Genomic DNA, 47302 nt, shown 5'->3' with positions numbered 1-47302 from the left:
CCGCAGAAGGGGGAGGGGGAGGGAAGGCGCCGGCTTGGCTCCCGAGACCAGGTCTGCAAACCTGTGCACGACGTGGCGCAGGCGGGTCCGGATCCGTGACAAGGGCCAGGAGAACGTTCTTTTTTCAGAACGACGGATCGTGAAAGAACACCGGCATCCCACGCACGAGAAAAACGATTTTTCCCAAAGACCATCGCTTTGATCGGGATTGCCGAATCGACGCTTGATCTCGGCCGTCCCCTCCGGCCAAACTCCTGCTTCGGACAAGGCCGGCCCTGCGGAATCGTTTGTTATAACAAACAGGACCGTGGCCGGCGTGCAACGCAACCGCCGTACGTGCCGCCCGAGCCGCTCGGGAGGCCCGGCGCGGCGCGGTTGCTGCTGGGCTGAGGCCCGGGTGCCGTCGTCCCGCGAGGGCGGCGACCCGACCCGATCCGGCGCTTCGGACGACGTGGAGGGTGAGCGGATGAGGCACACGCGCTCGCACGGGGCCCGGCCCCGCATCGCGACCCGGTCTCCGGCCCTCGGGGCTCTGGCCGCCTGCTGCCTCGCCGTCCTTGCGCTCACGACCGTCACGTCGTCGCGGGCGGAACCCGTCCCATCCGAGGAGCGGCCGGCCCGGATCGGTCTCGGCGCCGGCGGCGCGGACGTGCGGCTCTCGGGCGACCTCCTCGAGGGGACGGCCGATCGCCTGGGGGCGCTGCTCGCCGCCCACCCGGAGGTCGTCCGCATCCACCTGACCAGCGAAGGCGGCCTCGTGGACGAGGGCCTCGCCCTGGGCGAACTGATCGCTGCGCGCGGGCTGTCCACCTACGTCCCGGATTATTGCGTCTCGGCCTGCACCCTGGCCTTCGTCCGCGGCCGGGAGCGCTACCTGCGTAACCAGGGGCGCCTCGGCTTCCACGCCCCCTACGAGACCGGCCCGGACGGGCGGATCGTCCAGCTCGATGGGGCGCCTGAGCGCGGGGCCTACGTCGCCGCCGGGGCCGATCCCGACTTCGTCGCGCGGGCCCTGGCGGTCGCCTCCGAGGACATCTGGATTCCCGAGGCCGGCGACCTGATCCGGGCGCGGGTGGTGACGCAGGTGGTCGACGCGCACCGCTTCCCCGACTCGACGCTGGACGACGACGACGGCGAGCCCGCCGTCCGGGCCGCCCTGCTGCGCAACCTGCCGATCCTGGCCGACCTCGATGCGGACGACCTCGACGGGCTCGCGGCCTGGTATCGCGACGGCTACCGGGCCGGCCGCAGCGAGGGCGAGGCCCTGGCCGGCCTGCGCCAGCGCACGGCCGCCATGGCCCTGCGGCGGTTCCGGGACGCCGACGACGCCACGATCCGCGACCTCGGTGGGCTCCTCGCCCGCGCCGTCCGGGAGGCGGCCGCGCGCAAGAGCGCGTCCTGCGGGGCCATCGCCGCGGGCGACCTGCTCCTGGCGACGGAGAGCCTGGAGGCCTCGGCGCTTCCCGTCTCCGGCCTGCACGGGCTGATCGCCGGGCGGCGCGGCCACGGCGGCCCGGCCGTCCCCGAGGCGCCCGCCCGCGCGGGTCCGGTGGCGGGCGATGTCGGCCTTGCCTGCGACGGGCCGGTCGCGGCCTACGGGGCGGCCCTGGACCGGCCCGAACGGGAGGCGGCCGCGCTGCTGCGCGCCCTGCTGTTCCGCGAGGCGCCGCGCCGCACCGCGGACGCCTCGGCGCTGCCCTGACCGGGCGGCCCGGCGCCGGCCGCGGTGTCGCAGCCGGGCAGCCCCGATCCCGGGTGCATTTCCGGCCGATCTTGCCTTAAAAGGATTCCAACAAAGGATATCCGCCAGGGCAGGAGACGATGGCTTCATACCAGCCTCGGGACGAGGACGAGGCCTGCGGGATCGTCCGCGCCGCCGCCGGACGGCCCGAGCGGCTGCGCCTCGTCGGCGGGGACACCAAGGCCGGGATCGGACGCCCGGCGCAGGACGAGGCGACCCTCTCGGCGGCCGGGCTCTCCGGCATCACCCTCTACGAGCCCGCCGAGATGGTGGTGGGTGCCCGCGCCGGCACGCCGCTTTCCGAGGTGCAGGCGCTGCTGGCCTCCCGCGGCCAGATGCTGCCCTTCGAGCCGGCCGATTACCGCACCCTGCTGGGCTCGACGGGCGAGCCGAGCTTCGGCGCGGTGGCGGCCGCCAACAATTCCGGCCCCCGCCGCATCAATGCGGGCGCCGCCCGCGACAGCCTGATCGGCGTGCGCTTCGTCAACGGGCGGGGCGAGGCGATCAAGTCCGGCGGCCGGGTGATGAAGAACGTCACCGGCCTCGACCTCGTGAAGCTGATGGCCGGCTCCTGGGGCACCCTGGGGCTGCTCACCGAAGTCACCTTCAAGGTGCTGCCGGTCTCCGAGCGGGTCGCCACCCTGGCCTTCCCCGGCCTCGACGACGCCCGCGCCGTGGAGGCGCTCTCGGCCGCCCTCGGCTCGCCCTTCGAGCTGACCGGTGCCGCCCACCTGCCGGCCGGCCTCTACGGCCCGGCCCGCACGCTGATGCGCGTCGAGGGTTTCTCGGACTCCATCGACTACCGGCTCGGCGAACTGCGCCGCCTGCTCCGGCGCTACGGCGAGCCGGAGGTGCTGGACGGCGAGGCCTGCGCCGACCTCTGGCGCCGGGTGCGCGACGCCGCGTTCCTCGCCGAACCGCCGGAGGCCGCGATCTGGCGCATCTCGACCGCCCCCGGCCGCGGGCCGGCGCTCACCGCGGCGGTCGCGGGGCTTTCGGCGGCCCGCTGGTTCTACGATTGGGGCGGCGGCCTGATCTGGCTTTCAACCGAGGCCGCGGGCGATGCGGGGGCCTCTGTGATTCGCGCGGCGGTGAAGGCGCAGGGAGGGCATGCCACCCTGATCCGCGCGCCCGAGGCCGTCCGCGCGGCCGTGCCGGTGTTCGAGCCGCTCTCCGCCCCCCTGATGCGGGTGACGCAGGGCATCAAGGCGGCCCACGACCCGGCCGGAGTGTTCAATCCGGGCCGGATGTACGCGGGGGTTTGAGTTTTACCCCTCTCCGGACGGAGAGTGGCCGAGGACGGGACCGTGCAAACCAACTTCTCCCTCACGCAGCTCGCCGACCCCGCCATGGCGGCGTCCGAAAAGATCCTGCGCACCTGCGTGCATTGCGGCTTCTGCACCGCGACCTGCCCGACCTACCTGCTGCTGGGCGACGAGCTCGACAGTCCGCGGGGCCGCATCTACCTGATCAAGGACATGCTGGAGGGCGGCAAGGCCGCCAGCGCCGAGGTGGTCAAGCACGTCGACCGCTGCCTGTCCTGCCTGTCCTGCATGACGACCTGCCCCTCGGGGGTGCATTACATGCACCTCGTCGACCATGCCCGCACGCATATCGAGGAGACCTTTTCGCGTCGCCTCGACGACCGCCTCCTGCGTGCGGTCCTGGCCTTCGTGCTGCCCTATCCCAACCGCTTCCGCCTCGCGCTTCTGGGCGCCAGGCTCGGCAGCCCGTTCAAGGGGCTGGTCGCCAGGCTCCCGCGGGTCGGCAACCGGCTGGCGGCGATGCTCGACCTCGCGCCCACTGTCCTCCCCAACCGCAACCCGACCGACCGGCCCGGAACGTTTCTACCCATGCACGGCCAAGTCCCGAAAAAACGGGTGGCGCTGCTGCGGGGCTGCGCCCAGAGCGTGCTGCGGCCCGACTTCAACGAGGCGGCCATCCGCCTGCTGAACCGCCACGGCGTCGCGGTGGTGCAGCCCCGCGGGGAGGGCTGCTGCGGGGCGCTGACCCACCACATGGGCAAGGCGCACGCCGCCCACGCCCACGCCAAGGGCGCGATCGATGCCTGGATCGCCGAGATGGATGCGGGCGGCCTCGACGCGATCCTGGTGACGGCCTCGGGCTGCGGCACCACGATCAAGGATTACGGCTTCATGTTCCGCGACGACCCGGCCTATGCCGAGAAGGCGCGCCGGGTCTCCGCGATCGCCCGGGACGTCACCGAGTTCGTCGCCGGCCTCGGCCCGCTGACGCCCACGGTCGAGACCGACCTCGTGGTGGCCTACCACTCCGCCTGCTCGATGCAGCACGGCCAGGGCCTGCGCACCGAGCCCAAGGCCCTGCTCAAGCAGGCCGGGTTCACGGTCAAGGACGTGCCCGAGGGCCACATCTGCTGCGGCTCGGCCGGCACCTACAACATCCTCCAGCCGGAACTCGCCGGGGCTCTGCGGGCGCGAAAGGTCGCCAACATCGAGCGGATGCGGCCGGACGTGATCGCCACCGGCAACATCGGCTGCGCCACGCAGATCGGGAAGGGCACCGCCATCCCGATCCTGCACACGGTGGAACTCCTCGACTGGGCCACCGGTGGCCCGCGCCCGGCGGCCCTCGAGGCCCTCCCGCCCCGGCTTATGCAGGCCGCGGAGTAGCGGTTCGTACCCTCACAGGTCGAGCTGGTAGGTCACGGGAATCCAGCGGTAGCCCGTGCCCAGGCGCGCGACGTAGCCGAGGGAGGGGAAGGCGGTGTGGTAGCCGGCCACCACGATCTCCTCCGTGGCGGCCATGTCGTAGATGCGGCGGCGCGTGGCCGCGCCCGCCGCCTTGTCCATGTCGAACAGGGCGTGCCAGTCGGGCCGGGCGAGCGAGGCGACCTCGTGGTGGGCGCAGTCGCCCCAGGCGAGCATCCGGCGTCCCCCGCTCTCGACGTGGAAGGCGAGGTGGCCCGGCGTGTGGCCGTGGGCGGCCAGCGCATGGATGCCGGGGACGATCTCGTCGCCCGGCCCGACGACGCCCGTGTGCGCGGAAACCGGCAGCAGATGGCTGCGGAACACCAGGGCGGACCTGTGCTCGTTGCCCGCCGGCGGGGCGGCCAGCCGCTCTGGCTTGGACCAGAAATCGTATTCCGCGCCGCCGACGACGTAGCGTGCGTTCGGGAAGGCGGGGCGGCCGTCCTCGATCAGGCCGCCGATATGGTCCGTGTGGCAATGCGTCAGCACGACCACGTCCACGCCCTCCGGCGCGCAGCCCGCGGCCCGGAGCCGTTCCAGCAGCAGGCCCCCGCTGGGCCGGGGCACGAAGCCCACCGCGCCGTTGCCGGTGTCGAACAGGACCCTTTCGCGACCGGTATCGACCAGGACGGGGGTGAAGCCCGGCTGGAAGCGGGCGCCCGGCAGACGGTTCTCCCGCATCAGCGCCTCGACCTCGGCCCTGGGCCGGTCCTCGCCGACGATCGGCCAGGGGCCGTCGATCAGGCCGGCCGCGTCGAGGAGCATCGTGACCTCGAAGGCGCCGAGGTCGAACCGGTGATGCGTCGGCCGCGTCGGCCCGAGACGGGCCGCGGCGGCCGGGCGCGGCGCCAGCGCCGGGGCGGCGAGGAGCGCGGCGGCGGAGGCCGCAAGGCGGCGGCGCGTGATCCGGGTCATGGGCGTTCTCCACCGTCGCGGCCGGTTGCGAATCTGCTACGTCTGTCCGGCCCGGAGCGGGGTAGCAGGAGACGCGGGGAGGCCGCTTGTACGAACGTGCTGCCGAGGCACCCCTCGATCCCCTCTGGCACGTCGCGGGCGGGACGACCTTCTTCGCCGGGCCGCTGGGCTACAATGCCAGCCACCAGCACGGCGCGCCCGTCTACCTCGCGGGTCTCTACGGCGCCTTCCGCCTGCGGGTGCGGGACGGCGCCTGGATCACCTGCCGCACGGCGATGATCCCGGCTGGCGTGCCCCACGAACTCGACCTCGGCGGCGATCCCCTGGGCGTGCTCTATCGCGAGCCGGACGCGGCCGGCCACGTGGACCTCGTCCCCCTGCTGCACGGCACGCACGAGGTCTCCGGGGCCCTCGTCGGCACCGCCGGCGCCATCGTCCCCTTGCGCGACCTCTTCGAGACCCGTGCGGGCCCCCGGGACGCGGGGCCGGCTTTGGACGACCTGCTGCGCTTCTCCGCGGCCCGCGCCGGGCGGGTGCTCGACGCGCGGGTGTCGCGGGCGGTCGCTATTCTCGATGCGGACCCGGATGCGATGCCGGCCGCCGTGCTGGCGCGGGCGGTGGGCCTGTCGGCCTCGCGCTTCCAGCACCTGTTCACGCAGGAGGTCGGCGTGCCCTACAGGCGCTACCGCGCCTGGATGCGGATGCGCCGGGCGATCCGCGCGGTGGTCGCGGGCAGCAACTTCACACGCGCGGCCTACGCGGCCGGCTTTTCCGACCAGTCCCACCTCGCCCACGACTTCCGCCGGACTTTTGGGGCGCCGGCCTCCCTCAGCCTGCTGCATATCCGGCGCTGACTTCCGGATAGGATCGTGCGGGGCCGAGGCGAATCGGGATGCGCGTGGTGAGAGTGTTCGGGACGTTGGGGCTGACGCTGCTGCTCGCCGTGTCACCAGCCGCGGCGCAGGGGCAGCCGCCCGTCCGGATCGGCCTGTCCGCGCCGCTGACCGGCTCGGATGCGGCGTTCGGGCAGGGAATGCGGATCGGGGCCGAGCAGGCGGTGGCCGACCTCAACCGCGCCGCCGGGCCGGGCGGGCGCCGGTTCGCCCTGGTGGTGGCCGACGATGCGGGGGAGATCCGGCAGGGCGTGGCCGTCGCGCGGCGGTTTGCGGGCGACGGCATCCGCCTCGTGGTCGGGCCGCTGGAATCGTCCGTCGTGGCGGCGGTCGCCCCCGTCTACGACGAGGCCGGCGCCGTCCTGGTGGCGCCTGGCGCGGCGTATGCTCCGCTGACGGGGCGGGGGCTGGCGGGGCTCTTCCGCCTCGCGCCCAGCGATGCCCAGCAGGGACTTGCGGCCGGAGCCTACCTCGCCGGGCTTCACGGTGGGCGCCCGATCGCCATCGTGCACGACCGGACCACCTTCGGGCGCGGCCTCGCCGAGGCGGTCTCCGGGGCCCTGAAGGCCGCCGGCAACCCGGAGGTGCTGTTCGAGGGCGTGGCCCGCGGCGCCAGGGACGCGCCGGAGCTGATCGCGAGCCTGAAGGCGGCAGGCCCCGCCGCGGTCTATTTCGGGGGGCTCGCGCCCGAGGCCGCCATGCTGGTGCGCGCCCTGCGCGAGGCCGGCCTGTCCGCCACCTTCGTGTCCGGCGACGGCATCCTCGACCGCGACTTCGCCACCGCCGCAGGCGCTGCCGGCGAAGGGACGGTGATGACTCTGCCGGCCGAGCCGCGGCGGCTGCCCGACCCCAGAAGCCCGGGCCGTCCCGTCCCGCGCAGCCCGGAGGCCGACGCGGTCGCGGCCGGCGCCTACGCCGCGGTCGAACTGCTGGCGCAGGCGGTGGAGCGGGCGCGCTCCGCGGACGGCCGCAAGGTGGCGGACGCCCTGCACGGCGACGTCCCGTTCCGGACGGTGATGGGCGAGGTCGCCTTCGACGCGAAGGGCGACACCCGGCGGGGCGACCTCGTGCTCCGGGTCTGGCGCCGGACGCCGGATGGCCGCCTCGACTATGCCGGCAACGAGCCGGCGCCCTGATCGGTGCCAAGCGCGGCATTTCATGTCGATGACGGGCGCCGGCCGGCCGGCACAGCTTGCCGTTGCGGCGCCCGCCCACTACATCGGTGCGGCGTCAGCCGGCTTGAGCCCGTCCGATGGGATCGGACGCGCCGCCGCGGCGTTCTTCCGATTGTTCGATAACGAGATAGAGTTGCCGGAACGCCTGCTGCCAGACGGTCCGACTGGAGAAGGTGAATGGCGAAAGAAGAGTTGATGCAGTTCGACGGGCTCGTCCTGGAGATCCTGCCGGACGCGCGCTACCGGGTGCAGCTCGACCAGGGTCACGAGATCGTGGCCTACACCGCCGGGAAGATGAAGAAGAACCGGATCAAGACCCTGGCCGGGGACCGTGTGACCGTCGAGATGTCGCCCTACGACCTCGAGAAGGGCCGCCTCGTGTTCCGCCACAAGGACGAGCGCTCCGCCGGTCCCCGTCCGCCCGTGCGCGGCGGCCAGTTCCGCCGCCGCTGAGCACCCCGCCCGCCGCCGCCCCGCGCGGGACCATCGCCGCCTATCCGCTGCTGACGCTGACCGCCCTGCTCTGGGCGGGCAACGCGGTCGCCGGCCGCTGGGCGCCGGGGCACGTCTCGCCCCAGGCGATCACCACCCTCCGCTGGGGCGTGGCCTGCGCGGTCCTCGGCGTCCTGTCCCACCGCAAGGTCCGGGCCGAGTGGCGGCTCCTTCGCCCCCACTGGCTGCTGATCCTGCTGATGGGGGGCCTGGGCTACACCGCCTTCAACAGCCTGTTCTACGCGGCCGGCGCCTACACGAGCGCGGTCAACCTCGCCCTGTTCCAGGGGGCGATCCCCGTGCTGGTGATCGTGCTGAACTACGCGGTGCTGCGCGCCCCCGTGACCTGGGGACAGGGGCTGGGCGTCGTCGTCACCCTGCTCGGCGCCGCCCTGGCCGCGACCCGCGGCGACGTGGCGGTCCTGCGCGACCTCGCCTTCAACCGCGGCGACGTGCTGATCTTCTGCGCCTGCCTGCTCTATGCCGGCTACACCGTCGCCCTGCCGTACCGGCCCAATGTCTCCGGGCTGACCTTCTTCACGGCGATGGGCGGGGCGGCCTTCGTCACGTCCCTGCCGCCCCTGGCGGTGGAATGGAGCCTCGGCCGCACGATCTGGCCGGGGCCGGAGGGCTGGGCCCTCCTGCTCTTCGTGGCCTTGGGGCCCTCGCTCGCCGCGCAGCTCTGCTTCATGCGCGGCGTCGAGCTGATCGGTCCGAACCGGGCCGGGCTGTTCGTCAACCTCGTGCCGATCTTCGGGGCGGGGCTCGCCGTGCTGCTGGTCGGCGAGCCCTTCGGCCGCACCGAGGCCCTGGCGCTCGCCCTGGTGCTCGGCGGCATCGTCTGCGCCGAGCGCCTGGGACGAAAGCCCGCAGGCGCCGCGGACGAGGCGGCTACTCGCAGACGCGGACGCGCCGGACGATGACGTCGCCGTAGGCGTCGACGTAGCGGCGGCGCTCGAAATGGCAGACCGGGCCGTAATCCTCCTCGACGTAGGCCGGGCGCGGGGCGCGGTAGACCGGCTGGCCGGGGTAATAGCCGTTCTGCGACGAGGCGATGGCGCCGCCGACCGCGAGGCCGCCGAGCACGCCCAGCGCCGCCGCGCCGCCCGGGCCGATGCCGTCGCGGGCCTGCGCGGCGGGTGCGGACACGGCGAGGCCGCCGACCACGAGGGCGGTCGCGAGAAGTCGATACATGGTTCGTCCCCTTCAGGGATCGCGCCGGACACCGTGTCGGGGCGCGACCGTCGCGGTGAGGAAAGCCCGGCTTTGAGGCGATTGTTCGGCGCCGGTCCCGGCTTGACCCGACCGCCGTTCGGCTCGACACCGGGTGGAACCCGGCACGCGGCCGGAGCGGGCGCCGAGCGAGGGACCGGGATGGTGACACGAGGCTTCGTCGGACGGCGCCGGGCGCCGGGCGACACCGGGACGCGGCTGCCGCCGGGCCAGTACCTGACCCAGGACTTCCCGATCCTGCAGATCGGCCCCAACCCGGAGGTGGACCTCGCCACCTGGCGCTTCACCCTGCGCGAGGGGGCGCGGCCGATCAAATCCTGGACCTGGCAAGAGTTCGAGGCCCTGCCGCGCACCGCCTGGCACGGGGACATCCACTGCGTCACCAAGTGGTCGAAGTTCGACACCGCCTGGGAGGGCGTCAGCGTCGACGACCTCCTGGCGGATGCCGGGATCGCGGCGCCGACCGACTACCTCCTGGCCGAGGGCTACGACGACTACACCACCAACCTGCCGGTGGCCGACCTCGTGGGCGGGCAGGCGATGATCGCTACCCGCTACGCGGGCGCGCCGATCGAGCCCGACCACGGCGGCCCGGCCCGCCTGTTCGTGCCGCACCTCTACTTCTGGAAGAGCGCCAAGTGGCTCAAGGGCCTGCGCTTCACCCGGAAAGACGAGGCCGGCTTCTGGGAGATGCGGGGCTACCACATGTACGGCGACCCCTGGCGGGAGCAGCGCTACACCGGTGACTGAGATCCAGCCCTCCGCTCCCCTGGTCTTCCGCTGGCAGGAGGCCCGCATCGCGGCGATCGCGCCGGTGACGGCGCGGGTGAAGAGCTTTCGCCTGGCGGTGGCCTTCGCCGACGGCTACCGCGCCGGCCAGCACGTGGACGTGCGCCTGACCGCGCAGGACGGCTACCAGGCCCAGCGCAGCTACTCCATCGCCTCGGCGCCGGACGGCAGCGGCACCATCGAGCTGATGGTCGAGGGTCTCGAGGACGGCGAGGTCTCGGGCTACTTCTTCGACGTCGCCGCGGTCGGCGACGTGATCGAGCTGCGCGGGCCCATCGGCGGCTCGTTCTCCTGGGATGCGCCAGACGGCGGCCCGCTGCTGCTCGTCGGCGGCGGCTCGGGCGTGGTGCCCCTGCTGTCGATGCTGCGCCGCCGGGCGCTGGCGGCCCCCGACCTGCCGGCCCTGCTGATCTACTCCACCCGCACCCGCACGGAGGCCATCGCGCTCGCCGAACTGGAGGCGCGCCACCGCGACGAGCCCGGCTTCACCCTGGTGCTCGCCGTCACCCGCGAGGCGGGCGGGCGCCGCATCGGAAGCGATACCGTCGCCGCCGCGCTCGCGAGCCTCGGCAGCCCGACCCGCGTCTTCGTCTGCGGCGCGAACCCCTTCGTCAGCGCGGCCTCGAACCACCTCGTCGCGGCCGGGCTCGCGCGGGGCGTGATCCGGACGGAACGCTTCGGAGGATAAGCCGCCTGCCTTGCTGCGGGGCGCCTTCGCCCTAACCTCGCCGGAGCCCCTGTTTCAGGCACCGGTCGGGATTCCCATGCGCCATCGCTCCATCGCCGTCGCGTTCGCCGCCCTGGTCGGCCTCGCGCCCCTGCACGCGCAGGCGGAGGCGGACCCGACGGTGCTGGGCGCGGTCAAGGCCCAGGACGGGCCCCTGCGCCAGACCCTGGCGGCGCTGGTCGACGTCGATACCGGCACCGGCTTCGTGCCGGGCCTGACGCGGGTCGAGGCGATCCTGCGCGGGCGCATGGAGGCCGCGGGCCTGTCCGTCGAGGCGCGGCCGGCGCCCACCTTCGGCGGCAACACCCTGGTCGGCACGATGACGGGCACCGGCACGCGCAAGCTGATGCTGCTCGTGCATTACGACACCGTGTTCGGCGAGGGCGACGCCGCCAAGCGCCCCTACACGGAGCGGGACGGGCGCGCCTACGGGCCGGGCGTGGCCGACGCCAAGGGCGGCATCGCCATCATCCTGCACACGCTGGCCGCCCTCAAGGCGGTGAACTTTTCCGGCTACGGCACCCTGACGGTGGTGTTCAACCCGGACGAGGAGCGCGGCTCGCGCGGCTCGCGCGACGAGATCCGCAAGGTCGCCGCAGGCCAGGACTACGTGCTGTCCTTCGAGCCGTCCTTCGACGAGCCGGGAATCGATGCCGCCACGATCGCGACCAAGGGCATCAACTACGCGAGCCTGACCGTGCAGGGCCGCGCGTCCCATGCGGGCGGCGCCCCGGAGGCCGGCCGCAACGCCGTGACCGAACTCGCCCACCAGATCCTCCAGCTCCAGGACCTCGGCGACAAGGACAAGGGCACCAGCCTGAACTGGACCGTGGTGAGCGGGGGCACCAAGCCCAACATCATCCCCGACAGCGCCAAGGCCGAGGGCGACATGCGCTACTTCGTGCCCGCGGAGTACGACCGGGTTCTGAACCAGGCGCGCAAGATCGTGGAGACCCACCGCGTGCCCGACACCAAGGTCGCGTTCGCCTTGAATCCCGGCCGCCCGCCGCTGCCGGCCAACCCCGCGACCGCGGCTCTGGGCGAGCGGGCGCGGGCGATCTACGCGGAACTCGGCAGCGACCTGAAGCTCGTCGAGATCGGCGGCGGGACCGACGCGGCCTACGCCTACCAGCCCGACAGCCCGGACAAGCCCGCCGTGCTCGAATCCCTCGGCGTCGTCGGGGGCGGCTACCACGGCCCCGACGAGTTCGCCGTCCTCGCCAGCCTGACGCCGCGCCTCTACCTCGCCACCCGCCTCGTCATGCAGCTCTCGCAGGACAAGCGCTGAGCGCGCCTCGGGGGCCGTTCGCGTTTTTCGGCTCCCATCCTGAGGCTACCGTCTTCACCCATCTCGCGAGGATGGGCGACGCGGCGCGGGTCCCCTCTCCCGTGCGGGAGAGGGAAAGGGTGAGGGATGCGACCTCTCCGGAAGGACCTGGGACCCTCACCCCAACCCTCTCCCGCACGGGAGAGGGGGCCGCACAGCGCTTCGAGCGACCTGTCCGGTACCCCTGCGCGCAAGCCCGTCAGGATGAGGAGGCGATGAGGATAGGCCGTTCAGATCGCCGCTCTGACGGAATCGATTGGTGCGTCAGACGTGAACCGCGCGCTCAGGGGCTGAAGATCAGCACGAGGTAGACGAAGAAGACGATCAGGTGCACCGCCCCCTCCAGCACGGTGGTGCGCAGCCCCGAGAAGGTGAGGGTGCTGAGGATCAGCGTCACGGTCAGCAGCGCCATCTCCGTGGGCTTGAGGCCGAGCACCACGGTCTGGCCGGTGAGGAGGCCGATGGCCAGGATCGCGGGCACCGTGAGGCCCACCGTCGAGGTCGCCGCCCCGAGGCAGAGGTTGATCGCCCGCTGCAGCTCGTTGCGGGCGATGGCCTTCAGGGCCGAGATCGCCTCGGGCGTGAACACGATGGCCGCGATCAGCACCCCGCTCAGGGCCGAGGGCGCGCCCAGCGCCCCGATGCCGTGGTCGAGGATGACGGCGAGGTTCTTGGCCAGCAGCACGATCGGCAGGATGTTGGCCAGCAGCAGCACGGTGTGGCGCAGGACGGCACCGGACGCGGGCGCGGCTTTGGCCGCGGCCTCGGGGGCGCTTTGCCCCTCGACGATCGCATCCTTGAAGAAGTCGCTGTGCCGGCCGGTCTGGATCAGCAGGAACACGCCGTAGAGGGCGAGCGTGAACACCGAGAAGGTGATCGCCTGGAACCGGGTCAGGGTGCCGTCGCTGGTCGAGGTGGTGAAGTTCGGGATGATCAGCGCGATCGTGGTGAGCGGGATGATGACCATCAGGAAGGAGGAGGCCCCCTGGAGGTTGTAGCGCTGCTGGTGGTGCCGCAGGCCGCCGACGAGGAGGCCGAGGCCGACCACGCCGTTCAGGACGATCATCAGCACCGCGAACATCGTGTCGCGCCCGAGCGTCGGCGCGTCCTTGGCCGAGAGCATCACCGCCGAGATCAGCGCCACCTCGATGATGACGATGGCCAGCGTCAGGACGAGGGTGCCCAGCGGCTCGCCGAGCATCTCGGCCAGTTCCTCCGCCTCGTGCACCACGCCGAAGGCGGCCCAGAGGATCACCCCGATCAGCCAGGCGAACAGGCCGGCGGCCCAGAGGGGCTGGGCGAGGTCCCCGAGCCAGCCCTTCCCGAACCAGGCGAAGGCGGCCACCGTCGCCCAGGCCACCACCAACCGAACGGCTCCGCCCATCGTCCATCCCCTCGCATTCCGCGCGACAATCCGCGGCTTTGCCGGAGGTTGCGCCCGCGCGCACCGTCCAAGCGCACCCGCCATGCGGCCTGCGACGTGGCATTGAACGCGCGAAAGGGCTAGAGCAGAAGGCTTCGCAACCCGAGTCGAGACCGGCGCGCTTCCCCCACGACCCGCGGCCCGCCCGCGTGTCCGGCCGGAGCGGCGGTCGTGTGAGTCCCCCGAACGTGCCGTTTCCTTCCCTGCCCGCCCCCTTCGAGCGGGCGCTCGCCGACCGCGACTACGCCGAACCCACGCCCGTGCAGAGCGCGGTGCTGGAGGCGGCCTCGGAAGGGCGCGACCTCCTCGTCTCCGCCCAGACCGGCTCCGGCAAGACCGTGGCCTACGGGCTGGCGATGGCCGGCATGCTGCTCGACGGGGCGGACATGCTGGCGCCCGCCGGCGCGCCGCTGGCGCTGGTCATCGCCCCCACCCGCGAACTCGCCCTCCAGGTGCAGCGCGAGCTGATGTGGCTCTACGCGCCCGCCGGCGGCCGGGTCACGGCCTGCGTCGGCGGCATGGACCCGCGGCGCGAGGCCCGCGCCCTCCAGGAGGGCACGCACATCGTCGTCGGCACGCCGGGGCGCCTGCGCGACCACCTGGAGCGGCGCACCCTCGTCACCGAGGCCATGGCCTGCGTCGTCCTCGACGAGGCCGACGAGATGCTGGACCTCGGATTCCGCGAGGACATCGAGTTCATCCTCTCGGCCACGCCCCACCAGCGCAGCACCTTCCTGTTCTCGGCCACCCTGCCGAAGGCCATCGACAGCCTCGCCGCCCGCTACCAGCGCGACGCCCTGCGGCTGGCCGTCAAGAGCGAGACGCGGGGGCATGCCGACATCGCCTACCGGGCGATCCGGGTGGTGCCCCGCGAGATCGAGCACGTGGTGCTCAACCTCCTGCGCGCGGCCGACGCGCCCACCGCGATCGTGTTCTGCAACACCCGCAACGCCGTGCGCCACCTCCAGGCCAGCCTGACCGAGCGCGGCTTCTCCACCGTGGCGCTCTCGGGCGAACTCGGCCAGGGGGAGCGCAACGCCGCCCTCCAGGCTTTGCGCGACGGCCGCGCCAAGGTCTGCGTCGCCACGGACGTGGCCGCCCGCGGCATCGACCTGCCGACGCTCAGCCTCGTCATCCACGCCGACCTGCCCCACGACGCCGAGGTGCTCCAGCACCGCAGCGGCCGCACCGGCCGGGCCGGGCGCAAGGGCACGAGCGTGCTGCTGGTGCCGAACGCCCGCCGCCGCCGGGCCGAGCAGATGTTCGCCATGGCCAAGGTGAGCCCCGAATGGAGCGGGCCGCCCTCGGCCGACGAGATCCGGCGGCTGGACGGCGAGCGCATGCTCACCGACCCGCTGTTCACCGAGGAGCCGGCCGAGGAGGACCTCGCCCTGGTCGAGACGCTGCTGGCCGGCCGCACGCCCAGTGAACTCGCCGCGATCCTGGCCCGGGTCTACCGCACCCGCCTGCCGGCCCCGGAGGACGTGACCGATCCGGGCGACGCCAGCGGCCGCGGCGCCGGCCGGCCGCCCTACGATCCGATGGACCCGGAGAAGATCGCGGCCATGGGGCCGGCGGTCTGGTTCCGGCTCAACCTCGGCCGGCGCGACAACGCCGACCCCCGCCGCCTGCTGCCGATGCTGACCCGCCGCGGCGCCATCGACCGGCAGGAGATCGGCGCGATCCGCATCTTCGACCGGGAGACCAAGTTCGAGGTGCGCGGCAACGCCGCCTCGCGCTTCGCCGCCGCCTTCGCCCGCAACGGCTCCCCCGAGATCCAGGTCGAGGCCCTCACCGGCGACGCGCCGCCGGCCGAGCGCAAGGGCCCGAAGGGCTTCCAGAGCCCGCGGGCCGGCAAGCACCAGCGCCAGGTCGGCAAGCCCGAGGGCAAGGTCGCCCGCAAGCCGCGCCAGGGGTGAGGGCGGAAAGCCCCGACGCAGCCGATTGCGGGCGCGGTCAGGCCGCGCGCACGGTCGCGAGGAAGCGTGCGACTTCCGCGGCCAGATGCTCGGACTGGCGCGAGAGTTCGGAGGCGGCGCCGAGCACCTGGCTGGCCGCGGCGCCCGTCTCCTCGGCCGCCGCCGCAACGCCGGCGATGTTGCTCGTCACCTCGCCCGTACCCACCGCCGCCTGGGACACGTTGCGCACGATCTCCTGGGTCGCCGCGCCCTGTTCCTCCACCGCCGCCGCGATCGACGTGGCCACGCCGCTGATCTCCTGGATGCGCCCGGTGATGCCGCCGATCGCCGCGACCGCCTGATCCGTCGAACCCTGGATGCGGGTGATCTGGCCGGAGATCTCCTCCGTCGCCCGGGCCGTCTGCCCGGCCAGGTCCTTGACCTCGGCGGCCACCACGGCGAAACCCCGCCCCGATTCACCGGCCCGCGCCGCCTCGATCGTCGCGTTCAGCGCCAGCAGGTTGGTCTGGCTCGCGATCGACGCGATCAGCCCGACCACGTCGCCGATGCGCGCCACCGCCCCGCTCAGCTCCCGCACCAGCGTGCCGGTCCGGTCGGCTTCGGACACGGCCATCCGTGCGAGGTCCGCCGAGCCGTCGACCTGCCGCCCGATCTCCTGCACCGAAGAGCCGAGTTCCTCGGCTGCGGCCGCGACGGTGTTGACGTTCGAGGCGGCCTCCTCGGCGGCGGCGGCCACGGTGGTCGATTGCGTGGCCGTCTCGGTCGCCGTGGCGGTCATCGCCTGCGCGGTGGCCTGCAACTCGGTCGCCGAGGCCGAGACCATGCCGACGATGCCGCCCACGGCCGCCTCGAAGCCGTCGGCCATCTGGCGCATGCCGGCCTTGCGCTGCTCCTCGGCCGCCAGGCGCGCCTCGGCGGTCTCCGCCTCCAGCCGGCGCGTGCGAATCAGGGCGTCCTTGAACACCTGAACCGCGGCCGCCATCGCGCCGATCTCGCTGCGCTCGCCCGTGTGGGGCACGGCGATCGTCGTATCGCCCTGCGCCACGAGGTCCATCACGCCTGCCATGCGGCGGACGGGCGCGGAAATCGTGAAGACCGACATCCAGCCGACGGCAAGGATCGTCGCCGCCACGATGCCGAGGACGACGGCGATCGCAGAGCGCGTGCTCGCTCCGAGCGCGGCAGCGAACGCGGCACCCTTCGTCCCGTTGGCCTCGTTGAAGCCGAGATCGGCTTTGAGAGCGGCACGGGCCGCGTTGAGCGCCGGGAGCATGCCGTCCAGCAGGTAGCTGCTCGCGCCTTGGGGATCGCCGGCCTGCAGCCGCCGCACGAATTCCTCGCCCATGGCGGAGTACGCCGGCACGGTGGCCTCAACGGCCTTCCAGAGCGTCTCTTCACCATCGCTGACGAAGGGCGCGTATTCCTCCAGATCCTTGCTGACGTCGGACATGCTCGCGCGCAGCCGCGGGAGGGATTGCGGCCGGCGCTCCTCGCTGGACACGAGATAGGCCAACTGCCGGCTGCGCAGGGTCTCGAAGTTCGTGGCGAGTCTGCCGAGGATGCGCGTGGACGGCAACGCGTTGCCGCCGAGGTCGTCGGTGACGGCACTGAGTGTCTGGAGCCGGACATAGCAGAAGCCGCCCATGCCGCAGGCAAGGAGGAACAATACGAGGAGCGCACCGATCAGACGGGCGCGGATGGTGAGGTTCGAAAGCATGATGACGTACCCAAGCGGCGTAACTTAGGTTACTAATTGTACGTTAATTAACTCTTGCATCATGGTTAGCCGGCTCTAGGTCTTTGTTTTGACGCGCACTTTCACGACGAACCGGCATCTACTTCGTCGGAGTGCGCTCTAGCGCACGTCCATCGTGTCGTACGAAATCCGTTCGGTCGCCTCGCGATGCGGATTTCGGCTTCGCGCAAACGTCGCGTCGGAGCACGATGCGGAAACGTGGAATCCGGATTTCCGACACCATCGTGCGAAGCCGAGAGCAGTGAGCCGCCGTCTCCGTGAGGCGGCAGCATGCTCCGAGGCCGCGCCACGCGATCGCCGTTCGTGTGTTTCGATTGTCCCTGGGACGGGAGCCGGACGCGCGCACCGCCTGCGCCGTCGATCGGCGTCCGCTGCGAGCCCCATGCGAACGGCTGAACGCGGGTCACGGGCGGTGCGGCGGCGAGCGAAAGTCCGAGCGCGCCCGGACCGGAACGAAGCGGGTCAGAACCGGTCGGGCAGGCTCTTGACCGCGTCGCCGAGGGCTTCGACGCTCTCGCGGAGCTTGCGCCCGGCCGGCGCCAGGGACGGCACCTTGAGGCCGAACACCTCGGTCTCCTCGGATTCCGCGGCGGCGGCCGGCGCGGCCTCGGCACTCGCGACGGTGGCGGCGGGCTTGCGGACCGAGGCGGCCTTCTCCGGCCTGGGCTTGGCCTTGGCCGGCTCCGGGGGCAGGGCGGCGAAGGTCGCCCCCGCTTCCCGCGCCCGCACGGTCTCCGCCGGCCGCGGGCTCACCGTCGCCACCGTCTTCGACGGGGCGACGAGGCTGGCCTGGCGTGCCGGGCCGATCACCGCGGCGTTCTCGATCACGGGCAGGCGCCTGGCCGGCTTCTCGGCCACCGGCTTCTCGAAGACCGGCTTCTCGACGACCGGCTTCGGGAGGACGGTGTCCACGGCAGCGGGGCGGATTGCGGGTTCCGGTGGAACCAGCGCGGCCGTGCGGGCCGGCGGCTCGACGGCGGGCTCGGGCGCCACGGCCGCGACGGGGGGTACGCTCCCACGGGGGGGCGCCACCGATCCGGTCGCCAGCGCCGGCATCCCGTCCTTGAGGTCGGGCCAGTCGGACGCGTTCTGGCGGACCGCGATGCGGGGCTTGGGCGGCCCGGCCAAGCCGGCGAGCAGGTTCGTCGCCCCGAGCCCGAAGGCCCCGAGGCCGGCGACGCCGAGGACGGAGAACAGCACGACGCGTCCGCCGGCACGCCCGGGCGGGCGGGCCGCGGCGGCGCGGACGGGGCGGGTCTCGGACGGGTCGAGGGTCAAATCGTTCATGGGCCGGGGTCTCTGACGCGACGCAGGATGAGCGCGGCCCAGCTCCCCAGACATGGCCGCACGCCTCCGAAGTGTTGGTGGAGGCGAGTCTCGGTTAACGATTGATGACCGGCAATACGGCGCAAAGATGTCGGGCCCTCCGCGCGGAGCCGGTCTTCCACACGCAGGGACGAAGCCTGGGTAGGCGATCGCGATTAACGGCCCGTTGCACTGGAATCCTGTGGCGGGCCCGGCCTGCCGCCGGTCCGGCCGTCCGCTGCGATGTGGACGGCTCGTCCGGGCGCGCGCGTTCGCCATGGACATCGCGGGCGGCCTTGGCCACCCTCCCGCGCGTGCAATCCCCACCGATCCCGCTCGACGCCATGCCCGACGCCGCCGGGCCCCCGCCCGGCGGCCCGGCGCGCCGCCACGGCCTGCTGGACTGGGCGGGCTGGTCGACGCGCACGCGGCTCATCGCCGTGGTGCTGGCCATCGACGTGGTCGCGGCCCTGGTCTCCTGCGCCGTCATCGTGCTCAACGCCCGCTCGGCGGTGAAGGTCGAGACGCGGGCGTCGCTCGCCACCGTCGAATCCCTGGTGGCCGACACCATCCGCCTGTCCGAGGCCGCCTCGCCCGACAGCCTGCTCCAGACCCTCGACCTGCGCTTCCAGGTGCTGCGGCACGTGCGCGTGGCCGTCCTCGACGACGACGGCGACCGGGTCGGGTCCGACCTCGCCCGGCCGCGCCAGGAGAAGGAGGCCCCGCGCTGGTTCGCCGACCTGATCATGCCGCCGATCGAGCAGCACGTCCTGCCGATCGCCACGGGCGGCAGGCGGATCGGCACGGCCCGGATCACGACGCAGCCGATGGACGAGATCGACGAGATCTGGAGCTATGCCAGGGCGCTGTCGCTCACCACGTTCTGCATCAACGCGGCGATGCTGCTGGCCCTCTACCTTGCCCTCGGCCGCATCCTCGCGCCCCTCGGGCGCCTGGCGGACGGGCTGACGCAACTGGAGCGGCACGACTACACCGCGCGGCTCGAACCGCCCGACACGCAGGAACTCGCCGTGATCGCGGGCCGCTTCAACAAGGTCGCCGAGGCGCTCGGCGAAGTGCGCTCGGCCAACGGGCGCCTCAACCGGCAATTGCTCACCGCCCAGGACGACGAGCGCCGCCGCACGGCCCTCGAACTCCACGACGAGTTCGGCCCCTGCCTCTTCGCCCTGGAGGCGAACGCCGCCTCGGTCGGCCGGCTCGCCGCGGCCGCCGAGCCGGACCGGGCGCGGCTGGCGGCGCGGGCGGCCGAGATCGGCGCCATCGTCGGGCAGGTGCAAGGGCTCAACCGCGACCTCCTGAACCGCCTGCGCCCGCACGGTCTCGGCGACATCCCGCTGGGCGACTGCCTCGACCTGCTGCTGCGCACCTTCGGCCAGCGCCATCCCGGCACCACCTTCTCCGGCGATTTCGACGGGCTCGAGCGCGGCTACGGCGACCTCGTGGACCTCACCGTGTTCCGCTGCATCCAGGAGAGCATGACCAACGCCGTGCGCCACGGTGCCGCGACCCGGGTGGAGGCGCGCGCCGAGGAGGTCGACGGCACCCTGCACGTCTCGGTCCGCGACGACGGCACCGGCATTCCCGCAGACCACGATCCCGGAACCGGGCTCGGTCTCTCGGGGATGCGCGAGCGGGTCGAGGCCCTGGACGGACGCTTTGGACTTGACAACGGCAGCCCCGGCGCGGTTGTCCGGATCACCATCCCGGTGACGTCGGACCGGGGCGACGGGACAAATTCGGCACAACCCGCATGAACGCCATCGTCAGCAAGACCCACGCCGCCGCGACGCGCCTGCCGGTGCTCGTGATCGACGACCATCCGATCGTGCTCCAGGGCTGCCGCCGCGTCCTGGAGGATGCCGGCGTCGAGACCGTGGCCGAGGCGACCACGGTGGTCGGCGGCTACCGCATCTTCCACCGCCTGCGCCCGCCCGTGGTGATCTGCGACCTGACCTTCCAGGGCAGCGGGCTCGCCGGCCTCGGCCTGATCCGGCGGATGCGCGCCGTCGCGCCCGCGACCCGCATCCTCGTGTTCAGCATGCACAACGATCCCGTCATCGTCTCCCGCGCCCTCGAGGCCGGGGCGCTCGGCTACGTCCTCAAGGACCACGCCTCGGCGGAGCTGTTCGACGCCTTCGAGAAGGTCCGCGTCGGCGAGGTCTACCTCGACCGGCGGCTGGCCACCGAGGTCGCGATGCTGCGCACCGACGCCCGCCGCACCCCCGAGACGCAGCTCACCCCCCGCGAGCGCCAGATCCTCGCCTGCCTCGCGCAGGGGCGCTCCTATGGCGCCATCGCCGCCGACCTCTCGGTCAGCTACAAGACCGTGACCAACGCCTGCTCGCAGATGCGCCAGAAGCTCGGCGTGCGCACGCTGGCCGAACTCATCCACGTCGCCGTCACCCAGGCCCAACGCCAAGGTTGATTTTTGAGACTTGGCGGCGCGGTTCTTCGGACGGCGGGAGGTTTTCGCGATGCAGGGTGGTGGGGCAGGGGCGTTCTCCCGGGAGGCGTGGGCGCGCAACGCCGCCGCCTACGAGACCATCCGCACCATGCCGTTCAACGCCGAGCTGGCGGCCGGCACCCTGAGCCCTGAGCGCTTCACGCGCTACATCGTCCAGGACGCGCATTACCTCATCGGCTTCGGCCGGGCGCTGAGTCTGGCCGCCGCCAAGGCGCCCGATCCCGAGGGCATCGTGCTGTTCTCGCGGGCGGCCCAGGAGGCCATCGTGGTCGAGCGCGCCCTGCACGGCGGCTTCTTCCGCGATTACGGGATCGCGCCCGAGACCTTCGCGGCCACGCCGCTCACGCCCCCGTGCGACCACTACGTCTCCTACCTCCTGGCCACGGCCTATGCCGAGCCGTTCGAGGTGCTGCTCGGCGCCCTGCTGCCCTGCTTCTGGATCTACGCCGAGGTCGGCCGCGACATCTTTTCCCGCGCCGGGCCCGGCAACCCCTATCGCGCCTGGATCGACACCTATGCCGGCGAGGAGTTCGGGCTGGCCGTCGCGGCGATGATCGCGGCCACCGACGCCGCCGCGGCCGGCGTCTCCCCGGCCTTGCGCGAGCGGATGCACCGGGCCTTCACCCACGCCACGCGCCTCGAATGGCTGTTCTGGAACGGGGCCTACGACGGGGCCGGCTGGCCGGTCTGAGCCCCGCCCTCAGGCGGCGGTGCCGGATCGCGCCAGCGCCGCCGCATCGCGCCCGACCACGGCGGCGAGGCCGTCCAGGCCCTCCGCCCGCATCCGCGCCACGAGGCCGGACTTGATCGCCCCGACGAGCCCCGGCCCGGCATAGATCAGCCCGGAATAGAGCTGGAGCAGGCTCGCCCCGGCGCGGACCTTGGTCCAGGCGGCCTCCGCCGAATCGATCCCGCCGACGCCGATCAGCGGCAGCCGCGTCCCGACCCGGAGGTAGGTCTCGGCGAGCAGCCGGGTGGACGGCGCGAACAGCGGCCGGCCGGACAGCCCGCCGGCCTCCCCGGCGAGCCGCGCCTCGGTGAGCGAGGCCGGCCGGGCGATGGTGGTGTTCGAGACGACCAAAGCCTGGACGCCGCGGCGGATCGCGGTGGCGGTGATCGCGTCGAGGGCGTCGAGGGTGATGTCCGGGGCGATCTTCAGGAGCACGGCGGTCGTCGGGTCGGCGGCATCGCGCGCGGCGACCACGCGGGCGAGCAGTTCGTCGAGGAAGGCCTCGCCCTGGAGGTCGCGCAGGCCCGGCGTGTTGGGCGAGGAGACGTTGACGGTGACGAAGTCGCAGGCCGGCGCCAGCGCCGTGGTGCAGGCGACGTAGTCGGACAGGCGGTCGGCCGAATCCTTGTTGGCGCCGATGTTGACGCCGACGATGCCCGGCCGCCCGTCGCGCGCCCGCAGGCGCCTCTCCACAACCTCCAGCCCCTCGCTGTTGAGGCCGAAGCGGTTGATGACGCCGCCGTCGCCCGCCAGCCGGAACACCCGCGGGCGCGGGTTGCCCGGCTGGGGTTTGGGCACCACGCCGCCCACCTCCACGAACCCGAACCCGAGGCCGAGCATGGCGTCGGGCACCAGCGCCCCCTTGTCGAAGCCGGCGGCCAGGCCGACCGGGTTGGGGAAGCGGCGCCCGAGCAGCTCCACGTGCAGGCGCGTGTCGTCGGGGCCGGGCCGCAGCGGCGGCATCAGGGCGAGGCCGCGCAGGGTGAGGTCGTGGGCGCGCTCGGCGTCGAGTCCGTGCAGGACGGGCCGGACCAGGGGAAACAGTGCGCCGATCACGCCGCGACTCCGTCCGGGAAGACGTGCCGCCCGTCCGCGCCGAGCGGCAGGTCCGCGACGGACAGCACGGCGGAGAGGGGAAGCGGGCCGTAGAGGTGCGGGAACAGGTCGCCGCCGCGCGAGGCCTCGAAACGCAGGGCCTCGCCCAGCGATTCGGCGTCCACCGCGATCAGCAGGAGGTCGTCCTGGCCGTGGAAATGGCGGGCGGCGGTCTCGGCCACCTGCGCGGCCGTGGAGAGATGGATGAACCCGTCGGCACGGTCCACCGGGGCGCCGCTGAAGCGGCCGGCCGCCTCGGCGTCGCGCCAGAGGGCGCGGGGACAGATCTTGTAGATGGGCGGCATCGGACGGCACCGTGGCGGTTGCACCCCGTCGATAGGATGCGCGACGGCCGGCCGCAACAGAGGCGTCGGCACGCATCGTTTCCCGCTGGAATACGGCCCCTTGCATGTGGCGGGCGATTGCATTTTACACGTGGTAGTTCTACTTTCCTACAACTAGGCCGTGCGTCTTACAGGCCAACGTTGAGCCATCGAGCCCGACATGCTGTCCCACGAACAGATCTGGACCGCCATCGACCGATTGGCGGAGCGCCATGGTTTTTCCCCCTCCGGCCTCGCCCGCCGCTCCGGCCTCGACGCGACCAGCTTCAACCGTTCGAAGCGTGTCGGCATCGACGGGCGCAAGCGCTGGCCCTCCACCGAATCGGTCTCGAAGGTGCTCGCCGCCACCGGCGCGTCGCTGGACGAGTTCCTCCGCCTGATCGAGGCCCGCGAGGGGCCGGCGCGCTCCACGGTGCCACTCATCGGCATGACCCAGGCCGGGGCCGGCCGCCTGTTCACCGACGAGGGCATGCCCACCGGCGGCGCCGGCTGGGAGGAGGTCGACTTCCCCGACCTCGGCGAGGAGCGGGCCTTCGCCCTGGAGGTGCAGGGCGATTCGATGCTGCCGCTGTTCCGCGACGGGGACGTGCTGGTCGTCTCCCCCTCCGCCGGGGTGCGCAAGGGCGACCGGGTGGTGGTGCGCCTCCATGCCGGCGAGGTGCTGGCCAAGGAACTGAAGCGGCGCACCGCCCGCACCGTCGAGCTGGTCTCCCTCAATCCCGACCACGAGGACCGCATCCTCAACGTCGGCGAGATCGCCTGGATCGCACGGGTGATGTGGATCAGGCAGTAGGCCGGCCGCCCATTCCGCAAACCGCGCCCCTGGAACCCGTGCCCCTGGAAACCGCCCCCCTTGGCGGGTTGCTTGGCCGTGGGGCCGCTTGCGGCTATCGCTGTGCGGGTCGCGGGCCTTCCGGTCCGCCGGGGCGGACAGCACCATGGCGCAGCCCGAAACGGACGGCCGGGACGAGGCGGCCTCGAGGCTCGCGCCGGGCTGGGCCGCCCTCCTGGATGCCGCCGCCGTCCCGGCCTTCCTCGCCGGCGGCGACCGGCCGGATTCGCCGATCCTCCACGCCAACCCGGCCCTGCTGGCGCTCACCGGCTACGACGCCTCCGAGATGATCGGGCGCGGCATCGGCCTGATCGCCGCCGAGCGCGGCGCCCTCGACCGGGCCGGTGAGGCGGCGACGGAGTTCCTGGCCTCGCGCAGTGACGGCGCGACCTTCTGGGGCTGCCTGACGAGCGCGCCCGTGGCGGGAAGCGGCCTGCATCTCGGCCAAGTCGTCGACGTGACGCGGCGGCGGGAGGCGGAAGGGGGCCTCGCCCTCTCCCGCCAGCGCGAGGCCCTGGGGCTGCTGACCAACAGCGTCGCCCACGAGTTCAACAATTTCCTCCAGATCCTGATCGGCTACATCGACGGGCTGAAGCGGCGCCTCGGCGACCGGCCGGAGCCCTTCATCCAGCGCGCCATGAGCCGGTCCACGGACGCGACCGAGCGCGCCACGGTGCTCACCCGGCAACTCCTCGCCTTCTCGCGCCGCATCGCCCCGGACGTACGCCCCATCGACCTCGACGCCGTGGTGGCCGCGGTCGCCGAGAGCCTGCGGCCGGGGCTGCCGCCCGGCATCCGCCTGGTCGTCGCGGGCACGCCGGGCCTGCCCTGCGCCGTCAGCAACCCGACGCAGGTGGACCTGGCGCTGCGCCACCTCGTCGCCAACGCCTGCGAGGCGATGCCGGACGGGGGCACCGTGACGCTTGCCACCTTCCTGCGCCCCCCCGGCGACTACACGATGCAGCGTCCCTCGGACGGCAGCGTCGGCATCACGGTGAGCGACACCGGCACGGGCATGTCGCCGGAGATGCTGGCGCGGGCGCTGGCGCCGTTCTCCACCAGCCGCGAGGCCGGGCGCGGGGCGGGCCTCGCCATCGTCCACGGGCTGATGAAGCGGCAGAACGGCACCATCAGCCTCGACAGCCGTCCGGGGGAGGGCACCGACGTGCGGCTGGTGTTCCCGGCGGCGCCGGAGCGCACGCTCCATTCATGATCTCTGACGTTTGCCCGGCTCTGTCCAAGAATCTTCGTGTCGAGACGGACTAAAACGCCGCCCGGGCCGTCACCATATTATCGTCGGCGATCACCGCCACGACGTTTTCCTTCGCAGAGGCGAATCGATGCTCACCTCCACCACGCGCCGCAAGCGCACGGCGGCCCTCCTGGCGCTCGCGGCGGCGCTCACGGTCGCAGCGCCCGTCGTCGAAGCCCGTCCGGGCGGCGGCGGCAGCGTCGGGTCGCGGGGCTCCCGCACCTTCAACGCCCCGTCCTCGACGCCGACCGCCCCCTCGGCCGCGCCGATCCAGCGCTCCCAGACCAATCCGGGCATGGCCAATCCCGGCATGCAGGCGGCCGCGCCCGGTCGCCGCTTCGGCGGCGGCTTCATGGCCGGCCTGCTGGGCGCGGGCCTGCTCGGCGCGCTGCTGGGCGGCGGCTTCTTCGGGGGCCTGGGCGGCATCGCCTCGTTCCTCGGCCTGATCCTCCAGGTCGGCCTCGTGGTGCTGATCGTCGCCTTCGCCGTGCGCTGGTTCCGCCGCCGCAACGGCCAGCCGGCCACGGCCGGCGCGCCCTATGCCCGCTCGAACCTCGACGGGGGCACGAATGCGGGTCCGGGCGGTGCGCCCGGTGCCGCCGGCGGCAGCCCCGCGGGTGCCGCGATGTTCGGCGGCGGCCAGCGGCCTCCGCAGCAGCGCCCCGTCCAGATCGGCCCGAACGACTACAAGGCGTTCGAGACCCTGCTGGGCGAGATCCAGGACGCCTTCTCGCACGAGGACCGCGTCGCCCTGCGCAACCTCGCGACGCCGGAGATGGCGGGCTACTTCGACGAGGAACTCCAGGCCAACGCCGCCCGCGGCGTGGTCAACAAGGTCACGAACGTCAAGCTCCAGCAGGGCGACCTGTCGGAGTCCTGGGGCGAGGGCCGCGACGAGTTCGCCACGGTGGCGATGCGCTACAGCCTCGACGACGTGACCCTGGACCGGAAGAGCCAGCGCGTGGTCGAGACCGGCGCGCCGGAGGCCGTCGAACTCTGGACCTTCGTGCGCCAGCCGGGCCGGCCCTGGATCCTCTCCGCGATCCAGCAGACCCGCTGATCGCGGCGTTCGTCACGAAGGCCGGCGCCGCTCACGCGGCGCCGGCTTTTCCATGCGCGTCCCGGAGGTTGGCGAGCCGCACGAAGCCCGCCACCGGCACCTCCTCCGCCCGCGCGGTCTCGGGGATGCCGGCCTCCTGCAGGAGGGCGATCGCGTCCGGCACGAGGCCCTTGAGGCTCTGGCGCAGCATCTTGCGGCGCTGCCCGAAGGCCGCCCGCGTCACCGCCTCCAGGGCGGCCGCCCGGCAGGGCAGGGGCGCCGCGCGGGGCGTCAGGCGCACCACGCTCGACGTGACCTTCGGCGGGGGCACGAAGGCGGACGGGCCGACGTCGAACAGGATGTCGGCCTCCGTGCGCCAGCCGCAGAGCACCCCGAGCCGGCCGTAATCGGCCCGCGTGCCCTCGTCGGCCACGATCCGCTCGGCGACCTCGCGCTGGAACATCAGCGTCGCCGAATCCCACCAGGGCGGCCACGCCTCGCCCCCGAGCCAGTTCGTCAGCAGCGCCGTGCCGACGTTGTAGGGGAGGTTGGCCACGATCCGGGCCGGGCCCGTCCCGATCAGGGGGCGCGGGTCGAAGGCCAGCGCGTCGGCGTCGACCACCTCCAGGCGCCCCGGATGATGCGCGGCGATCTCGGCCAGGGCCGGAAGCGCCCGCGGGTCGCGCTCGATCGCCACCACGCGGGCGGCGCCCTCAGCGAGCAGCGCGCGGGTCAGGCCGCCGGGGCCGGGGCCGACCTCGACCACCGTGACGCCCTCCAACGGGCCGGCGGCCCGGGCGATGCGGCCCGTGAGGTTGAGGTCGTACAGGAAGTTCTGGCCCAGCGCCTTCTTCGGCTCCAGACCGTGCCGCGCCACCACGTCGCGCAGGGGGGGCAGGCCGTCCCCGGCGCTCACAACTCGTCTTCGGCGTCGAAATGCGCCCCCTTGGCCGAGGGCGGCCGCCCGGCATAGGCACTGAGCGGGATCACCTGCGCGGTCGCGGGGCGCCCCCCGGCCCGCTCCGCGGCCGTCCGGGCGAGGCGGTCGGCCAGCCGCAGGGCGGCGATCAGGCTGTCGGGCCGGGCGATGCCCTTCCCGGCGATGTCGAAGGCGGTGCCGTGGTCCGGCGAGGTGCGGATGAAGGGCAGGCCGAGGGTGACGTTCACGCCCTCGTCGAAGGCGATGGTCTTGATCGGGATCAGAGCCTGGTCGTGGGTCGGCGCCAGCGCCACGTCGTAGGTTTGTCGCGCGCGCGCATGGAACAGCGTGTCGGCCGGCAGCGGCCCGCGGATGTCGATGCCCTCGGCGCGCAGCCGCGCCACCGCGGGCGCCAGCACGTCCCGGTCCTCCAGGCCCATGGTGCCGGCCTCGCCCGCATGCGGGTTCAGGCCGGCGAGCACGAGGCGGGGCGCCGCGATGCCGAAGCGCTCCGCGAGGTCGCGGGCGACGATGCGGGCGGTCTCCTCCACGAGGTCCTGCGTCAGCAGGTCGGGCACCCGCCGCAGGGCGACGTGGATCGTCACCGGCACGACGGCCAGTTCGTCGCTCCAGATCATCATCACCGGCCGGGGCGGGTCGCGGCCGGGGGGCACGGACAGGGCCGCGAGGAACTCGGTGTGGCCGGGATGGGCAAAGCCCGCCTTGGTGAGCACGAACTTGGCGATCGGGTTGGTGACGACGGCGCTCGCCCGGCCCGCCCGCACGAAGCCGACCGCGGCGGTGATGGACTCGATCGTCGCCCCCGCCGAGGCGGAATCCGGCGCGCCGGCTTTCGCCTCGATCGTCGTACCCGTCGGCAGGGCCACCACGGGCAGCGCCCGGGGAAAGACCTCGATGGCCGTCTCGGGATCGATCTCGGCCACGGGCACCGAGAGGCCGAGGCGGTGGGCGGTCCGCTCCACGAAATCCGGGTCGGCGACGAGGAAGAACGGCGGCAGCGGGTCGCGTCCCCCGCGGCCGAGCCACGCCGCGAGCGCGAGTTCGGGTCCGATCCCGGCCGGATCTCCGAGGGTGAGGGCGAGCGGCGGCATGGGTCTCCCGAGGGCCCGCGATCCGGACCGGCCCCTCCCTAGCAGCCGGGCGCCTCCGCCGCGAGCCGCGCCATGGCACGATGCGGAAACGCGGAATCGGGGGTTCCGCATCATGCAGAACCGAGAGGCTAGCGCACCGAGGCGATGCCGTCCGCTGTGGAGGCGACGCCGACGTTCTGGCGCAGGTCCGCCTCGCCGAGCGTCTTCAGCTCGATGCGCAGCAGGACGGTCTGGTTGCGCTCGCGGGTGCCGATGGCGGTGGCGATCGGCGAGACGATGTAGTTGAGGGAGACCGTAGTGCACTCGTCCTGGTAGCCGCCGCCGAGGCTCATGCCCGAGAGGTAGAACCGGCCGGGGTTCTGGTAGATCGGCGCCGCGCCGATCGGGTTGGCGAGGTAGCTGGAGAAGGCGTCGGTGTAGATGTCGCGGGTGTCGAGGTAGTGGGTCAGGTCGACCAGCGCCGAGCCGGTGACGAACCAGTTCGGGGTGATGTTGTAGGTGGCCGTGGTGGTGATGCCCTCGCGGCGGTGGCTGAAGCCGAGCAGGGGCTGGGCCTCGGCGTAGGAATAGAACGCCGAGAGCGTGAGCGGCAGGAACGGGGCGAAGCGCGCCGTCACGCCGGCCTCGAAGCGGTTGACCTTGAAGTCCGCCTGGTCGAACCGGGCGCGGCTGATGAAGGAGATGTTCTGGTTCGGCGAGACCTGGAAGCGGCTCACGAAGTCCGAGCGCCGGTTCTCCAGCCCGGATTCGAGGCCCACGTTGGCGATGTCGCCGCGCCGGAACGAGTTCACGCCGGCGAGCTGGATCGACTCGCCGAACATGGCGTTCGCGTACCAGCCGGAGGGCGTGACCACCGAGTACTGGGCGCCGAGGTTGGTCCGCACGCCGCCCTCGACGCGGTCGTAGCCGGAAAACTTGTCCCACTCGAACAGGGAGGTGTCGTCGAAGACGAGGCTCTGCGCGTCCTCGTTCGGCAGGCGACCGATCCGGGTCTCGGAGGGTCGGGCGATCACCTGGGCGATCGGCTCCAGGGTGTGGACGCCGAGCGGCCCGAAATTGCTGACGAACGGGTAGCGGTAGTCGAGGCCGACCGCGGGCATGACCCGGCCGGCGAAGCCCTCGTTGATGTTGGCGATCGTCGGCACCAGGGCGTTCTGGTAGCCCGACAGGCTCGGGTTCACGAAGAACGCGTCGGTGCGCAGGTAGGTGAACGGGGTGAAGACCTGGCCGAAATCGTCGATGAAGCTGCGCCGCCAGGAGACCTGGGCCGAGGCGCGGGTGTTGGTGCCGGCCAGGCCCCGCACCAGGCAGGAGGCCTGGTTGAAGGTCGTGCAGGTCTCGTAGAGCGGATAGCTGATGCCGTTGAAGCTCGGGCTGAACAGGTATGAGCTGGAGCGCGGCAGGCCCTGGAAGTCCGTCGCCTCGCGGGTCAGGCTGGTGATGTTGGCCTCGAAGCGGACCTCGCCGCCGAGCGGCTGCGGGCCGTTGATGCGCTTGTCGTAGTCGATCACCGGGGCGACGATCGGCTGCTCCTTCTGCCAGTCGAAGCTCGACAGGCCCTTGAAGTAGTAGCCGCGTGCCTCGAACCAGGAGCGGTCGCCCTGGCCGATCAGGTAGGCCGTCGAGACCGCCTCGCGGAAATAGTCCGTGGTGATGGTCTGGTTGCGGATGCGGTAGTTGTCGAGGAACCACTTGTCGGTGACGCCGACCACGTCCCAGCCCGTGCGCCAGCGGTCGTTGATGTAGAACCGGCCCTTCGATTCGATCGCGCCGCGGAAGTCGCGGTCGCCCGCGCCCAGCGGCCCCGGCAGGAAGGCGGACGGCGTGGTCTGGAAGATGCCGGAGAGGCGCAGGTTGTAGGAGCCGGAATCCAGGCGCTGCCGGAACTCGGCCTGTCCCAGCACGCCCTGCCGGCTGAGGAAGGCCGGCGACAGGGTGAGGTCGTAGTCGGGCGCGAGGTTGAAGAAGTACGGCACCGAGGCGCCGCTGCCCAGCGCGGTGGCCGAGATGAAGCGCGGGGTCAGGAAGCCGCTCTTGCGCTTCACCGTCGGGTCCGGCGCCTCAAAATAGGGCAGGTAGGCCACCGGGATGCCGGCGATCTCCAGGGTCGATTCCTCGAAGTAGACCGTGTGGGTCTCGTTGTTGTGGATGATCTTGGCCGCGCGCACCTGCCAGAGGGGCGGCTTCTGGGGGTTGTCCTTGCACGGCTCGCAGGCCGTGTAGGTGCCGTAGTCGAAGCTGGTCTGCTCGCCCTCGATCCGCTCGCCGCGGGGCGCCGAGAACCGGGTGCGGACGGTCTCGCCCTTCTTCTCGACGGTCTGCTGGATGCGCAAGCTGTCGATGAAGCCGTTCTTGAAGTCGTCGGTCAGCTCCATCTTGTCGCCGGTGACGACGGCGCCATCCTGGTCGGTCAGGCGGACGTTGCCCTCGGCGAAGACGCGGCTCGACGCCCGGTCGTAGCGGACGCGGTCGGCCTGGAGGGTGCGCGTGCCGTAATGCAGCTCGGCGTTGCCGCGGGCGGTGACCGTGTTCTTGTCGTTGTCGTAGATCAGCTCGTCGGCCTCGACGAGGAGCTTGTCGCCGGGCTTGCCCGGCTTGGTCGGATCGGATTTGGGAGCCTCGACCTTGGCCTGCGCCTTGGCCTGCGCAGCCGCCGGCCGGGCCGTCGCCAGGGGCGCAGCGGCCGTCAGCAGCGCCAGCAAGCCGGCGATCCCCGCGATGTCGGCGACCTTACGCAACGCGTGTCCCAACCCCGGTGACGCCCATCGTCACGACCACACTCAAGCCCGTCTCCCGTCGCCGCCCGGCGGGGCGGGCGTCAGCCGTCTTCCTGGTACAGAAGCGTGAGCGTACCGAGAAGACTTCCTACCACGGCCGGGAACCACGCCGCCACCGGCGCCGCCACGATCCCCGAGGCGCCGAGGCCCTCCATGACCTGACGGGCGACGTAGAGGGCGAACCCCGCAGCCACCCCTCCGAGCACGAGCTTGCCCACACCACCAAAGCGGAAGAACCGTAAGGAAACGGTTGCCGCCACGAGGACCATGGCCACGAACAGGACCGGCCTGGCCCAGAGCACATCATACTGGAGACGGTAGCGGGTGGCATCCAACCCCGCCCGCTCGGTACGTGCGATGGTGTCCGGTAGTTGCCAGAAAGGCACGGATTCCGGGGGGGTGAAGCGCTGCCGGACCTGTCCGGGGTCCAGGGTCGAGGCGATCAGGTAGGTGCCGAAGGCTTCCGGCGGCGATTCGGCCGTCAGGACGCGGGCGTCCGAGAGTTCCCAGTAGCCGTCGTGCAGGCTCGCCCGCGCGGCGATGATCTGCGAGACGAACAGCCCGGCATCGTCGAAGGTGAAGACCGTGACGCCGGCCAGCGTCGTGGTGCCCTCGATCGCGGTCTCGGCCCGGATGATCGCGCCGCCGTCGAGGCCCTTCTGGCGAATCCAGAGGTCCTTGCCGGAACTCGCCTTGGTGGACTTGGCGAAGATCTTGGCCTCGATCTCGGTCGAGCGCTGCTTCATCATCGCCGAGACCGGGTTGTAGATCCCCACCGTGAAGGCCCCGAGCGCCAGGGCGACGAACAGCCCCGGCTGCAGGAACTGCCAGGCCGAGATGCCGGCCGCGCGCGCCACCACCAGTTCGAGCTTGCGCGAGAGCTGGAGCAGGGCGGCCATCGAACCGAACAAAACCGCGAAGGGCAGCACGCCCTCGGCCACCGCGGGCGTGCGGTAGAGGGAGAGCTGTGCCATCAGCCCGGCCGACGCCCCCTCCGCATCGCCCGCCCGCCGCAGCAGCTCGACGAAGTCGAGGGTGTAGACCAGGGCGAACACGGTGATGAACACACCGAGCACGGTCCGCGCGAAGCGGAGGGCGAAGTAGCGCCCGAGGGTCAGGCCGATCAGCACGACGATCTAGCCCGCGGCGAGCCGTGGGCCGCGCGGGCGTCCCCGCAGCAGGGCCGCGATCCGGGCGTTGAAGGCCCGCACGGCCGGCCCGTGGAAGATGATCAGGCTGGAGAGCGCGATGGCGAGCAGCGGCACGCCGTAGATCGCGGCCACCGCCCCCTGGCTGCGGGTGGCGGCGCCGGCCGCGGCGAAGCCCGCGATCCGTAAGGTCACGACGGCCACGACCGCCCCCGCCACCGCCAGCCCGCGGCCCTGGCGGGTGGTGCGCGGGTCGCCCAGCGCCGCGAAGGCGATGAAGGCCAGCGCCAGGGGATAGAGCCAGGAGGAGAGCCGGTCGTGCAGCTCGGCCCGGAAGCGGCCCTTCTGGAGCTTGAAGTAGCCCTCGTTCCGGTCGGGGAAGAGCAGCTGGCTCGTGGAGCGCTCCCGCGGCTTGTAGATCACGTCGGCGTCCGGCGGGGCGAAGGCGGCCAGATCGATGGTGTAGCGCTCGAAGGTCAGGATCGAGGAATCGCGCGAATCCTTCTGCTGCTGGTGCACGCTGCCCTTCTCCAGGGCGAGGTAGCTCTGCCCGTCCACGTCGATCGCGTTGCCGCGCTCGGCCAGGTAGACCTTGGACTTCCCCGCCTCGCGGGAATCCTGGATGAACAGGCCGAGCAGGGTGCCGTTGGGCCCGCGCTCGCGGAAGTGGAAGGTGATGCCGTTGTCGAGGCTGGTGAACTGGCCTTCCTTGACCACGTTGGCGATGAAGTCGCCGCGCACGCGGGTGATCACGTCGCGCAGTTCCTGGAAGCTCGCCGGCATCACCACGATCACCAGGAAGCCGACGAGGAAGCTCACGGCGAGCGCCAGCGTCAGGAACGGCCGCAGGATCGCGCGCGGCTTCATCCCGGCGGCCGACATCACGATCAGCTCGGAATCCCCGTTCAGCCGGTTCAGGGCGTAGATCACCGCGATGAACAGGGCCACCGGCGCGATCACCACCACCAGGGTCGGCACCGACAGGCCGGTGACGAACAGGAAGATGAGGAGCGTCTGGCCCTTGGCGGTGATGAGGTCGAGCTCGCGCAGGGCCTGCGTCACCCAGATCGTGCCGGTCAGCCCGATCAGGCAGGCGAAGAAGGCGCCCGAGGCGATGCGGAAGATGTAACGCTCGATTTGCGTCATCGGATCTCTTTCGCGCTGCCCGGACGCGATGTCAGCGAAGCCCGCTGCCCCTGGCATGACGCGCGAAGTGGGGCGGATTCAAGGGTTTTCCGCCGCGTTGCGTTCTCCGCCTCAGCGTCTACACAGGGCATCGCTCCCGTACGCGGGGGGCGAGCAACAGCAGAGCAGGTCGGAAAGCAACGCCATGGCGGACGGCATCACCATCACCTTCGCACCGGTGGGCCGCGGCGGCTCGGGCGACCTCGTCGTCTTCGTCGGCGACGACCTGGCGCTCGGCGGCAGCGCCCGCGAGATGCTCGGATCGGCCGGCGCCGAACTGGTGGCGCGGGCCGCGGGCTCGGAGAAGTTCAAGGGCCGCTCGCTCTCCGCCCTGACGCTGCCGGCGCCCGCGGGCGTCGAGGCCGATCGGCTGGTGGTCGTCGGGCTCGGCTCCGACAAGGACCGGGCCAAGATCGAATGGCCGGTGCTCGGCGGCTTCACCGCGGGCAAGGTCTCCGGCCGGCAGGCGCGGATCGTCCTCGACTGGCCGGGCGGCCAGGTCTCGGCCGCGGACGCGGCCGACTTCGCCCTCGGGGCGCGGCTGCGCGCCTACAGCTTCGACCGCTACAAGACCAAGAAGAAGCCGGACGCCGAGGAGAAGTCCGGCACCGACCTCACCCTGATGCTCCAGGCCCATGCCGAGGCGCACGCGTCCGCGCAGGCCAGCGCCGCCGTGGCCGAGGGCGTGACGCTCGCCCGCGACCTCATCAACGAGCCGCCCAACGTCCTCTTCCCCGAGGAGTTCGCCCGCCGCGCCTCGGACCTCGCCAAGCTCGGCGTCGAGATCGAGGTGATCGAGCCGGCCCGGATGCGCGAACTCGGCATGGGCGCGCTGCTCGCCGTGGCGCAGGGTTCGGCCCGCGAGCCGCGGGTCGTGCTCATGCGCTGGAACGGGGGCGCCCCCGGCGAGGCGCCCGTGGCCTTCATCGGCAAGGGCGTGGTGTTCGATTCCGGCGGCGTCTCGATCAAGTCGGCCGGCGGCATGGAGGACATGAAGGGCGACATGGGCGGCGCGGCCGCCGTGGTCGGCACGATGCATGCCCTGGCCGCCCGGAAGGCGAAGGTGAACGCCGTCGGCGCCATCGGCATCGTCGAGAACATGCCGGACGGCGCCTCCTACCGCCCCTCCGACATCGTCACCTCCATGTCCGGCCAGACCATCGAGGTCATCAACACGGACGCGGAGGGCCGCCTCGTCCTGGCGGACGTGATCTGGCACGTGCAGGGCGCCTGCAAGCCCAGGCTGATGATCGATCTGGCGACGCTCACCGGTGCGATCATCGTGGCGCTCGGCCAGGACATCGCCGGCCTGTTCTCGAACGACGACGACCTGGCCGCCAAGCTCCACGAAGCGGGCGAGGCGGTGGGCGAGAAGGTCTGGCGGATGCCGCTGATCCCGGCCTACGACAAGGCGATCGACTCGAAGTTCGCCGACATGAAGAACACCGGCGGCCGCCACGGGGGAGCCGCCACCGCCGCCTCCTTCATCAAGCGCTACGTCAACGACGTGCCCTGGGCGCATCTCGACATCGCAGGCGTGGGCATGTCCTCCTCGGCCAACGAGATCAACCGGAGCTGGGGCGCGGGCTGGGGCGTGCGCCTGCTCGACCGGTTCGTGCGGGACAATTACGAGGGCCGGTAGACGGAGCGTCTCCGGAACGTTTCCCCTCCCCCTTGTGGGGAGGAGAGGCCTGCGGTCAGGGCGCCCCGCGTCCTGAAAAAGATGTGTGCATTCGCCAGCCCGCAAGCGTCGCGCTCGCCCGGAGGCCGCATGAGACCCGCGACGATCCTCGTCCCCGCTGCCCCCATCGTCGCGGCGCTCTTGGCGCTGGCCTGCGTCGCGGTGCTCGGCCTCAGCCAGCGCTCGGACCTGCCGGCCGCGGTCGAGCCGCTGTTCTACGGCTTCTTCCTCGACCGCTACCCCCTCTACGCCTTCGCCCTGGTCTACGGCATCGTGCGGATCGCGGCCGCGGCGTCCGGGCCGGGGCCGGCCTCGGTTCCGCGGCGGGTGGTCTGGGGCTCGGTCGGCATCCTGCTGCTGCTGGCCGTCAGCCTCTATCCCACCTTCGGCGGCCTCGTGCTGCGGGGCGGCTTCATGACCGGCGGCGTCGCCTTCCTGGCGCAATTGCCGATGTGGCTCGCCTACATGATCGGGGCGGCGGTCGCCGCGCTCCTGTTCGGCACGGTGACGGGGCTCTCCGTCGCCCTCGCCAACCGCCGGCTCCGGCCGCGGACGGGCTGGTGGCCGGCGCTGCGCCGGGCGGGCGCCACCCTGCTCCTGAGCTTCCTGGCCCTGTGGTTCGCCGCGGCCCTGATCGGGCTCGCCCGCGACGAGGGCATCGGTCCCTGGCCCCGCCGGGCCTTCACCCTGGTCGAAGCCCTGAGCGCGGCGGGCCTGATCCTGGTCGCGGCGCTGCCACACGCCCTGGTCGGCGCCTTCCGGAGCGGACGGCGGGCGGCCTGATGTCTCGCCCGTGAATGTCTCGGCCGGCCCCCGGCCCGCGCTTGCCCAACCCCGTCCGATCCCGCAATGTCGGCGTCGAGGGGAGCGACAACGCAGGATGCGGCCGAACGAAGCTGCGCCTCAGGGAGCAAGCGTCTTGATCGAGGATCGCCGGGCCGTGCGCCCGTGGCTCGCCGCCTACCCGCCCGGAATGCCCAGCACGATCGACGCCGACGGGCTCGGCACGCTGGTCGACCTGTTCAAGGCCAGCACCACCCGGTTCGCCGACCGCCCGGCGGTGACCTGCTTCGGCTCGTCCGTCACCTACGCGGCGCTCGCCGCCTCCGCCCGCGCCCTCGCCGGGTGGCTGCAGGCGGAGGGACTGGCCAAGGGCGACCGCGTCGCGATCATGATGCCCAACGTCCCGGCCTACGCCATCGCCCTGTTCGGGGTGCTGGCGGCCGGCGGCACCGTCGTCAACGTCAACCCGCTCTACACCCCCCGCGAGCTGGCGGCCCAGCTCAACGATTCCGGCGCGCGCGTGCTCATCGTGCTGGAGAACTTCGCGCACACGGTGGCCGCCACCCTGCCGGAGCTGTCCCTCGACCGGGTGGTCCTGGTCGGTCCCGGGGACGGCCTGGGCCTCAAGGGCCGGGTGATCGGGCTGGCCTCCCGCCACATCCGCAAGGCCGTGCCGCCGTTCAGCCTGCCGCAGGGCCTGACGGTGCGCTTCGAGGCGGTGCTGAAGCGGGGCCGGGGCCTGACGGCGAAGCCCGTGGTGGTGGTGCAGGACGACCTCGCCTTCCTGCAATACACCGGCGGCACCACGGGCGTGGCCAAGGCCGCGATGCTCACCCACCGCAACATCATGGTCAACGTCGCCCAGAGCCAGGTCTGGTTCGAGGCCTACGACGAGGACATCCGGCGCACGATGGTGACGGCGCTGCCGCTCTACCACATCTTCGCGCTGACCTGCTGCTTCTTCTTCTTCATGCGCGTCGGCGGCAACTGCCTGCTGATCCCGAACCCGCGCGACGCGGACGGGTTCGTCAAGATCCTGGCCAAGTCCCGCTTCACCCAGATCTCGGGCGTGAACACCCTGTTCAACCTGCTCAACAACCACCCGAAGATCGGCACCGTCGACTTCTCGAACCTCGATTACGTGGTGGCCGGCGGCATGGCCGTGCAGAAGGCGGTGGCCGCCCGCTGGAAGGCGGTCACCGGCAAGGCCATCATCGAGGGCTACGGCCTGTCCGAGACCTCCCCCGTGGTCTGCGTCAACCCGTACCGGCTGGAGGAATGGTCCGGCACGATCGGCTACCCCGTGCCCTCGACCGACGTGTCGATCCGGGATGCGGACGGGATGCCGGTGCCGGCCGGCGTTCCGGGCGAGGTCTGCGTGCGCGGGCCGCAGGTGATGAAGGGCTACTGGAAGCGGCCCGACGAGACCGCCCAGGCCACCACCGCCGACGGCTTCTTCCGCACCGGGGACGTGGCCGTGATGGAGGCGGACGGACAGGTGCGGATCGTCGACCGGATGAAGGACATGATCCTGGTCTCCGGCTTCAACGTCTATCCCAACGAGGTCGAGGACGTGCTGGCCTGCCACCCCGGCGTGCTCGAATGCGCCGTGGTGGGCGCGCCCTACGACGAGACGGGCGAGATGGTGGTGGCCCACGTGGTCCTGCGGGACGCCACCGTCACCACGGACGCGATCCGGGCGCATGCCCGCACCCAGCTCACCGGCTACAAGGTGCCGCGCAGGGTGGTGATCCACCAGAGCCTGCCCAAGACCAACGTCGGCAAGGTGCTGCGCCGGGCCCTGCGCGAGGACGCGCCGCCCGCGTAACCGGGGCGGGCCGCCCGGCGAATGGCGCACGCGCGCCGCTCGTGCGCAGGTCGGTCCCGGCCGGCCCTCGCGCGGGCGAATGGTCGAAGAAACTCCCGAGGAGACGAGCATGTTCATCAAGCGCACCCGGTCCTGGGAACTGCCCGAGCGCCTCGCCACGCCGGAGGCCGTGTTCCTGAACCGCCGGGCGCTCATCGGCGGCGCGGCGGCGCTGGCCGCCGGATCGGCGTTCCCCGGCCATCCGGCTTTTGCTGCCGGCGAGGAGCCCTATCCGGCCGCGCGCAACGCGGCCTACACCCTCGACCGGGCCGTGACGCCCGAGCGCTTCAGCGCCGACTACAACAACTTCTACGAGTTCGGCACGGCCAAGACGGTCCTGCCCGCCGCCAACGCCCTGAAGACCAAGCCGTGGACGATCAAGGTCGACGGGCTGGTGGAGAAGCCCTTCGAGACCGGCGTGGACGACCTGATCCGCAAGCTCGGCCTGGAGGAACGCCTCTACCGGCACCGCTGCGTCGAGGCCTGGTCGATGGCCGTGCCCTGGACCGGCTTTCCGCTGGCCAAGCTCCTCGCCCTGGCCAAGCCCTCTGCCGGCGCGAAGTACGTCCGGTTCGAGACCTTCCTCGACCGGTCGATGGCGCCGGGCCAGCGCACCTTCTACCCGTGGCCCTACGTCGAGGGGCTGACGATGGAGGAGGCCTCCAACGACCTCGCCTTCGTCGTCACCGGAATCTACGGCAAGCCGCTGCCGAACCAGTTCGGCGCGCCGATCCGCCTCGCGCTCCCGTGGAAGTACGGCTTCAAGTCGATCAAGTCGATCGTGAAGGTGTCCTTCGTGGCCGAGCGGCCCAAGACCTTCTGGGAGGGGCTGGGGCCGTCCGAATACGGGTTCTGGGCCAACGTCAACCCGGCCGTGTCCCACCCGCGCTGGAGCCAGGCCTCCGAGCGCGTCCTGGGCACCGACCAGCGGGTGCCGACGCTGCTCTACAACGGCTACGGCGAGCAGGTCGCCGGGCTGTATCAGGGCCTGGACAAGGAACGGCTCTTCATGTGAGCCGCGCGGCCGGTCAGTAGGTCCAGCGCTGGGCCTTGGAGACCAGGAAGTCGCGGAACGCCTGGACGCGGGCGACGGAGCGCATCTCCTCGGCGTAGACGAGGTAGCTCTCCAGGCTCGGCATGTCGCTGTCGCGCAGGACCTGGGTGAGGTGCGCGTCCCCGTCCACGGCGTAGTCCGGCAGGATGCCGATGCCGACGCCCGTCTCCATCGCCCGCTGGAGGGCGGCGATGTTGTTGACGGTGAAGTGCACCTGCCGGCGCTCGCGGCCCTCGCGCCCCACGTCGGCCAGGTAATGCGCGGCCAGGAGGTAGGAGGGCTCGTTGCCGCCGAAGGAGACGAGGCGGTGGTTGTCGAGGTCCTCCACGCTCTTGGGCTCGCCGAAGCGCTTGATGTAATCCTGGCTGGCGAAGGCGTGGTAATGCACCGTGAACAGGCGGCGCTGGATCAGGTCCGGCTGGGCCGGGCGCCGCATCCGGATGGCGATGTCGGCCTCGCGCATGGCGAGGTCGAGTTCCTCGTTGGTGAGGATCAGCTCGATCCGCACGTCCGGGTAGAGGTCGATGAACTCGGCCACGCGCTGGGCGAGCCAGGCGGTGCCGAGGCCCACCGTCGTGGTCACCTTGAGGTCGCCCGAGGGCCGCTCGCTGGTCTCGACGAGGCGGGCGCGGGTGTTCTCCAGCCGCAGCTTCATGTCGCGTGCGGCGCGGAACAGCAGGTCGCCCTGCTCGGTGAGGATGAGGCCGCGGGCGTGGCGGTGGAACAGGGGCGCCTTCAGCTCGCGCTCGAGGGCGCTGATCTGCCGGCTCACCGCCGACTGGCTCAGGCCGATGTCGTCGCCGGCCCGCGTGAAGCTGCCGGCCTCCGCCACGTTGAGGAAGATCCGGATCTTGTCCCAGTCCACGGCGAGAACCCCCACCTCCGCAAAGACCCGCAGCCGCGCGGCGCAAGACCCGCGGTCTGCATGCCCGACATAGCGCATCGCCGCGCGATGCCGACACCGCATGATGCGGCGACATCCCTTCTGCGGCCCGGCCCGGCCCTCGCGCAAGGGAAGCGGCCACGTTTCTGTTGACGGCGCCCGGCGATCCTCCGGTCGGGCCTGCCCAGAGACTCAGCGCCGCCTGGGGTTGGCGGTGACGCGGCTCAGGATTCGGCCCAATTGCTCGGCGGAATAGGGTTTGTGCAGCAGTTCGAAGCCGTGCGTGCCTTCCTGGGCCAGCACGTGGCTGTAGCCCGAGGCGAGCAGCACGGGCATGTCCGGCAGCCGGTCGCGCAGCACCTTCGCCATGGCGATGCCGCCCATGCCCGGCATCACCACGTCCGAGAACACCACGTCGAAGCCGCCCCCGTCGTCGCCCAGCGTCCGCAGCGCCTCCTCCGCGTTGGTGGCCCAGGCCGTGCGGTAGCCGAAATCCTCCAGGATCTGCGTGGCGAAGCGGCCGACCTCGATGTTGTCCTCGACCACCAGCACGCGCTGGCCGGCGCCGAGCGGCGCGGGCAGGTCCGCCGGGTCGTCGCCGGGCTCCGCCCCGGCCTCCGCGGCGATCTCCGGCAGGTAGAGGGTGAAGGTCGTGCCGCATTCCGGCGCGCTCTCCACGTCCACGTCGCCCCCGGATTGCTTGGCGAACCCGAACACCTGGCTGAGCCCGAGACCCGTGCCCTTGCCCACGTCCTTGGTGGTGAAGAACGGCTCGAAGATGCGGCCGAGATGGTCCGGCGCGATCCCGCTGCCGGTGTCGCTGAGGGAGACCGCCGCGAACGCCCCCCCGGAGCCGGCATGCCCGCGGATCGGCGGCAGGGCGGCGCCGGAGACCAGCCGCACGGTCAGCGTGCCCTCGCCCGCCATCGCGTCGCGGGCGTTGACCGCCATGTTGACCAGGGCCGTCTCGAACTGGCTGAGGTCGGCCTTGACGAAGCACGGGGCGTCCGGCACGTCCGTGACTAGGCGGATGCGGGCCGTGGTGACCGTGTCGAGCATCTCGGCGACGCCGAGCAGGCGCTCGCCGACGTTGAACACCTCCGGCTTGAGGGCCTGGCGGCGGGCGAAGGCCAGCAGCTGGCCCGTGAGCTTGGCGGCCCGGTCCACCGTGTCGGAGACGGCGTCGAGGTAGCGTTCCTTGCGCGCCTCCGGCAGGTCCGGCCGGCGCAGGAAGTCGACCGACGAGCGGATGATGGTGAGCAGGTTGTTGAAGTCGTGGGCCACGCCCCCGGTGAGCTGGCCGACCGCCTCCATCTTCTGCGACTGGCGCAACGCCTCCTCGGCCTGCATCAGCTCGCCCGTCCGGTCCGCGACGCGCTGCTCCAGCGTGTCGTTGAGGGTGCGCAGCATCATGATGGCGCGGTCGCGCTCGGCCTCGACGGCCCGCCGGTCCTCCACGTCGATGAGGACGCCCGGGAAGCTCAGGGGCGTGCCGTCGGGGGCGCGGTCGACCCGGCCGTTCGCCTCGATCCAGTAGTACTTCTGGTCGGCCCGCCGCACCCGGTACTGGTGGGCATAGGCCCCGCCCCGCGCGATCACCGCGTCGATCGCCTCGACCAGCCCCTGGCGGTCGTCGGGATGGACGGTCGCGATCACCTGTTCGAGGCTCAGGCCGACGCGCCCGAGGGTGGGATCGAGGCCGAAGCTGCGGGCGAAGGCCTCGTCCACGGTGAACCGGTCGGCGGGCAGGTCCCAGAACCAGGTGCCGATGATCGCGCCGGCGGACAGGGCGATCTGGATGCGGTCGGCGTTGACGCGGGCGGCGGCCTGGCTCTCCTCCAGCTGGCGCAGGGCGAGGACGCGGTCGGTGGTCTCGATCACGATGGCGATGACGCCGGCCGGCCGGCCGCCCTCGTCGAGCACGGGCGAGTAGTCGAGGTTCATCCAGGCCTGTTCGGGCCTGCCGGGCCGATACAGGGTCAGCTCCTGGTCCTTGTAGGAGAGCGTGCCGCCGGCAAGCCCCGTCCGCATGACGTTGTCGTTGAAGTCGGCCACCTCGGGCCAGCCTTCACGGACCTTCGAGCCGAGGAGCCGCGGATGCCGGCCGCCCGCGAAGACCGAGTAGGCATCGTTGTAGATCATGATGCCGTCCTCGCTCCAGAGCAGGACGATCGGGACGGGCGACAGCAGCAAGGTGCCCACAGTCGACTTCAGGCTCTGCGGCCAGGCGGCGAGGGGGCCGAGCGGCGTCGAGGCCCAATCGTAGGCGCAGACGATGGCCCCCATCTCGCCGCCGCCGATCGGCAAGGTGCCGCCGTCGCTCATGCGCCGCGCGACTCCTGCCATCCGGCCGTGGCAGCCGGTGCGATGGCCGGCCCCGCGCGCAGGCATCGCCCCGCGGGCCGGACCGCGCCGGCGCGTCCGGCGCACGCCCGTCGCCGCGCGGCCGGTCGGATCGGGATGCAGACGGGATCGGGCACAGCCATGAACGCTGCATCGCCCGTAACGGAAACCCTGGCAAGCCGTGCGGCCGGCCGCCCGCTCAGTCCATCTCGAAGGTGATGGGCTGCGCCCCTTCCCAGAGGGCGAGCTTGCCGAGCTTGGCCACGTTCTCCAGCCCCGAGGTGAGGGTGATGAAGTGGTTGCCGGCAAGCTGGCCCATCTTGCAGGCGAAGTGCACGCCGCCGTAGGCGAGCAGGATCTCGGTCTCGCTGATGCCGCCGGGATAGAGGATGATCTGGCCGGGCGCCGGGTAGCTGGTGTGGTTCTCGTAGCCCACCCCGAAATCCAGGTCGCCCAGCGGCATCCAGACGCCTTCGCCGCTCCAGCGCACGTGCACCGCCTGGCTCTTGAACGGCAGGTGCTTGCGGAACGCCGCGCAGGTCTTGGGCGCGGCCTCCTCCTCGAAGCGGGCCTCGAACACGAACGGCCCGGCCAGGACTCTCAGACCACCCATCGTCACCTCCTCATCGATTCCAAGTCTCACGGGTCACGACCCGTGCGGTCCGGCGGACGACCGCCGCCCCGCTTTCGCGGGGGCCGAGCTTCGATGCGTCTTCCGTATCGAGGCTCGGTATGGGCGCAGATCGAGGGCCCGATGCGTCAGTGCGCGCCGAGGAACTGGCGCAGCTCCGGCGTCTTCGGGTTGGCGAAGACCTCGCCGGGGGGACCGATCTCGTGCACGCGGCCCTGGTGCATGAACACCACCCGGCTGCACACGTCGCGGGCAAACCGCATCTCGTGGGTCACCATCATCAGGGTCATGCCCTCGGCGGCGAGTTCGCGCACCACCGCCAGCACCTCGTTGACCAGTTCCGGGTCCAGCGCCGAGGTGATCTCGTCGCACAGCAGCGCGATCGGCTGCATCGCGAGCGCCCGTGCGATCGCCACGCGCTGCTGCTGGCCGCCGGAGAGCTGGTCGGGGAAGGCGTCGAACTTGTGCCCCAGGCCGACCCGGTCGAGCATCTTGCGGGCCATCTCCTCGGCCGGCGCCTTGGCGGTCTTCTTCACCACCATCTGCGACAGCATCACGTTGCGGCCGGCCGTGAGGTGCGGGAACAGGTTGAAGCCCTGGAAGATCATGCCGACCTTGAGGCGCAGGGCCTTGAGGTGGAGGTCGTCGGGCAGCAGCTGGGCCCCGGCCACCAGGATGGAGCCGTCGTCGATCGTCTCCAGCCCGTTGACGCAGCGCAGCAGCGTGGACTTGCCCGAGCCGCTCTTGCCGATGATGGCGATGACCTCGCCCGGGTCGACGTCGAGGTTGATCCCCTTCAGGACCTCGTTCGAGCCGAAGCTCTTGCGCACCTCAGTGATTGCGATGAGCGACATTGAGCTTCCTTTCCAGGATCTGGCTCGACTTCGACAGGGGCCAGCACAGGGCGAAGTAGATGAGCGCCACGAAGCCGTAGACGGTGAAGGGCAGGAAGGTGGCGTTTGTGACGACCGTGCCGGCCTTGGACAGCTCCACGAAGCCGATGATCGAGGTGAGCGAGGTGCCCTTGACCACCTGGACCGAGAAACCCACCGTGGGCGGGACGGCGATCCTGAGGGCCTGCGGCAGGATCACGTGCCGCATCTGCTGGAAGTAGCCCATGGCGAGGCTGGAGGAGGCCTCCCACTGCCCCTTCGGGATCGCCTCGACGCAGCCGCGCCAGATCTCGGCCAGGAACGAGGCGGTCCACAGGGTGAGCGCCACGCCGGCGGCCAGCCACGCCGGCACGTCGATGCCGAACAGCCCGAGGCCGAAGAAGGCGAGGAAGAGCTGCATCAGCAGCGGTGTGCCCTGGAACAGCTCGATGTAGCCCTGCGCGAGGCGCCGCAGCCACACGGCGCGGGCGGTGCGCGCGAACAGGACCAGCCCGCCGACGATGCCGCCGCCGATGAAGGAGACGACGGAGAGCAGGACCGTCCAGCGCGCGGCCAGCAGGAGGTTCCGCAGGATGTCCCAGGTGGTGAACTCGGTCATCGCACGGCCTTCTTCGGGAACAGGACGTAGCCGACGCCGCGCAGCATCTGGCGCAGCAGGATCGCCATCGCGAGGTAGATCGCGGTGGAGACGAAGTACGCCTCGAAGGCGCGGAAGGTGCGCGACTGGATGAAGTTGGCCGCAAAGGTCAGGTCCTCGGCCGCGATCTGCGAGACCACGGCCGAGCCCAGCATCACGATCACGATCTGCGAGGAGAGCGCCGGCCAGATCCGTTGCAGCGCCGGGATCAGCACCACGTGGCGGAAGACCTGGAAGCGGATCATGGCGAGGCTCGCCCCGGCCTCGTACTGGCCGGCGGGCGTGGCCTGGATGCCGGCGCGCACGATCTCGCAGCTATAGGCGCCGAGGTTGATCACCATGGCGAGGTTGGCCGCCGTGAACTCGGACAGGTTGATGCCGAGCGAGGGCAGGCCGAAGAACAGGAAGAAGAGCTGGATCAGGAACGGCGTGTTGCGGATCAGCTCGACGTAGGTGGACACCACCGGCCGCAGCCAGCGGGGCCCAAGGGCGCGGGCCCAGGCGCAACCGATGCCGAGCGCCACCCCGAGCACGCCGCCGATGGCGATGAGCTCCAGGGTGACGCGGATGCCGGAGAGCAGCACCGGCCAGTACTCGGCCATCCAGCCGAAATCGAATTGATAGGTCACGAGGCTGCCCTCAAGGTCGGGCGACCGGGCGAGAAGCCGCCCGGCGCGGGTCGGCGGTCAGAGGGTCGGAGCAGATCCTTTTTAAAGCAGGTCTTTGGGCAGGTCGGTCTTGAGCCATTTCTGCGAGATCTGGTCGAGGCTGCCGTTCGTCTTCGCCTTGGCGATGGCCGCGTCGACGGCCTCCTTGAGCTTGGGCTCGCCCTTGCTCATCCCGACGTAGCAGGGGGAGTTCTTGATCAGGAACTTGAGCTCCGGCTTCTTGGGCGGGTTGCGGGCCAGGATCGCGGCCGCGACCACGTTGCCGGTGGCCACGAAATCCACCTGCCCCGAGAGGAAGGACGAGATGGTGCCGTTGTTGTCCTCGTAGCGCTTGATGACGGCGTCCGGCGGGGCGATCTTGGAGAGCTCCAAATCCTCGACGGAGCCGCGGGTGACGCCCACGGTCTTCTTGGAGAGGTCGGCCGCACCCGCGGCCTTGGCGGCGGGCGGCCCGAACACGCCGTTGAAGAACGGGGCGTAGGCGGTGGAGAAGTCGATCACCTTCTCCCGCTCCTCGTTCTTGCCGAGGCTGGAGATCACGAGGTCGACCTTGTTGGTCTGCAGGTAGGGGATGCGGTTGGCGCTGGTGACGGGCACCAGTTCCACCTTCACGCCGAGTTCCTTGGCGATCAGGGTGGCGGTGTCGATGTCGTAGCCGTTGGGCGTCATGTCGGCGCCCACGCTGCCGAAGGGCGGGAAGTCCTGGGGCACGGCCACCCGCAGGGTCTTGCGCGCCTTGATCTGGTCGAGGACGTCCGCCCGGACCGGTGCGGGGGCCAGGGTGGCGGCAAGGGCTGCGGCGGCGAGCGCCAGGAGGGTGCGACGTGGGATCATGTCAGGGCTCCTCGAAGGTGTCGGATTCGTCGGGGCCTGCCCGCTCCCTGGGCAGGAAGGCGTGCAGGCCGGAGAGGGGGTCTGGCCGGGCGTGGAGGTCGAGGCCGTCCTCGACGGCGCGGATGTGCTCGTCCATCAGGCGCGCGGCGCCCGGGAAGTCGCCGGCCTCCAGGGCCGCGACGATCTCGTGGTGCTCGCAGCTCGACGCGCCGGCCTTGGCCCGCGACTGGTAGAGCATCGAGATCAGGGTGGTGCGGGCGGTGAGGTCGCGCAGCACGTCCGTGAGCAGGCGGTTGCCCAGAAGCCCGGCGAGCAGGGTGTGGAAGTCGCCGAGCAGGGCCGTGCTCTCGCCCACGTCCCCGGCCGCCAGCGCCGCCCGCTCCCGGGCGAGGTGCGCCTTGAGCCGCCCGATCTGTTCGGGCGCCATCCCGGTCAGGGTGTGCAGCAGCCCGGCCTCGATCACCCGCCGGGCCTGGTAGGCCTCCCGCGCCTCCTCCGCGGAGGGCTCGACCACGAACCAGCCGCGCCGCGGGCTGACCTGCACGACGCCCCGCGTCTCCAGGCGCATCATCGCCTCGCGCACGCGGGTACGGGACACGGAGAACAGCTTGGCAAGCGCCGCCTCGCCCAGCCGCGTGCCCGGATTGATCTTGCCGGCCAGGATGGCGGCGAGGATCGTCTCTTCAATGGATTGCCGATCAGCCTGATTGGACATCTTGTATACCAGTGACCTAGCAAAGCGCGGGCCAAAGGCGGGCCAAGGGCCGAGCGTCTCTCACGAAACGCCCGCCGCGCCGGAGCGGCCGGAGGAAGAGCCCCCGGTGATCGGGAGTCCTGCGAGGTGCACCCGTGCCGGGGCCCGCCTCTCGGGTCTTCTCGTCCATCGGTGTGGATCGGCGGGGGATCGAACGCCGTGCGTGGTCGGCGTCGACCACGCCGCAGGCTGGAAACCTGTACGCGGCGAGCGCCGCAAGGCTGCTGTCGTCGGTCTCGTCGCATCGCCGGGAGGCTCCGTCGTGCCGCGATGGCGATGGTCGACGACGGCTGCCGCGGAGCGAGGCGGCCGCCGGCATCGAACCTGAAGCCGGGATAATCCGCTTCCGGACCGGCGATTATGCATAGCCGGTCATCGGAAACGCTTCGATCTGCAATCCTTCCGGTCTGATAGGCTCTGCGTCCGGACGGCTTTGCAGTCGTCGGGCCGGTGCGCGGGGATTTTGCCTCCATTCGACTTCCGCGCACCGGGCTTTCTTGGGGCCGGGCGCTCCGTGCGTGTCCGCAGTATCGCTGCCGTGATCCCGCGTTGTTGCCGGAGGATGACGATGCCCATTCACTTCTGCATCGACCCGCACGACCAATACGCTCAGGCGGAAGTCTCGGTGGAGTTCGAGCAGACCGCCGACGCCATCAGGCTGATCTCGGCACGCGACGCCTCTCAGGACGACATCCTTCCCGATCTCGAGGACGTGCAGCGACGGGCGCTCGAAAGCGAGATCATCGACGACTACCGGCAGGAGGTCCCGTCGCGTGACGGTCGCCTGCAGCAGGGTCCGATCCTGGACCGCAAGAGAGTAGGAAGAGCATGAACACCCAGAACAACGGTTCGCAGGCCGTGCACGACGGCCGCACGCAGGCCACTCCCGATGTGGTGAAGGCCGGTGTGGACAGGACTGTCCGACGTCAGCA

At 71.7% G+C, this 47302-nt stretch carries 42 protein-coding genes; 22 read left to right on the top strand and 20 right to left on the bottom strand.

Going from position 1 to position 47302, the window contains the following annotated elements; genetic code table 11:
- The first annotated feature begins 466 nt into the window (after positions 1–466).
- The 3 genes from COGEMETH_RS00895 (at position 467) to glcF (ending at position 4392) form a co-directional block, all read left to right on the top strand.
- The gene (locus COGEMETH_RS00895; protein WP_238180737.1) at positions 467–1702 is read left to right on the top strand and encodes a COG3904 family protein; all 1236 of its coding nucleotides are present in this window, start codon (positions 467–469) and stop codon (positions 1700–1702) included.
- A gap of 119 nt (positions 1703–1821) precedes the next feature.
- A complete protein-coding gene (locus tag COGEMETH_RS00890; RefSeq protein ID WP_238180736.1) occupies positions 1822–3006 on the top strand; it encodes an FAD-binding protein in 1185 nt (394 codons plus the stop codon).
- A gap of 42 nt (positions 3007–3048) precedes the next feature.
- Positions 3049–4392: a glycolate oxidase subunit GlcF gene (gene glcF, locus COGEMETH_RS00885; protein WP_238180735.1), complete on the top strand. Its 1344-nt coding sequence runs from the start codon at positions 3049–3051 to the stop codon at positions 4390–4392.
- Between the two features lie 12 nt (positions 4393–4404).
- Here the strand turns inward: glcF and COGEMETH_RS00880 are convergent, their stop codons facing one another.
- A complete protein-coding gene (locus tag COGEMETH_RS00880; RefSeq protein WP_238180734.1) occupies positions 4405–5385 on the bottom strand; it encodes an MBL fold metallo-hydrolase in 981 nt (326 codons plus the stop codon).
- Between the two features lie 86 nt (positions 5386–5471).
- Here COGEMETH_RS00880 and COGEMETH_RS00875 point away from each other — a divergent pair, with 86 nt between their 5' ends.
- The 4 genes from COGEMETH_RS00875 (at position 5472) to COGEMETH_RS00860 (ending at position 8868) form a co-directional block, all read left to right on the top strand.
- Complete coding sequence (locus COGEMETH_RS00875; protein ID WP_238180733.1) at positions 5472–6239, top strand: helix-turn-helix domain-containing protein; 768 nt, start codon at positions 5472–5474, stop codon at positions 6237–6239.
- A gap of 38 nt (positions 6240–6277) precedes the next feature.
- Entirely contained in the window at positions 6278–7414 is a 1137-nt protein-coding gene (locus tag COGEMETH_RS00870; RefSeq protein WP_238180732.1) for a branched-chain amino acid ABC transporter substrate-binding protein, read from the top strand.
- Positions 7415–7630: 216 nt separating this feature from the next.
- On the top strand, positions 7631–7906 hold the full coding sequence (gene infA, locus COGEMETH_RS00865) for a translation initiation factor IF-1 (protein ID WP_147025743.1): 276 nt from the start codon (positions 7631–7633) through the stop codon (positions 7904–7906).
- Complete coding sequence (locus tag COGEMETH_RS00860) at positions 7903–8868, top strand: DMT family transporter (protein WP_306421719.1); 966 nt, start codon at positions 7903–7905, stop codon at positions 8866–8868. The genes infA and COGEMETH_RS00860 overlap by 4 nt, the downstream gene beginning before the upstream one ends.
- Here COGEMETH_RS00860 and COGEMETH_RS00855 read toward each other — a convergent pair.
- Positions 8837–9139, bottom strand: a complete 303-nt coding sequence (locus COGEMETH_RS00855) for a hypothetical protein (RefSeq protein WP_238180731.1) — start codon at positions 9137–9139, stop codon at positions 8837–8839. The genes COGEMETH_RS00860 and COGEMETH_RS00855 overlap by 32 nt on opposite strands.
- Before the next feature lie 180 nt (positions 9140–9319).
- Between COGEMETH_RS00855 and COGEMETH_RS00850 the strand changes: the two genes are divergently transcribed.
- The 3 genes from COGEMETH_RS00850 (at position 9320) to COGEMETH_RS00840 (ending at position 11982) form a co-directional block, all read left to right on the top strand.
- Entirely contained in the window at positions 9320–9928 is a 609-nt protein-coding gene (locus COGEMETH_RS00850) for a sulfite oxidase-like oxidoreductase (RefSeq protein ID WP_238180730.1), read from the top strand.
- 1 nt (position 9929) lies between these two features.
- Positions 9930–10655, top strand: a complete 726-nt coding sequence (locus COGEMETH_RS00845; protein WP_373875289.1) for an FAD-binding oxidoreductase — start codon at positions 9930–9932, stop codon at positions 10653–10655.
- 76 nt (positions 10656–10731) lie between these two features.
- Positions 10732–11982, top strand: coding sequence for a glutamate carboxypeptidase (locus tag COGEMETH_RS00840; RefSeq protein ID WP_238180728.1), 1251 nt, complete (start codon positions 10732–10734; stop codon positions 11980–11982).
- A gap of 322 nt (positions 11983–12304) precedes the next feature.
- Here the strand turns inward: COGEMETH_RS00840 and COGEMETH_RS00835 are convergent, their stop codons facing one another.
- Positions 12305–13405, bottom strand: a complete 1101-nt coding sequence (locus COGEMETH_RS00835) for a calcium:cation antiporter (protein WP_238180727.1) — start codon at positions 13403–13405, stop codon at positions 12305–12307.
- Positions 13406–13632: 227 nt separating this feature from the next.
- On the opposite strand from COGEMETH_RS00835, the gene COGEMETH_RS00830 reads away from it, so the two are divergent.
- Complete coding sequence (locus COGEMETH_RS00830; protein WP_238180726.1) at positions 13633–15363, top strand: DEAD/DEAH box helicase; 1731 nt, start codon at positions 13633–13635, stop codon at positions 15361–15363.
- Between the two features lie 37 nt (positions 15364–15400).
- On the opposite strand, the gene COGEMETH_RS00825 is transcribed toward COGEMETH_RS00830, so the two are convergent.
- Positions 15401–17080, bottom strand: a complete 1680-nt coding sequence (locus COGEMETH_RS00825) for a methyl-accepting chemotaxis protein (RefSeq protein ID WP_238180725.1) — start codon at positions 17078–17080, stop codon at positions 15401–15403.
- A 501-nt stretch (positions 17081–17581) separates the two neighbouring features.
- Positions 17582–18406 (bottom strand): hypothetical protein, encoded by an 825-nt coding sequence (locus tag COGEMETH_RS00820; RefSeq protein WP_238180724.1) that lies wholly within the window; start codon positions 18404–18406, stop codon positions 17582–17584.
- Between the two features lie 362 nt (positions 18407–18768).
- On the opposite strand from COGEMETH_RS00820, the gene COGEMETH_RS00815 reads away from it, so the two are divergent.
- The 3 genes from COGEMETH_RS00815 to COGEMETH_RS00805 are packed head-to-tail and all read left to right on the top strand — an operon-like array spanning position 18769 to position 21600.
- Positions 18769–20199, top strand: coding sequence for an ATP-binding protein (locus COGEMETH_RS00815; protein WP_238180739.1), 1431 nt, complete (start codon positions 18769–18771; stop codon positions 20197–20199).
- Positions 20196–20870 (top strand): response regulator, encoded by a 675-nt coding sequence (locus COGEMETH_RS00810; RefSeq protein ID WP_238180723.1) that lies wholly within the window; start codon positions 20196–20198, stop codon positions 20868–20870. The genes COGEMETH_RS00815 and COGEMETH_RS00810 overlap by 4 nt, the downstream gene beginning before the upstream one ends.
- A 49-nt stretch (positions 20871–20919) precedes the next feature.
- Positions 20920–21600: a TenA family protein gene (locus tag COGEMETH_RS00805; RefSeq protein ID WP_238180722.1), complete on the top strand. Its 681-nt coding sequence runs from the start codon at positions 20920–20922 to the stop codon at positions 21598–21600.
- 9 nt (positions 21601–21609) lie between these two features.
- Here the strand turns inward: COGEMETH_RS00805 and COGEMETH_RS00800 are convergent, their stop codons facing one another.
- Together COGEMETH_RS00800 and COGEMETH_RS00795 are read right to left on the bottom strand one after the other, a co-directional pair.
- Entirely contained in the window at positions 21610–22695 is a 1086-nt protein-coding gene (locus COGEMETH_RS00800) for a quinone-dependent dihydroorotate dehydrogenase (RefSeq protein ID WP_238180721.1), read from the bottom strand.
- Positions 22692–23039 (bottom strand): DUF952 domain-containing protein, encoded by a 348-nt coding sequence (locus COGEMETH_RS00795; protein ID WP_238180720.1) that lies wholly within the window; start codon positions 23037–23039, stop codon positions 22692–22694. Before COGEMETH_RS00795 ends, COGEMETH_RS00800 begins: the two co-directional genes overlap by 4 nt.
- 199 nt (positions 23040–23238) lie before the next feature.
- Between COGEMETH_RS00795 and COGEMETH_RS00790 the strand changes: the two genes are divergently transcribed.
- The 3 genes from COGEMETH_RS00790 to COGEMETH_RS00780 all read left to right on the top strand — a co-directional run bounded on the left by COGEMETH_RS00790 (position 23239) and on the right by COGEMETH_RS00780 (position 26222).
- The gene (locus COGEMETH_RS00790) at positions 23239–23871 is read left to right on the top strand and encodes a S24 family peptidase (protein WP_238180719.1); all 633 of its coding nucleotides are present in this window, start codon (positions 23239–23241) and stop codon (positions 23869–23871) included.
- Between the two features lie 145 nt (positions 23872–24016).
- Positions 24017–25123, top strand: coding sequence for an ATP-binding protein (locus COGEMETH_RS00785; protein WP_238180718.1), 1107 nt, complete (start codon positions 24017–24019; stop codon positions 25121–25123).
- Between the two features lie 127 nt (positions 25124–25250).
- Positions 25251–26222: a TIM44-like domain-containing protein gene (locus COGEMETH_RS00780; RefSeq protein ID WP_238180717.1), complete on the top strand. Its 972-nt coding sequence runs from the start codon at positions 25251–25253 to the stop codon at positions 26220–26222.
- 31 nt (positions 26223–26253) lie between these two features.
- Here COGEMETH_RS00780 and rsmA read toward each other — a convergent pair whose 3' ends face one another.
- From rsmA to lptF, 5 genes are all read right to left on the bottom strand, one after another.
- Complete coding sequence (gene rsmA / locus COGEMETH_RS00775) at positions 26254–27117, bottom strand: 16S rRNA (adenine(1518)-N(6)/adenine(1519)-N(6))-dimethyltransferase RsmA (protein ID WP_238180716.1); 864 nt, start codon at positions 27115–27117, stop codon at positions 26254–26256.
- Positions 27114–28232 carry a 4-hydroxythreonine-4-phosphate dehydrogenase PdxA gene (gene pdxA, locus COGEMETH_RS00770; protein ID WP_238180715.1) on the bottom strand — a complete coding sequence of 373 codons (1119 nt, stop codon included), beginning with the start codon at positions 28230–28232 and terminating at the stop codon, positions 27114–27116. Before pdxA ends, rsmA begins: the two co-directional genes overlap by 4 nt.
- Positions 28233–28360: 128 nt before the next feature.
- Positions 28361–30970 carry an LPS-assembly protein LptD gene (locus COGEMETH_RS00765; protein ID WP_238180714.1) on the bottom strand — a complete coding sequence of 870 codons (2610 nt, stop codon included), beginning with the start codon at positions 30968–30970 and terminating at the stop codon, positions 28361–28363.
- Positions 30971–31050: 80 nt separating this feature from the next.
- Positions 31051–32139 carry an LPS export ABC transporter permease LptG gene (gene lptG / locus COGEMETH_RS00760; RefSeq protein WP_238180713.1) on the bottom strand — a complete coding sequence of 363 codons (1089 nt, stop codon included), beginning with the start codon at positions 32137–32139 and terminating at the stop codon, positions 31051–31053.
- 6 nt (positions 32140–32145) lie between these two features.
- Positions 32146–33303 (bottom strand): LPS export ABC transporter permease LptF, encoded by a 1158-nt coding sequence (gene lptF, locus COGEMETH_RS00755; protein WP_238180712.1) that lies wholly within the window; start codon positions 33301–33303, stop codon positions 32146–32148.
- A 184-nt stretch (positions 33304–33487) separates the two neighbouring features.
- Between lptF and COGEMETH_RS00750 the strand changes: the two genes are divergently transcribed.
- The 4 genes from COGEMETH_RS00750 (at position 33488) to msrP (ending at position 38688) form a co-directional block, all read left to right on the top strand.
- The gene (locus COGEMETH_RS00750) at positions 33488–34984 is read left to right on the top strand and encodes a leucyl aminopeptidase (protein ID WP_238180711.1); all 1497 of its coding nucleotides are present in this window, start codon (positions 33488–33490) and stop codon (positions 34982–34984) included.
- 129 nt (positions 34985–35113) lie between these two features.
- Entirely contained in the window at positions 35114–35806 is a 693-nt protein-coding gene (locus tag COGEMETH_RS00745; RefSeq protein ID WP_238180710.1) for a hypothetical protein, read from the top strand.
- A 136-nt stretch (positions 35807–35942) separates the two neighbouring features.
- The gene (locus COGEMETH_RS00740) at positions 35943–37634 is read left to right on the top strand and encodes an AMP-binding protein (protein WP_238180709.1); all 1692 of its coding nucleotides are present in this window, start codon (positions 35943–35945) and stop codon (positions 37632–37634) included.
- 109 nt (positions 37635–37743) lie between these two features.
- Complete coding sequence (gene msrP / locus COGEMETH_RS00735; RefSeq protein ID WP_238180708.1) at positions 37744–38688, top strand: protein-methionine-sulfoxide reductase catalytic subunit MsrP; 945 nt, start codon at positions 37744–37746, stop codon at positions 38686–38688.
- A 13-nt stretch (positions 38689–38701) separates the two neighbouring features.
- On the opposite strand, the gene COGEMETH_RS00730 is transcribed toward msrP, so the two are convergent.
- The 8 genes from COGEMETH_RS00730 to COGEMETH_RS00695 all read right to left on the bottom strand — a co-directional run bounded on the left by COGEMETH_RS00730 (position 38702) and on the right by COGEMETH_RS00695 (position 46331).
- Positions 38702–39592 carry a LysR family transcriptional regulator gene (locus COGEMETH_RS00730; RefSeq protein WP_238180738.1) on the bottom strand — a complete coding sequence of 297 codons (891 nt, stop codon included), beginning with the start codon at positions 39590–39592 and terminating at the stop codon, positions 38702–38704.
- 210 nt (positions 39593–39802) lie between these two features.
- Positions 39803–41935: an ATP-binding protein gene (locus tag COGEMETH_RS00725; protein ID WP_238180707.1), complete on the bottom strand. Its 2133-nt coding sequence runs from the start codon at positions 41933–41935 to the stop codon at positions 39803–39805.
- Positions 41936–42152: 217 nt separating this feature from the next.
- Positions 42153–42566, bottom strand: a complete 414-nt coding sequence (locus tag COGEMETH_RS00720; protein WP_238180706.1) for a DUF3830 family protein — start codon at positions 42564–42566, stop codon at positions 42153–42155.
- A 146-nt stretch (positions 42567–42712) separates the two neighbouring features.
- A complete protein-coding gene (locus tag COGEMETH_RS00715) occupies positions 42713–43438 on the bottom strand; it encodes an amino acid ABC transporter ATP-binding protein (RefSeq protein WP_238180705.1) in 726 nt (241 codons plus the stop codon).
- On the bottom strand, positions 43416–44075 hold the full coding sequence (locus tag COGEMETH_RS00710) for an amino acid ABC transporter permease (RefSeq protein ID WP_238180704.1): 660 nt from the start codon (positions 44073–44075) through the stop codon (positions 43416–43418). The genes COGEMETH_RS00715 and COGEMETH_RS00710 overlap by 23 nt, the downstream gene beginning before the upstream one ends.
- Complete coding sequence (locus tag COGEMETH_RS00705; protein WP_238180703.1) at positions 44072–44743, bottom strand: amino acid ABC transporter permease; 672 nt, start codon at positions 44741–44743, stop codon at positions 44072–44074. Before COGEMETH_RS00705 ends, COGEMETH_RS00710 begins: the two co-directional genes overlap by 4 nt.
- 81 nt (positions 44744–44824) lie before the next feature.
- A complete protein-coding gene (locus tag COGEMETH_RS00700) occupies positions 44825–45616 on the bottom strand; it encodes a transporter substrate-binding domain-containing protein (RefSeq protein WP_238180702.1) in 792 nt (263 codons plus the stop codon).
- 1 nt (position 45617) lies between these two features.
- Positions 45618–46331 carry a GntR family transcriptional regulator gene (locus tag COGEMETH_RS00695; RefSeq protein ID WP_238180701.1) on the bottom strand — a complete coding sequence of 238 codons (714 nt, stop codon included), beginning with the start codon at positions 46329–46331 and terminating at the stop codon, positions 45618–45620.
- 607 nt (positions 46332–46938) lie between these two features.
- On the opposite strand from COGEMETH_RS00695, the gene COGEMETH_RS00690 reads away from it, so the two are divergent.
- The gene (locus tag COGEMETH_RS00690; RefSeq protein ID WP_238180700.1) at positions 46939–47202 is read left to right on the top strand and encodes a hypothetical protein; all 264 of its coding nucleotides are present in this window, start codon (positions 46939–46941) and stop codon (positions 47200–47202) included.
- Positions 47203–47302: the final 100 nt, after the last annotated feature.

Origin of the sequence: Methylobacterium trifolii (assembly GCF_022179685.1) — a bacterium.
Lineage (GTDB): Bacteria > Pseudomonadota > Alphaproteobacteria > Rhizobiales > Beijerinckiaceae > Methylobacterium > Methylobacterium trifolii.
This window is presented reverse-complemented; position numbering and strand designations above follow the sequence as displayed.

Coding starts and splice junctions, on each gene's coding strand:
- COGEMETH_RS00750 (WP_238180711.1), top strand. CDS start 33,488: ATGGCGGACGGCATCACCATCACCTTCGCACCGGTGGGCCGCGGCGGC.
- COGEMETH_RS00825 (WP_238180725.1), bottom strand. CDS start 17,080: ATGCTTTCGAACCTCACCATCCGCGCCCGTCTGATCGGTGCGCTCCTC.
- COGEMETH_RS00790 (WP_238180719.1), top strand. CDS start 23,239: ATGCTGTCCCACGAACAGATCTGGACCGCCATCGACCGATTGGCGGAG.
- COGEMETH_RS00835 (WP_238180727.1), bottom strand. CDS start 13,405: ATGGGCGGAGCCGTTCGGTTGGTGGTGGCCTGGGCGACGGTGGCCGCC.
- COGEMETH_RS00725 (WP_238180707.1), bottom strand. CDS start 41,935: ATGAGCGACGGCGGCACCTTGCCGATCGGCGGCGGCGAGATGGGGGCC.
- COGEMETH_RS00815 (WP_238180739.1), top strand. CDS start 18,769: ATGCCCGACGCCGCCGGGCCCCCGCCCGGCGGCCCGGCGCGCCGCCAC.
- COGEMETH_RS00850 (WP_238180730.1), top strand. CDS start 9,320: ATGGTGACACGAGGCTTCGTCGGACGGCGCCGGGCGCCGGGCGACACC.
- msrP (WP_238180708.1), top strand. CDS start 37,744: ATGTTCATCAAGCGCACCCGGTCCTGGGAACTGCCCGAGCGCCTCGCC.
- COGEMETH_RS00890 (WP_238180736.1), top strand. CDS start 1,822: ATGGCTTCATACCAGCCTCGGGACGAGGACGAGGCCTGCGGGATCGTC.
- COGEMETH_RS00745 (WP_238180710.1), top strand. CDS start 35,114: ATGAGACCCGCGACGATCCTCGTCCCCGCTGCCCCCATCGTCGCGGCG.
- COGEMETH_RS00870 (WP_238180732.1), top strand. CDS start 6,278: ATGCGCGTGGTGAGAGTGTTCGGGACGTTGGGGCTGACGCTGCTGCTC.
- COGEMETH_RS00795 (WP_238180720.1), bottom strand. CDS start 23,039: ATGCCGCCCATCTACAAGATCTGTCCCCGCGCCCTCTGGCGCGACGCC.
- COGEMETH_RS00810 (WP_238180723.1), top strand. CDS start 20,196: ATGAACGCCATCGTCAGCAAGACCCACGCCGCCGCGACGCGCCTGCCG.
- COGEMETH_RS00720 (WP_238180706.1), bottom strand. CDS start 42,566: ATGGGTGGTCTGAGAGTCCTGGCCGGGCCGTTCGTGTTCGAGGCCCGC.
- COGEMETH_RS00880 (WP_238180734.1), bottom strand. CDS start 5,385: ATGACCCGGATCACGCGCCGCCGCCTTGCGGCCTCCGCCGCCGCGCTC.
- COGEMETH_RS00780 (WP_238180717.1), top strand. CDS start 25,251: ATGCTCACCTCCACCACGCGCCGCAAGCGCACGGCGGCCCTCCTGGCG.
- COGEMETH_RS00820 (WP_238180724.1), bottom strand. CDS start 18,406: ATGAACGATTTGACCCTCGACCCGTCCGAGACCCGCCCCGTCCGCGCC.
- COGEMETH_RS00785 (WP_238180718.1), top strand. CDS start 24,017: ATGGCGCAGCCCGAAACGGACGGCCGGGACGAGGCGGCCTCGAGGCTC.
- COGEMETH_RS00695 (WP_238180701.1), bottom strand. CDS start 46,331: ATGTCCAATCAGGCTGATCGGCAATCCATTGAAGAGACGATCCTCGCC.
- infA (WP_147025743.1), top strand. CDS start 7,631: ATGGCGAAAGAAGAGTTGATGCAGTTCGACGGGCTCGTCCTGGAGATC.
- COGEMETH_RS00805 (WP_238180722.1), top strand. CDS start 20,920: ATGCAGGGTGGTGGGGCAGGGGCGTTCTCCCGGGAGGCGTGGGCGCGC.
- COGEMETH_RS00700 (WP_238180702.1), bottom strand. CDS start 45,616: ATGATCCCACGTCGCACCCTCCTGGCGCTCGCCGCCGCAGCCCTTGCC.
- COGEMETH_RS00690 (WP_238180700.1), top strand. CDS start 46,939: ATGCCCATTCACTTCTGCATCGACCCGCACGACCAATACGCTCAGGCG.
- lptF (WP_238180712.1), bottom strand. CDS start 33,303: ATGACGCAAATCGAGCGTTACATCTTCCGCATCGCCTCGGGCGCCTTC.
- COGEMETH_RS00895 (WP_238180737.1), top strand. CDS start 467: ATGAGGCACACGCGCTCGCACGGGGCCCGGCCCCGCATCGCGACCCGG.
- COGEMETH_RS00855 (WP_238180731.1), bottom strand. CDS start 9,139: ATGTATCGACTTCTCGCGACCGCCCTCGTGGTCGGCGGCCTCGCCGTG.
- COGEMETH_RS00715 (WP_238180705.1), bottom strand. CDS start 43,438: ATGTCGCTCATCGCAATCACTGAGGTGCGCAAGAGCTTCGGCTCGAAC.
- COGEMETH_RS00840 (WP_238180728.1), top strand. CDS start 10,732: ATGCGCCATCGCTCCATCGCCGTCGCGTTCGCCGCCCTGGTCGGCCTC.
- pdxA (WP_238180715.1), bottom strand. CDS start 28,232: ATGCCGCCGCTCGCCCTCACCCTCGGAGATCCGGCCGGGATCGGACCC.
- COGEMETH_RS00710 (WP_238180704.1), bottom strand. CDS start 44,075: ATGACCGAGTTCACCACCTGGGACATCCTGCGGAACCTCCTGCTGGCC.